The organism is Mycobacterium sp. 48b, assembly GCF_048282725.1.
Taxonomy (GTDB): domain Bacteria; phylum Actinomycetota; class Actinomycetes; order Mycobacteriales; family Mycobacteriaceae; genus Mycobacterium.
This window is the reverse complement of sequence record NZ_JBLVUL010000001.1, coordinates 5,435,949-5,493,281: the sequence shown is the minus strand read 5'-3', so window position 1 is coordinate 5,493,281 and position 57,333 is coordinate 5,435,949. Positions and strand designations below refer to the sequence as shown.

Genomic DNA, 57,333 nt, shown 5'->3' with positions numbered 1-57,333 from the left:
GACATCATGGTGAACAACGCCGGCATCACCCGTGACGCCACCCTGCGCAAGATGACTGAGGAGCAATTCGACCAGGTCATCGCGGTGCATCTCAAGGGCACCTGGAACGGCACCAAATCGGCCGCGGCGATCATGCGCGAGAACAAGCGCGGCGCGATCGTGAACATGTCCTCGATCTCCGGCAAGGTCGGCCTGGTCGGCCAGACCAACTACTCGGCGGCCAAGGCCGGCATCGTCGGCATGACGAAGGCGTCGGCCAAGGAACTTGCGCACCTCGGGGTCCGCGTCAACGCCATCCAGCCGGGGCTGATCCGCTCGGCGATGACCGAGGCCATGCCGCAACGGATTTGGGATCAGAAGCTGGCCGAGATCCCGATGGCCCGCGCCGGTGAACCCGACGAGGTGGCCAAGGTCGCGCTGTTCTTGGCCAGCGACCTGTCGTCGTACATGACCGGCACGGTGCTCGAGGTGACGGGCGGTCGGCACGTATGAGCGTGCGCGAGGCGGTCATCTGCGAACCGGTCCGCACCCCGATCGGCCGCTACGGCGGCATGTTCGCCTCCCTTACCGCTGTCGAACTCGGTGTCGCGGCACTCAAAGGTCTGCTGGAGCGCACCGGTGTGGCGGCGGAGCAGGTGCAGGACGTCATTCTGGGTCACTGCTATCCCAACAGTGAGGCCCCGGCCATCGGCCGCGTGGTGGCGCTCGACGCCGGCCTGCCGGTGACCGTTCCCGGTATGCAGGTCGACCGCCGATGCGGCTCCGGGTTGCAAGCGGTGATCCAGGCCTGCCTGCAGGTGCGCAGCGGCGACAACGATCTCGTGGTGGCAGGCGGTGCCGAGAGCATGAGCAACGTCGCGTTCTACTCGACCGACATGCGCTGGGGTGGAGCCCGAACCGGCGTGCAGATTCACGACGGACTGGCGCGCGGACGCACCACTGCCGGTGGGCAGTTCTATCCGGTGCCGGGAGGCATGCTGGAGACCGCCGAGAACCTGCGCCGTGAATACGGCATCACCCGCGCCGAGCAGGACGAGCTCGCGGTGCGCTCGCATCGCAGCGCGGTGGCGGCCCAGCAGTCCGGGGTGCTGGCCGAAGAGATCATTCCCGTGACCGTCCGCTCCCGCAAAGGTGAGACGGTGATCGACACCGACGAGCACCCGCGCGCCGACACCACGGTCGAGGCGCTGGCCAAGCTGAAACCCGTTCTGCTCAAGCAGGACCCCGACTCCACCGTGACCGCGGGCAACTCCAGCGGTCAGAACGACGCCGCATCCATGTGCATCGTCACCACCCCGGAGAAGGCCGCCGAGCTGGGCTTGCGGCCGCTGGTGCGGATGGTGTCGTGGGGTTCGGCAGGCGTCGCTCCCAACGTCATGGGCATCGGCCCGGTCCCGGCTACCGAGGTGGCCCTGGCCAAGGCCGATCTGCAGCTCAGCGACATCGACCTGATCGAGCTGAACGAGGCGTTCGCCGCTCAGGCGCTGGCCGTGATGAAGGAGTGGAAGTTCGGCGAGGCCGACTTCGAGCGCACCAACGTCCGGGGATCGGGTATCTCGCTGGGGCATCCGGTCGGGGCGACCGGCGGGCGGATGCTCGCCACGCTGGCCCGGGAACTGGATCGGCGTCAGGCCCGCTACGGGCTGGAGACCATGTGCATCGGCGGCGGCCAGGGGCTGGCGGCTGTATTCGAGAGGGTGTCATCGTGACCAGACTCGCCCAGACGCTGGGACTCACCGAGTTCCAGACCGAGATCGTTTCGACGGTAAGACAATTCGTCGATAAGGAAGTCATCCCGACGGCCCAGGAGCTGGAGCACTCCGACACCTACCCGCAGGCCATCGTCGACCAGATGAAGGACATGGGCCTGTTCGGGCTCATGATTCCCGAGGAGTACGGCGGTCTCGGCGAATCGCTGCTCACCTACGCGCTGTGCGTCGAGGAACTGGCCCGCGGCTGGATGAGCGTGTCCGGGGTGATCAACACCCATTTCATCGTCGCGTACATGATCCGTCAGCACGGAACCGATGCCCAGAAGCAGAACTTCCTGCCGCGCATGGCGACCGGCGAGACACGGGGTGCGTTCTCGATGTCCGAGCCCGAGCTGGGCTCCGATGTGGCGGCGATCCGCACCCGGGCCAAGAAGAACGACGACGGCACGTACACCATCGACGGCCAGAAGATGTGGTTGACCAACGGCGGCAGTTCAACGTTGGTGGCGGCGCTGGTGCGCACGGACGAGGGTGCTGACAAGCCACACCGCAACCTGACCGCGTTCCTGGTCGAAAAGCCCACCGGCTTCGGCGAAGTCGTGCCGGGGCTGACCATTCCGGGCAAGCTGGACAAGCTCGGTTACAAGGGCATCGACACCACCGAGCTGATCTTCGACGGTTATCGGGCCAGTGCAGACGACGTGCTCGGCGGCGTCACCGGGCAGGGCTTCTTCCAGATGATGGACGGGGTCGAGGTCGGTCGCGTGAATGTCTCTGCGCGCGCTTGTGGGGTTGGGATCCGCGCTTTCGAGCTGGCCGTGCGCTACGCCCAGCAGCGTGAGACCTTCGGCAAGCCGATTGCCGAGCATCAGGCGGTGGCATTCCAATTGGCCGAGATGGCAACCAAAGTCGAGGCGGCCCATCTGATGATGGTCAACGCCGCCCGGCTCAAGGACTCCGGCGAGCGCAACGACGTGGCCGCGGGCATGGCCAAGTACATGGCGAGTGAGTTCTGCTCGGAGGTCACCCAGCAGAGCTTCCGGATTCACGGCGGGTACGGCTACTCCAAGGAGTACGAGATCGAGCGGCTGATGCGTGATGCACCGTTCCTGCTGATCGGTGAGGGCACCAGCGAGATCCAGAAGAACATCATCAGCAAGCGACTGCTGTCCGACTATCGGGTCTGAGCCGTGTCGATACCCGATTTCGCTTCTCGGCCACAGCTGGCCGAGGACGTGGCGCGGCTGATCCGTCGGCGGATCTTCGACGGGACCTATCCGGCGGGGAACTACATCCGGCTCGAGCAACTCGCGGCCGAGCTGGGGATCAGTGTGACGCCGGTGCGCGAGGCGTTGTTCGGCCTGCGCACCGAGGGGCTGCTGACCCAGCAGCCCCGGCGCGGGTTCTTGGTGCTACCGGTCACCCGGCGAGACATCGACGACGTGGCCGGCGTGCAGGCCCACATCGGCGGCCAGCTGGCGTCGCGGGCCGCCGGCCAGATCACCGACGGCCAGCTCGTCGACCTCGACCGGATCCAGCGGGAGCTGGAGGTCGCCTATTCGCAGAACGATCACGAGGCGGCCGTGCGGCTCAACCACGCGTTCCACCGCGGGGTCAACCGGGCGGCGGAATCGCCCAAGCTGGCCCAGCTGATGTCCCAGATCACCAGGTATGCACTGGAATCGGTGTACCCGACCGTGGAGGGCTGGCCCGAGCAGTCCACCCATGACCACCGCCGGATCCTGGCCGCGCTCAAGGCGCGCGACGGGGATGCGGCCCGTGACGCCATGGCCGAACATCTGTGTGCCGCGTCCAAGCCGCTGACCGAGCACCTCGACCGGCTGGGCGTGCTGGAGTAGCGGCAACTTTGACCCGCGAGCAGACGCGTAGGTACCCGATTTCAGCCCGAAATGGGTACCTACGCGTCCGCTCGCCGAAGGAAGGTGAGCGAGAATGGCAGGTGTTCTCGACGGGATCCGAGTGCTCGACTATGGCCGGTTCATCGCCGCGCCCTGGTGCAGTGCGATCCTCGCGGACATGGGCGCCGACGTCCTGCGCGTAGAGAAACGTGAAGGCGGGGAAGACCGTTGGGTGCAGGCCGTCACAGAAGGCGGTGAGGGTGGCACCTTCCTGCAGTGCAACCGCAACAAGCGCTCGCTCACGCTGGACTCCACCACTGCGGAGGGCGCGGAGATCACCCGCCGGTTGGTGGCCCAGGCCGACATCGTGATCGCCAACATGCCCGCGGCCGGGATGCGGGCCAGCGGACTGGATTACGAAACACTCAAAACGGTCAAGCCCGACATCATCCTGGCCAGTGCAACGGCCTACGGCGAGGGCGGTCCGTACAGTGAGAAGATCGGCTTCGACGGGGCCGGGCAGGTGATGTCCGGCGCGGTCTACCGGCAGGGTCTGCCGGATCAGCCGATCCGAACCGTGGTGCCCTACGCCGATTTCGGGACCGCTCTCACGCTGGCGATCGGCGTCATGATGGCGCTGTACCACCGCGACAAGACCGGAGAGGGTCAGCACGTCGAGGGGGCCCTGCTGCCCACCGCGCTGATGCTGTCGAACGCCTTCCTGATCGAGCGTGAACTGCTGCAGGTCGACAAGCCCCGAATGGGAAACAAAGGCGCGTCGGTCGCGCCGTGCGATCTCTATCGCACCGCCGACGACCAATGGGTCCTGCTACAGGTCGCGGGGCAGCCGATGTTCAAGCGCTGGTGCCGACTGGTGGGTCGCGAAGAACTGTTCGACGATCCACGTTTTGCCAACGACGACATCCGTTGGGCCAACGGCGACATCCTCAACGACATCATGTCCGACTGGTGTGCCGACAAGACCAAGGCCGAGGTGATGGAACTGTTGGAGAAGGCGAAAATGCCTGCCGCTCCGCTGCATTCCACCCAGGATGTGCTCGACGATCCCCATGTGCAGGCCATGGGCTACCTGCAGCGGGTCCCGTTCCCGGGCGCGTCACGCGATGTGCCGATCATCGAGACGCCGTTCCGGATGTCGGCCACACCGGGGACGATCCGCAGGCGGGCTCCGCTGCTGGGCGAACACACCGACGAGGTACTCGCCGAGATCGGTTACGACGCCGTGCAGATCGCCCAGCTGCGGACGAACGAGATCGTGTGAACTACAGCGCCTCGCCGATCGCGTGGAGGGCCGTGAGTTGATCGCAGAAGTGTTCGGCACTGCGTGCCTGCACCGAACAGTTGGCGATCGTGGCACCGGTGTCGTGCAGCCGGTCCAGGCGATTGCGCGCGGAATCCGGATCACCCAGTGGGTCCAGCGCCACACCGGGGGAGAGGACGACGTCGAACCCCGCGGGCAGTTGGTGCGGCGACAGGAACTCCGCGATCGTGTCCGGCGAGAGGCCGAAAGGCATCCAGCCGGTGCCCAATTCGACGGCCCGGCGTAGCGAGCGTTTGGTGCGCCCACCCACCCAGACCGGGAGATCCGTCGTGGTGGCGTGCGGTTCGATGGCGAAGCCGTCGACCACCGGCTGCCCCCACGCGGCCCGCAGCCTGGAGATGTCCCGATCGGCGGCGGCCCCGCGATCCTCCCACTGTGCGCCGAGCAGTTCGAACTCCTCGGTCAGCGATCCGACGCCGACGCCGAGGATCACCCGTCCGCCGCTGAGCCGGTCGAGGGTTCCGTAGCTCTTGGCCAGTGCCACCGGGTGGTGATACGGGAGCACCACCACTGCGGTAACCAGCCGGATACGTCGGGTCCGGGCCGCGAGGAACGACAAGGTGGCCAGCGGATCCCAGTACACCGTCCCGCGCACCGCCGAGGCCGAGGCCGGAATTCCGGTGTGCTCGGCACACGTGAGGTGGTGAAACCCCAGGCTGTCTGCGGCTTCGGCGATCAAGGCAAGCTCGTCGGGGCCTGCGCCGGTCTCCCACGGTGAAAACTCACCGGGATGCTGCATGACGACGGGTGTGGATAGTCCGAGCTTCACGACGTTGCCTCCTTGGCTTGGATCTTCGCAAAGCTGACGGTGGCGACGACGGCCAGGTCATTGTCCGGGACGGTGAAGATGTCGACCTGGATCACCATGGAGCGCTTGCCGGCGTGCACGATGCGGGCCACGGCCCGTGCCGCACCATCGGTGACCGGCCGTAGATAGCGCAGGTTGAGGTCCGACGTCACCACGCTGTGGCCAGGTGGCAGCCGGCGCATGGCCAGCTTGCCCGCTGCGGTGTCCACCAGGGTGGCGAGCAGACCACCTTGCAAACCGCCGTTGGTGTTGATCACATGTGGAGCCACGGGAAGCTCGACCACGGCCTCATCGTCGGTCCCAGGGGCGTCCCGATAACCGATCAGCTCGAACAGTTCGAAGATGTTGGTGGTCAACGGTCAGCCTCCGTATAGCGGATCACCCCACGAATATTGTTTCCCTCCAGCATGTCCCGATAGGCCTCGTTGATCTCTTCGAGGCGGTACTCGCGGGTCACCATGTCATCGAGGTTCAATTGACCGAGCTGGTAGAGCGTCAGCAGGTTCGGAATGTCGAACTGTGGGTTGCCGCCGCCGAACAGGCTGCCCTGCAGACTCTTCTGCAACAGGGTCAGGCCGGCCAGGTTGAGCTTGGTTTCGTCGTCGACGACGTTGCCCATTGCGGTGAGCACGCATGTGCCGCCCTTGGCGGTGAGCTGCATCCACGACTCCACCTCGTGGCCGTCGGCACGTCCGACGGTGACGATGACCTTGTGGCACATCCGGCCTCCGGTCGCCTGGGCCACCCCGGCCAAAGCGGCGGCCATGTCGGGGAAGGCCTCGCGCGCACCGAACTTGAGGGCCTGCTCGCGTTTCCATTCGACTGGGTCGACGGCGAAGATGCGGCGGGCCCCGGCGATCGCGGCGCCCTGTATGGCCGCGGCGCCGACACCACCGATGCCGATCACAGCCACATCCTCACCCGGCCGGACATTCGCGCTGCGCACTGCAGACCCGTATCCGGTGGTCACCCCGCATCCCACGAGGCAGGCGACCTCGAAAGGAATCGACGGGTCGATCTTCACCACGGACGTCCGGTGAACGACCACGTACGGAGAGAAGGTGCCCAGCAGCGACATGGGAATCACGTTCTTGCCCTTGGTCTGTACGCGGAATGATCCATCCGACACCGAGGCGCCGGCCAGCAGGCCCATGCCGAGGTCACATAGATTGCGCAACCCGACCTGGCAGGCCGGACAACTCCCACAGGAAGGGATGAACGACATCACCACGTGATCGCCGACCTCGAGGCCTTCGGTGTCCGGCCCGACCTCCACGATCACCCCGGCACCTTCGTGACCGCCCAGGATGGGGAAGTCGGCCATCGGGATGTCTCCGGTCATCAGATGGTGGTCCGAGTGACACAGGCCTGCCGTTTCCAGGGCGACCTTGACTTCGCCCCTGCGGGGATCGCCGATCTCGATCTCCTCGATCGACCACGGTTGACCGAAGTCCCACACCAGGGCACCTTTGGTTTTCATCGTCGAACACCTTCCCTCAGCATGACGCACAGTGCGGCATTGTCGACCTTCCCGGTGGCTCCCCGCGGGACGTCGTCCTCGTCGTCGAGCAGCAGCCACAGCGCGGGCACCTTGAACGAGCTGATGGCGCCACGGGCGGCCGTATGGAGCGCCTCGATTGAGAGGCCCTCGCCCACCACAACCGCTGCGACCCGATTGGCTTGGCCGTCAGGAACATTGACCACAAAGGCCGCCCGGACCCCGGGAATGGACCGCAGCGCCCGTGCCACTTCACTCGGATACACCGTGGCGCCGCGGACCTTGAACATGTCGTCGGACCTGCCGCGGTAGAACAGGAATCCGCCGGCGTCCAGGCTCCCCAGATCGCCGGTCTGGTAGTAGCCGTCGGCGGTGAAGACATCTTCTCGGCTGCGCCGGCAGATGCCCCGCATCACGTGCGGACCGCGGATCTGGATCGCCCCGGTCTCCCCGCAGGGCAGCGCGACGCCCGTCGTGACGTCGACGATGCGCACGTCCATCCCGTCGAACGGCTTACCGCAGCTTCCCCACGCCGATTCCGGCATGTCGGTGTCTGCCCGGAATCCGCAGTACGGACCGAACGATTCGGTCATCCCCAACAACGACGCCCGGGCGCCGGGCCGTGACCGCAAGCCGGCCGGCAACAGCGCCTCCAGGCTTCCGGGCCGTAGCGAGTTCAGATCCGCGGTGGCGGCGTGGCGGGCGAGCGTCTCTGCCTGCTCGGGCCAGCCCCGGAACAGTGTGACCTGTTCGCGCTGAAGCAGTCCCAGCGTGGATTCGGGGTGGGGGACGGGTTCGGTCACCAGCGTGGCCCCGGCCAGCAGGGCCGAGAGGATGCCGGCGCCGAAGCCCCCCACCCAGAAGAACGGCATGGGCAGATACAGCCGGGTGTCGGCCGTGATGCACCGTGCGTCGAGCCCGGAACGCACCGCGCCCAAGGCATTCCTGTGCGAATGGAGGGTGCCCTTCGGCGGTCCGCTGCTACCCGAGGTGAACATGATGACCATCGGGTCGCTTTCGCGCACGCACCCGGCCATCGCGTCTGCCGTGCCACGCGTTTCGCTGAATCGCAGCGCCTCCTCGACGGTCCACACGGCGCGCAGCGCGGGCAGCCGACTCCGGTCCACCGGGTACCGATGACCCCGGAATTCCTCGACCGCGATGACGAACTGCACCGAGGCCATACGCAATTGCGCCGTCAGTTCGCCAGGGCGCAACAGTGTGCTCAGCGGTACGAGGACAGCCCCGATCCGCATCAGAGCGATCGCGATCCGGACCCAGTCCACCCCGTTGGGCATGATGAGCCCGACCCGCGACCCCTTGGCGACGCCGGCGGCGATGAATCCCGATGCCAGTTCGGCTGTGCTGGTGTCAAGTTCGGCGTAGGTCAGGCGACCGTCGGGGTCGATCACCGCGGGCTTCGTCGACAAGGCGTGCATGCGCACCAGTGCGTCGATGGTGTCAGGCATCAAAACAATCCCCGCAAGCCGGGAACATCCAGCTTGCCGCTGGACAGTGTCGGCACGTCAGCGGTGCCACATACCGCGAACATCCGAGGAACCTTGTACGCCGACAGCGTGCCGCGCAGTTCGTTTCGGACGGCATCGATGTCAACGGGGTCGTCGCTGACGATGACGGCCGCAACGATCTGCCCGCGGGTCGCATCGGGCAGGCCCAGAACGTGCGAGGTGAGTCCCAGTGCCGCCAGTGCCGTCTCCACCTCACCGGGGGTGACGTTGGCGCCGGCCGTCTTGATCATCGCGCCGGCCCGGCCGAGGAAATAGAAGTAACCGTCGTCGTCGACGCGTACCAGATCACCGGTGTGAAACCAGCCGTCCGCGTCGAAGCAGTCCTCGCGGTTGCGTCCGTAGTAGCCCTGCATGAGATACGGCCCGCGTACGCACAATTCGCCCGATGCGAGCACCTTCGTTTCGAATCCGGGTGCGGGCCGGCCATAGCTGCCGCGGCGACGCTCGGGCTGATCGCCGTCGTCGTGGTCGACCAGCACCACGCTGCCGGTCTCGGTCATCCCCAGCATGTTGTGCCGCAGCTCCGGGTCGGCGGGCCTGCGGTCGGGCGCCATGACGGGGTAGAGGTTGCCGCGCCTCGCGGTGAAGTGGCGGGCCGGGTAGCTGGGATCGCTGCTGAGGTGGGCGATCCCGGCGACGAAGCCGTTGGTGACGGTGGGTTTCTCGGCCTCGATCAGGTCGAGGGTGGCGCCCGCGTCGGCCGAGTTCGAACAGATCAGGGTGGCCCCGGCGGTCATCGTGGCCAGCAGCCCGAACGCGAACCCGCCGATCCAGAAGAACGGCGAGTTGCAGAACAGCCGGTCGGCGGCCGTGAGCTCACGGATCTCGTTGAGGTTGCGCTGATGTCCGATCAGTGATCCGTGGGTGTGGACCACGCCCTTGGGGGAGCCGGTGGATCCCGAGGTGTAGATGATCGCCAGCGGATCGCTTCCGTCCACGTCGTCTTCGAGATCGGCCAGGGCCGCGATGTCGGCGCGGGGCAGATCGAACAACACGTGCCGCAGGCACGGGGCGTCGATGCCGGCAAGCCGCTGCTCGTAGTCATGATTGCGAAAACTGCGTGCCGACAGCAGGATCGCGGTATCGCTGTCGCGCAGCTGGGTATGCAGCTCCGCGGCGGTGAGGAAGGTGGAATACGGCACCACCACCGCACCGATGCGGGCGGCCGCGAGCATCCCGACCACGAAGTCGACGCCGTTCGGATAGAGCAGCCCGACGTGCGTGCCCTTCCCGGCGCCGAGCGCGATCAGGCCGCAGGCCACCTCGGCGGAGCGGCGCTGTGCCTCGGCGTAGCTGATCCGTTGCTCGTCGCAGATCAGCAACGGCTGATCGGCACACCCGCGCAGCAACCCGGCAACGGTGTCAGACACGTGAGGCGAAATGGTCCCGGACGGCGCCGAGATCAGCTTTCCCCGAGGGAGTTCGGGGAATCGTCTCGACGATGGCGATGTCGGTGGGGATCTCGTAGCGGGCCAGCCGGCCACCGAGGTACTCGAGCAGCGCGTCGACGGTGGTTGTGCCGTGCAGTTCCACCATGGCCACCGGTGTCTCGCCGAGCCGGTCGTCGGATATGCCGATCACGGCCGCACCGCGCACAGCAGGGTGGCTTTCCAGGGCAGTGCGGACATCGTCGGGCATCACTTTGAAACCGCCGCGGATGATGGCCTGGTCGGCGCGGCCGAGGATCCAGACGAATCCGTCGGCGTCGATACGTGCCAGGTCGGTGGTGCGCAGCCAGTCCGCGTCGGCATCGAACTGTGCCGGTTTGACCTCCAGCAGGCCCTTCTCGTCCGGCGCCAGTGGATTGCCGTCTTCGTCGACCACCCGCAGCCGGGCACCCGGGTTCGCCCGGCCCACGCTGCCGCGCTTGTCTTTCCAGTACTTCTGATGGTCTGCCAGCGTCCACCCGGCGACCCCGCCGCCGAACTCGGTGGCAGCATACGAGGTCAACACCGGGATACCGAACTTCTCGGTGAACGCGTCGGCGTCATCGGCCGACAGCGGAGCGGTACCGGAGGTGACCGCACGGACCCCGGCGAGGTCGTCGCGGGCGAGGTCGGAGTGGAGCACCATGCGCAGCGCGGCAGGCACCAGGGACACCGCCCTCGGCTGGTGTTCGCGCACGGCGGCGACCCAGCGGGTGAGGTCGAATTTGGCCAGTAGCACGAACGACCGCGCTTCGGCGATGCACAACAACACCCGGTACACGCCGCCGACATGCACCAGCGGCGAGTTGACGATGGCGACGCCGCGCCGCAGTTCTGTTGGTGCCGGCGAATTTTCGGGATCTCGGCCGATGACGCTGCGCGCCAGCATGTCGTAGGTCAGATCGACCCGTTTCGGTGGTCCGGTGGTACCGCTGGTGAGCATCCACACCGCCACACCCGGGCGGGCCTCGTCATCGGACGGGTCGGTGGCAGGGCTGACCTCGGGTTCGGTGTCCAGATCCCGGATCGTCACGGTCGTCGTCGCGGGCGAGGGGGTCGCCAGTGCGGCGATGTCCTCGGCCAGGCCGACGAGCACCGGCAGGCGGAGGGCTTCGATGTCGGCGCGGGTGCGCTCGTCCCCACGGGACGGGTTGATCACGACGACGGTGCCGCCGGCCGCCAGCACACCGAGCAGTGTCGCCACATGCGCGGGCTGATTGCGCAGCATGATGCCGACCCGCGTGCCGGAGGCGACCGCGCCGATGCGGCGCGCCAGCGTCGCGATCTGGCCCCAGGTGTACCACTGACCGTCGTACTGGATGGCGTTCGCCGACGGGTCCAGATCGAGAACGTCGTCGATGCGGTGCGAAAGAGGGTGGGCCATCAGCGAATCCGGGGGGATGTCTTGGGCAGGGGACGTTCGGCCAACTCGGCCTTGGCGAGCGGATTGCCCAGCCGGGTGTAGATGAGGCCCTGGTCCATGGCGGCACGGTAGGGCTTGTCCAGAGACTCCCAGATCGCCTTCACCGTGCCCTGGGTGGCAGTCGGCGGTTTGGCGGCGATGGTGGTGGCGATCTCGTTCGCGCGGCCCCACAACGCCTCTCTGGCCACCACTTCGGTCACCAGTCCGATGCGCAGGGCAGTCTCGGCGCTGACGCGTTCGTCGTTGCCCATCAACGCCATCCGCAAGGTATCGCCGAGCCCGACCCGCCGCATCAGGCCGATCGGCTCCAACGCCGACACCAAACCGGCGCTGACGTGAGAATCGAAGAAGGTGGCCTCCTGCGAGCAGATCACCACGTCGGCCTCGTTGACGAAGTACAGCGCGCCGGCCGTGCACATGCCCTGCACCGCGCACACCACCGGCTTCCACATCTTCTGCCACTTCGGGCTCAGGAGTTCACCGGGATCCTCGTGGTTCCAGACGATCTCGGGCTGTCCGTAGCTGGACTTCACGTCCAGCCCCGCGCTGAACGCCCGGTCGCCGGACGCCCGCAACACCACGGCATTGATGCCCTCGTCGTCTTTGACGGCGTGCCAGGCATCGCGCATCTCGTTGCACATCGCGCGGTTGAACGAGTTCAGCGCTTCGGGACGGTTCAGCGTGACGGTGGCGACCCGTGATTGGTGGTCGAAGTCGAGGAGGATGGTTTCCACGATTACCGCGCCTGCCAGTTGGGCTTGCGCTTCTCCACGAATGCGCGCGGGCCCTCCAGTGCATCCTCGGTGCGGACCACGCGCTCACGGAAGGTCTCGGCCAGGATCTCGCCCTCGTGCAGTGGCAGATCCAGGGTCTTGTGAATGGCCAGCCGCGTTCCCCGCACCGCCAGCGGGGCGTTGAGGCACACCGTGTCGGCGATCTCGTGCGCGCGTTCCAGCAGTTGAGAGTGTTCGACGATCTCGGTGATCAGCCCGAGTTCGTAGGCGCGCTCGACGGTCATGCGTTCGTGCTTGCCCATCAACGCCATTCGCAGCGCCACCGAACGAGGCAGAGCCTTGGCCAGCCGCACCATCTCGCGCGCGGCCACCAGGCCGATGCTGACGTGCGGGTCGAAGAACGTCGCCTTGTCCGAGGCGATCACGATGTCGCCGGTGGTGACCCAGTCCAGGCCGGCGCCGCAGCAGATCCCGTTGATCGCCACCACTACGGGCTTGGCCATGCTGCGGAACGGCGGGGTGCCCTCCTGCGGTGCCTCCCACTGTTCGTAGGTGGACAGGTAGGGCCGCTCGTTGAGGACCTTTCCGTCGCCTGGGATCTCCTTGACATCGGCGCCCGTGCAGAACGCGCGGCCGGTCGCGGTGACGATCATCAGCCAGACGTCGTCGTCGTTTTCCGCTTCGGCGTAGGCGGACCGCAACTCGGTGATCATGTGGGGTGACAGCGCATTGAGCGCGTCGGGCCGATTCATGGTGATGGTGGCCTTGTGGCCGTCCACCTCGTACTTGATCGTGTCGTACGTAGTCGACGCAGTCATGTGTTTCCTTCGGTTCAACGGCCCCGGAAATCCGCGTCACGGCGTTCCCGGAACGCGGCCAGGCCTTCTTTGAAATCGGTGGTGCGACAGGAGAGTTCCAGGTTGGACAGCTCCTGATTGAGAGATTGCGACAAGCTGGCGTGCTGGCCGTAGGCGATGGCCTGTTTGGCGAGCCCGATCGCGACGGTCGGTCCGGCGGCCAGCCGCGCCAACAAGGAGTCCACTGCCGCATCCAACTGGTCGGCCGGAACCGCATCGTGGATCAGGCCCCAGTCGGCAGCTTGGGATCCGGTGACCTTCTCGCCGAGCAGCAGCATGCGCTTGGCCCGGGCCACCCCGGCCAGGCGGGGCAGCAGCCAGGTCGCGCCGGAGTCGGGGGTGAACCCGCGGCTCATGAACGGTTCCCAGAACGTCGCCTCGCTGTCGGCGACGGTGAAATCGGCGGCCAGCGCCAGGTTGCAGCCCAATCCCACCGCCCAGCCGCGGACCGCGCACACCACCGGCAGTTGGATGGTGGCGACCAGTTCGATGACGCGGTGTGCGGTGTGCGGGATCCGCCGGACCAGATCGCCGGTGCGGGGCCGCTGACCTGAATCGTTGGTGGCGACCCAGTCGGCTCCGGCGCAGAAGTTGTCACCGGCCCCCGTGATGGCGACGGCCCGCAGGGAATCGTCGTAGGCGGCCGCCGACAGGATACCGACCAGGTCGTCGATCATCTGATGGTTCAACGAGTTACGCCGCGACGGGCGGTCGAGGGTGATGCGCAGGGTGGAGTCCGCGCGGGTCGTGGTCACCGAACCGTCACTCACCTGGATTCCAGCCTTTCCCAATCCATACAGTTGCCCATACAGTAGGCGATGCGGTTACTATCTTGTACAAGTTAGCAAGGAAAGGTCGCCGATGGAAGGACGCGCACGGCGCATCCGGCAGCCCCGGGTTGCCGAGATCGTCGCGTCCAAGCTGCGCGACGACATCCTCTCCGGGCGCTTGCGTGAGGGCGACATCCTGCCCACTCAGGAGAGCCTGTTCCAGGAGTTCGGGGTCAGTCCGCCGGCATTGCGCGAGGCCATTCATCTGCTGGAGACCGACGGGCTGATCTCGGTGCGTCGCGGAAACGTCGGGGGAGCGGTGGTGCAGATGCCCTCGGCCGACCGCACCGCCCACATGATCGGCATGGTGTTGCAGACGCGGGCTGCCACACCGGCCGATGTGAGTGAGGCCCTGCTGCATCTCGAGCCGATCTGTGCGGGCATGTGCGCCGCCCGGGACGACCGCGCCACCGAGGTGGTCCCTCACCTGCAGGCCGAGATCGACCTTCAGGCAGCGCAGTTCGACGACACCGCGCAGTACGTGCCCAACGCCCGTAGGTTCCACGAAGCCCTGGTATCCCGATGCGGCAACGAGCCGATGATCCTGCTGATCGGCTCGCTGGAGCTGATCTGGTCGACGCACGAGTCCGGGGTGTGGACGGGCGAGGGCGAGGCGGGTATGTCCATCACGACCATGCGGGCCGCGCTGCGGGACCACCAGCGGCTGGTGGACGCGATCGCCGACGGCAACACGGCCCGGGCCGCCAAGCTCGCGGCCGACCATCTCACCGCGGCGCGGCGCACCACGCTGGCCGCAGGCAACGACAAAACCATTGAAGCGAGGTTGATTTCGAATGACAGATGACCGGGTGCTGTTCGAGGTCGATGCGGACCACCGCATCGCCACCATCACGCTGAACAATCCCAAGCAGCGCAACTCCTATGACGCGGCCATGCGCGACGAGATCGCCCGTTACTTGGACATCGTGGCCGACGACGACGATCTGACCGTCGTCCTGCTTCGTGGTGCCGAGGGGGTGTTCAGTACCGGCGCGGATATGAACAACGCTTACGGTTGGTATGGAGAAGAGGGTAAGAAAGACGCCGCGCCGAAAAAATCCCGCCCGAGCCAGCGCCGCCGACTTACCGTGGACCGCAAGTCTTTTGGCTTCTACCACAACTTCATGGGCTTCCCGAAGGTCACTGTGGGCGAGATCAGCGGGTACGCACTCGGCGGTGGGTTCGAGATGGCGTTGATGACGGACATCTCGGTGATCGCCCGCGATACCAAGATCGGGATGCCGGCCACCCGGTTCCTCGGTCCGGCGCTGGGCAGCCTGCACATGTTCTTCCACCGCCTCGGCCCGGTGCTGGCCCGGCGGATGCTGCTCACGGGGGACATCGTCGAGGCCGGTTCCATCGAGCACCTCGGCATCTTCACCGACACCTGCGATGCCGATCAGGTGACGGCGCGTGCGCAGTACTGGGCGGCCAAGGCGGCCAAGATGCCTGCCGACGGGGTGGTGATGGCCAAGGAGGCGTTCCGGCTGGTCGAGCAGAGTCAGGCCTACCAGGGCGAGGAGGTGGCCAGCTACATCTTCCACGCCTATGGCACCAACCTGCAGTTCTCGCCGGGTGAGTTCAACTTCGTCAAGACCCGCGCGCAGCATGGAACGAAGGAAGCGTTCCGGCTGCGTGACGAACATTTCCACGTCCCCGAACCACAGTAGAAACCCGTCCTGATACCGTTACAGAAACACGATTTAGCGTAAAGGTGGAACCATGCCAACACCCGTCATCGTGGGCGCTGCCCGCACAGCGATCGGCCGTTCCTTCAAGGGAACGCTGGTCAACACCCCGCCGGAAACCCTGATCACCACCGTCCTGCCCGAGGTCGTGCGTCGCGCCGGCATCGCCCCGGAGGCCATCGACGATCTGATCTTCGCCGAATCGAACTACGGCGGCGGAGATATCGCGCGCTACGCGGCCGACGCGCTGGGCTGGCAGTCGGTGCCCGGGCAGGCCGTCAACCGGCACTGCGCGGGATCGCTCACCGCGATCGGCAACGCGTCGGCCCAGATCGGCTCCGGCATGGAGCGGGTCCTGGTGGCAGGCGGTGTGCAGTCACTGTCGTCGTCGCCGCTGATGAAGTGGCGGGTTCCGGGATTCGGTCCCGAGATCGAGTTCATCGAGCCCTGGATGACCCCGACGCACGTCGAGACCCCGGATGCGCCGATGCGCGACATGTCGATCACGGTCGGCTGGAACACCGCACAGGCAGCCGGGATCACCCGCGAAGACATGGACGCCTGGGCCGCGCGGTCGCACCAGCGGGCCATCGCCGCGATCGATGCAGGCAAGTTCCTCGACGAGATCGTGCCGCTGAAGGTCAATCAGCCCGACGGCTCGGTCATCGAGTTCAGCGTCGACGAGCACCCGCGCCGCGGTACCACCGCCGAGAAGCTCGCCGAACTCAAGGTCCTGCACCCGGAGATCGAAGGATTCTCCATCACCGCGGGCAACAGCAGCGGCACCAACGACGCTGCCGCTGCTGTCGCCCTGGTCGGCGACGACTATGCGGCCGCGGAGAACCTCACCGTGATGGCCAAGGTCAGGGCCTGGGGCGCGGTCGGCGTCGCCGCTCGTGACACCGGCCTCGGCGGCGTCGAGGTGATCGGCAAGGTCCTGGACCGCGCCGGGCTGAAGGCGTCCGATGTGGCGCTGTGGGAGATCAACGAGGCCTTCGCCTCGGTGCCGATCGCCGCCGTGCGCAAGTACGGCATCGACGAGGAGCTGGTGAACTTCTCCGGCAGCGGCTGCAGCCTGGGTCACCCCATCTCGGCCTCGGGTGCACGCATGGTCACCACGCTGATCTACGAACTGCAGCGTCGTGGTGGCGGTATCGGTGTGGCCGCGATGTGCGCCGGTGGCGGTCAGGGCGGCGGGCTGGTCATCGAGGTCTGACGCACGGTTGGCTCTGCGTCCCGGCGCGAATGTCCGAGAAGGATGCGCCGCGGACGCGGAGTCAGCTGGCTGCGGCCTTGCGCCGGGCGGGCGTCTTCTTCGCCTTGCCGGCATTCGCCTCGATCCGCTGGGCGGCGTGGTCGAGGATGCACTCCAGGCCGTACTCGAAGTTCTTCTCGTCGGCCGCACCGATGCGGTGCCCCTCGCTGGTGACCTGCGCCAGCAGCGGGGTGACCTCGGGGTCGATGACCATGGTCTCTTCGTAGTCGCCGGGCGCGTTGTCGGTGGCCCGGTTCTTCTCGTAGAGGCGGTGCAGCACAACCGACCCGCGCACGTGTACCGACACGGCCGAATATGTGTCGAAGGCGTCCTCTACCGACAGCCCGGCCTCGACCAGACCGGAGATCGCGGTCTCCATCTCCTGCACGCCAAGGCGTGCGGCGCGCGGGCTCAGTGCCGAGCGAATGAGAATGAGATCACACAGGATCGGGTTGCCCATGAAAGCTTTTCGCATGGTCCGGGCATGGTTGGCAAGCGACTCACGCCAGTCCTTGGCCTCCACATAGGGGGTGGCGACGACGAACTCGCGCAGCGCGCGGTCGGTCATCGCGTTGAGCAGATCGTCCTTCTTGCGGAAGTACCAGTAGATGCTCGTGACGCCGACGCCCAGATGTTTGCCCAGCAGCGGCATGCTGAGGTTGTCGATCGACACCTGCTCGGCGAGATCGAATGCGCCGTTGATGATGTCGTCCGGATTGATGGACCCACGTTCGCGCCGTTGACGCTTCTCAGTGGTCGGTTGCTTTGCCACTGCGGGCACCTCCATCGAAATCGATTCTGCTCAAGTCGTCCCTGTGCCGCGCGTCAATTGCAGGTGAATTTACCGCCGGCCGCCAGCTGAACTGCGCCTATGCGCGCGTGTCGCGGGGTCTTGTCGCTGTCAACCTTACCGGTAGCCCTTCCGTGGGTGCCTTCCACCGTTGGCGCCGACGCGTCGCTCGCGCCCGGCCGACGGGGTGTCGCCCTTGTACTGTAATCCCTATAGTAGGCTTTTCCGGGTTATTGGGCTTCGTGAGCGAAGGGGCAGTTGGTGTCGGAAGTAGTTCTGCGGGAGCGTCGGGGTCGGACGCTCGTCATCACGATCAATCGTCCGGAAGCGCGCAATGCGTTCAATCTCGCGGTGGTCCAAGGACTCGCCGATGCCATGGACGAACTCGACGACACCCCCGAGCTGTCGGTGGCTGTCCTCACCGGCGCGGGTGGAAACTTCTGCGCGGGCATGGACCTGAAGGCGTTCGCCTCGGGCGAGCTGCCCTACGTTCCGGGCCGTGGCGCGGGTTTCACCGAGCGTCCTCCCCGTAAGCCGCTGATCGCCGCGGTCGAGGGATTCGCGCTCGCCGGGGGTACCGAGCTGGTCCTGGCGACCGACCTGGTGGTCGCCTCCAAGGTCGCGAAGTTCGGCATCCCTGAGGTCAAGCGTGGCCTGGTCGCCGGCGGCGGCGGCCTGCTGCGGCTGCACCAGCGCATCCCGTACCAGAAGGCGATGGAACTCGCGCTCACCGGCGACAGCTTCACGGCCGAGGAAGCCGCCGCGTGGGGTTTCGTCAACAAGCTGACCGAGCCCGGCGAGGCACTCGACGGTGCGCTCGAGCTCGCCGATCGGATCACCGCCAACGGCCCGCTGGCCGTAGCCGTGACCAAGGAGATCATCGCGTCGTCGTCGGAGTGGTCGGCCGATGAGATGTGGAAGAAGCAGGGCGAACTGCTGGCACCGGTGTTCTCCTCCAACGACGCCAAGGAAGGGGCGGTGGCCTTCGCCGAGAAGCGCGCCCCCAATTGGACCGGTTCCTGAGTCCGGCGGGTAGGAGCGAAGCGACCGGGGAGTTGTTTGGGACATGGATCTCGGATTCGCAGGTGCGGCCACCGTCGTCGTGGGCGGTGGCCGTGGAATGGGCTTCGCGACGGCCCAATGTCTGGCCGAGGACGGTGCGCGGATCGCGATCGTTGGGCGGTCCCGCGACGTACTCGACGCTGCCGCAACGGAGCTGGCCCGGCTGGGATCGCCGGAGACGCTGGCGATCGTCGCCGACACCTCGGACAGCTCCCAGGTCGAACGGGCCTTCGCCGATGTGGGTGAGCGCTGGGGTGAGATCAACGCACTGATCAACACGGTCGGCCCAGGGGCCGCGGGCAACTTCGAGGAGTTGACCGACGACCAGTGGCAGGAGGCGTTCGACGCGGGCCTGATGGGCATGGTGCGCTGCGTGCGTGCGGCATTGCCGTTGCTGCGCAACGCCGAATGGGCACGCATCGTCAACTTCTCCGCGCATTCGGTCCAGCGGCAGAGCACGCGGCTGCCGGCCTATACGGCGGCCAAGGCGGCCGTCAACAGTGTGTCCAAGAACCTGTCGCTGTTGTTGGCCAAGGACGAGATCATGGTCAATGTGGTGTCCCCGGGCAGCATCTCGTCGGAAGCGCTGCGAGGCTGGGCGGACACGGTAGGTGTCGACGGTGACGACCCATATGCGTTGATGGCGGCGATCGGCGAACATTTCGGGCACCCCGCCCACCTGCCGCGCGCCGGGCTTCCCGGCGAAATCGGGCCTGTTGCGGCATTTCTCGCCTCCAAGCGCAACTCATACATGACGGGTGCGAACGTGAACGTGGATGGTGGCTCGGACTTCAATTGACGTTCATCTGAGCCCAGGAGGAGCACGACATGGCAACAGCAGCCGAAGCGCGGGACTGGGCTCGAGATGCACTGCGCGGAATCGGTGACTCGCTGTACACGCCGTTCTGCGGAACCGACGGTGACGACATCGACTGGGACGCCTACCGGTACCTCGTGCGCTACTGCGTCGGCGATCTCGGTCACCAGATGCTCTGGTGTACCAGCGGTTTGGCGGAGTTCTGGGCGCTGACCCTGGCGGAACGCAAGCAGCTGCTCGAGGTGGCGATCGACGAGGGTCGACGAGCCAACCCCGATGTCGTGATCCAGGCCTGCACCGCGGCGACGTCGGCAAAGGACTGCCTGGAACTCACGCTGCACGCGCAGCAGGCCGGCGCAGACATCGTCTACATCCAGACGCCGATGATGGAGGCACACGCCGGGGAGGGCACTCTCCGTTTCTTCCGGTATGTGGCCGATCGCACGGATATCGCGCTGGGGATGTTCAACTCGCCGTCCTCGGGCTATGTGCTGACACCCGATGAAAGCGCCCGGATCGCAGAGGCGATCCCCGCGGTGTGTGCCACCAAGGAGGGCGCGTTCCGGCCGGCGGCGAGCCGCCGGCTGCATGAGCTTGCGCCGTATCTGGCGGTATGGGAATGCGACACCACGGTGTACCGGGCCGGCTGGCTGCGGGAGGGCATCGTCTGCCCGGCGCAGTTGGGCACGGCCGGATATCTCTACGAAACCCCGCAACGTCGCATCTTCACCGAGTACTGGGACCTGGTGTACGCAGACCGGCTCATCGAGGCGATGGACTTCGGCAGGGACTCCGGACTGGACCAGTTCAGCCTCGACATGGGGTCCTGGTTCACCTGTTACCCGGGCCGGGCCGACTATTTCACCCACTGGGCCGACGCGTTCAAGCACGCGGCGTCGGTGCTGGGCTTGCCCATCGGCGATTACCCGCATTCCCGTCCGCCCCAGGCGCTGCTGCCGGATGTGGCGAAGACCCAGATCGAGACCGCTTATCGGAAGCTCGGTTTGATCGACGCCTGACCCGTCTTTGTGCAGGTCGTGGCCGCAACGCCAGGCTTGCGGAATGCACTACCGATAGGTATACAGTATGTATGTCTGAACGGCTGGTGTGGCATCGGGGAGGTATCGGCGAATGACAGTCGCTGACAGTGTGGGAACCGAGGCGGTTCTCTACGAGGTCACCGACGGCGGGGTCGCGGTCATCACGCTGAACCGCCCCGACCGGCTGAACTCCTGGGGTGCGGACATCTCCGCCGGCGTCTACGCGAGTTTCGATCGCGCCGAAGCCGATCCGGTGGTTCGCGCGATCGTGTTGACCGGTAGCGGACGCGGATTCTGCGCCGGCGCCTACATGGGTGCCATGCAGGACCTCGGCGCCAGCATCAGTGAAGACACGGATGTCAGCAAGATCGTCGGCGAACGCCACCCGCATTTTCTCACCGAACTGCGCAAGCCGGTCGTCGCTGCCATCAACGGGGCGTGCGTCGGCATCGGCCTCACCCACGCGTTGATGTGCGATGTCCGATTCGCCGCGGCCGGTGCGAAATTCGCCACCGCGTTCCCTCGCCGGGGATTGATCGGCGAATACGGCATCACCTGGATCCTGCCGAGGCTCGCAGGCTGGGGCGCCTCGGCCGATCTGCTGCTGTCCGGCCGGACCTTCTTCGCCGAAGAGGCCGCCCAGCTCGGCTTGGTGAAAGAGGTTGTCGCGCCTGAGGATCTGCTGGCCCGCGCGCTGGAGTACGCCGAGGATCTGGCCCGCAACTGCTCTCCGGCCTCGATGGCGGTGATCAAGCGTCAGCTCTACGGCGATGCCAATGACAACGTCGTCGACGTCAGTGACCGGGCCGAGAAGCTCATGCACGAGTCCATGGTCCGCCCCGATCTCGTCGAGGGCATCACCGCATTCTTCGAAAAACGGCCCCCGAACTTCCCGCCCCTGAAAGAAGGTTGATGACATGACCGAAGCTCCCGAACGGCTTCCGTACCTCGCCGTCGACGTCGACAACCACTATTACGAGCCGACCGACGCGTTCACCCGGCACCTGCCCAAGGAGTTCCGCAGCCGTGGTGTGCAGATGGTGCAAGACGGCAAGCGGACCCTGGCCGTCATGGGCGGAACGGTCAACCACTTCATCCCCAACCCGACCTTCGACCCCATCATCGAGCCGGGCTGCCTGGATCTGTTGTTCCGCGGCGAGATCCCCGAGGGCGTCGATCCATCTTCTCTGATGAAGGTCGACCGGCTTTCCGAGCACCCCGAATACCAGAATCGCGACGCCCGCCTGAAGGTGCTCGACCGCCAGCGCCTCGAAACCGTGTTCATGCTGCCGACTTTCGCGTGTGGCGTGGAGGAGGGGCTCAAGCACGACATCGAGGCCACCATGGCTTCGGTGCATGCCTTCAACCTGTGGCTGGACGAGGACTGGGGCTTCGACCGACCTGACGGCCGCTTCGTGTCCGCCCCGATCATCTCGCTGGCCGATCCGGTGAAGGCGGTCGAGGAAGTCGAGTTCGTGATCGGCCGCGGCGCCAAGCTGGTCTGTGTGCGGCCGGCCCCGGTGCCGGGCGCGGTGCGGCCCCGCTCGCTCGGGGACCCGTTGCACGATCCGGTGTGGGCGCGCCTGGCAGAGGCCGGTGTCGCCGTGGTCTTCCATCTGTCGGACTCCGGGTACATGGCCGTTCCGGCGTTGTGGGGCGGCAGCGGAGTGTTCAAGGGGTTCGGCAAGCGTGATCCGCTCGACATGGTGATCATGGACGACCGCGCCATCCACGACACGATGGCCTCGATGATCGTGCACCAGGTCTTCACCCGGCATCCCAAGCTCAAGGTGTGCAGCATCGAGAACGGCTCCTACTTCGTCTACCGGCTGATCAAGCGGCTGAAGAAGGCCGCCAACAACGCGCCGTACCACTTCAAGGAGGATCCGGTCGAGCAGCTGCGCAACAACGTCTGGATCGCGCCGTACTACGAGGACGACGTGAAGCTGCTCGCCGACACCATCGGCGTCGACAAGATCCTGTTCGGCTCGGACTGGCCGCACGGCGAGGGCTTGGCCGATCCGACCACCTTCACCGCCGACATCCCGCAGTTCCCGGAGTTCAGCCTCGAAGACACCCGGAAAGTCATGCGCGACAACGCCCTCGAACTCCTCGGCGACCCGACCCGGACTGCACCCGGTGTCGCGGGTCTGGTGTCGGTCTAACCGCCGCCATGGCCGAATGGACGATCGGCGCCGTCGTCGACGCGATCGCCGAGGCGGTACCCGACCGGGAGATGACGGTGTGCGGCACTCGTCGCACGACCTTCGCGCAGGGTGCCGAACTGACCCGCCGGCTGGCCAATTTCCTGGCCTCGCGCGGGCTGGGTGCGTACCGGGAGCGTCGGGATCTGAACCGCTGGGAATGCGGGCAGGATGTGGTCGCGCTCGTGATGCACAACGACCGGTACCCCGAGATGGTGATCGGTTGCCTCAAGGCACGGACGGTCCCGGTGAACGTGAACTACTACTACTCGCCGGGCGAGGTGGCCGACCTGTTGGCCTACTTGAAACCCCGCGCGGTGATCTACCACCGATCTCTGGGGGCCAGGTTCAAAGACGTCCTCGGAAAAGGCACAGCCGAGGTGCTCATCTCCGTCGACGACGGCGAGGGCGAGGAGTTGCCGGGCGCGGTGACTCTGGAAGATGCTCTGGCACAGGGGGACACAGAGCGTTCGGGCTCGGCATCGCCCGATGACCTGCTCATGGTCTGTACGGGCGGCACGACCGGCCGCCCCAAAGGGGTGATGTGGCGCCAGGGCGACATCTACGTGTCGTCGATGAACGGCGCCGACCATGATCAGGTGAGCGAGATCCACGACAAGGTGGCCAATGCCGGCCCGCCGTGGTTCGCGGTGTCGCCGTTGATGCACGCCGCCGGCATGTGGACCGCGTTCTCCGGCCTGCTGTCCGGCCAGACGGTGGTGCTGCACGACACCAAGCCACGCTTCGACCCGCGCACGGTGCTCGAAACCGCGCAGCGCGAGAAGATCGGGCTGATGACAATGGTGGGCGACGCGTACGCCGCGCCGATCGTCGAGGAGCTCGGCCGGCGAACCTATGACCTGTCGTCGATGTTCGCGATCGGCACCGGTGGTGCGGCCACCAACCCGAAACATCAACGCGCACTGCTGGAACACCTCCCGCAGATCACCATCATCAACGGGTTCGGGTCCTCGGAGACCGGCAATATGGGATTCGGTCACACCCAGCGTGAAACGCCGACCGCCGAGACCTTCCAGCTGCGGGCCGGTGGGTTGGTCCTGGCCGACGACTACTCCCGTTTCCTGGATCCCGGCGACACCCAGGTGGGCTGGGTGGCGCGCAACGGCCGAATCCCGCTCGGCTACTTCAACGACGAGGCGGCCACGGTCAAGACCTTCCCCGAGGTGGCCGGCGAACGGGTGGTGGTTTCGGGCGACCGCGCGTCACTGGACGCCGACGGCACCCTGCGCCTGTTGGGGCGGGACTCGTTGGTGGTCAACACCGGTGGCGAGAAGGTGTTCGTCGAGGAGATCGAGGAAGTCCTGCGGGCGCACCCTCAGGTGGTGGACGCGCTGGCTGTCGGCCGGCCCAGCGAGCGGTGGGGTGAAGAGCTCGTCGCACTGGTGTCGATCCGCGATGTGGTGGATGCGACTGCGTTGAGGGAACACTGCGCGACCCGGCTGGCCCGGTTCAAACTTCCCAAGGATGTGCTGTTCGTCGAGGAGATTCGCAGACTCGGCAACGGCAAGGCTGATTATCGCTGGGCCAAGAGCCTGGCCTCGGAACAGGCGGAGACGAGGGCGTGACGCGCATGGAGAATCGAGTGATCGACTGTCTGGCCAACGTGCACTTCGGCGAGACCGAGAACCAGCCCACCTTCATGAAGAAGGTGCGCGACGACTACTTCAAGGGTCCGAAGTCGATGTATGACCCCATCGACCTGTCGGAGCTGCTCGACGAGATGGACACGCACGGTGTGCGGAAGGCCATCCTGATGGATTCCCTGGCCAAACCATCGGTGACGGCGCGGAAGTTCGTCGAGGCACATCCCGATCGCTTCGCGCTGGCGATGGGCGGGGTCAACCTGTTACGCCCCATCCCGTCGTTACGTGAACTGGCAGCCGTCGTGGCCGACCTTCCGGTCGCCTACACCGTTGTCGGGCCCAGCTTCTGGGGAGACGGTCAGTACCCGCCGAGCGACGCGGTGTACTACCCGCTCTACACCAAGTGCGCCGAGATGGAGCTGCCGCTGTGCGTCAACACGGGCATACCCGGCCCGCCGATTCCGGGCGAGGTGCAGAACCCGATCCACCTCGACCGCGTGTGCGTGCGGTTCCCGGAGCTGAAGCTGTGCATGATCCACGGCGCAGATCCGTGGTGGGACATCGCGATCCGGATGCTGATCAAATACCAGAACCTGCGGTTGATGACGTCGGCATGGTCGCCCAAGCGGCTGCCGGAAACCCTGCTGCACTTCATGCGGACCCGGGGGAAGGGCAAGGTCATCTTCGCCTCGGATTTCCCGGTGCTACGCATGCAGCGCGTGGTGCCCGAAGCGCTGGCCCTCGACCTGCCCGCTGATGTGCTCGACAACTACCTCTACAACAATGCCGCGGAGTTCTTCTTCGGCGAGAATCGGGAGAGCTGATGGACCGCTACGAACTTCGCAGGCTGGATTACAGCCTGACCGAGGACCACGTCGACCTGCAGACCGCATACCGGCAGTTCTTCAAGACGCACTCCGACATCGAGACCGTGCGTGCCGCCGAACCTTCGGGTTTCGACAAGAGTCTGTGGGAACGGTTGTGCGCCATGGGCGCCACCACGATGGCGCTCCCGGAATCCGTGGGCGGTGACGGGGCGACTCTGGTCGATCTGACGCTGGTGGCCGAGGAGATCGGCCGTTCGCTGGCCCCCGTGCCGTGGATCGACCATGTTGTGGCGGCGCGGTTGCTGGCACGACTCGGCGCGTTGGATGCCGACGACGCATCCGAGATCGTCAACGGAACCCGGTTGGTCGCCTTCGACCCCCAGCAGGTTGCGCCCAGCGGCAGCCGGCTGATCCCGGCAGGTTCGGTCGCAGACCACATCATCGTTCGGGACGGCAAGAATGACGGTGCGATTGCGCAGTTGAGTTTCTCGACGCGTCCGGCCCGGGTCGACAACATCGGAAAGCTCCCGATGGCCTGGGTGGATCCGGCGACAGCGGACAGCCGCCTGGTGCTGGCCGACGGCGAACAGGCATTGGCGGCCTATCAGCGGGCGCTGGATGAATGGCGCCTGTTGACGGCCGCGGCGCTGGTGGGTCTGGTCGAGGAGACCATGACGATCGCCGCGGAGTTCGCCAAATCCCGCTACACCCTGGGGGTGCCGATCGGGACGCTGCAGGGGATCTCACACCCGCTGGCCAACATCGCCATCACGGTCCAGAGCGGCCGGGGCCTGGTGCGCCGGGCGGCGTGGTTCCTCGACAATGAGCCGGATGAGCGGCCGGAACTCGCGCCGTCGGCGTTCGTGTTCATGGCCGAGGAGGCCGCCAAGGCCGCCACCATGGCGGTACACGTGCAGGGTGGCCTCGGTGTGTCCGCGGAGGCGGCAGCCACCGCGTATCTGGTACGGGCTCGCGGCTGGGCGCTGGCCGGTGGTGATCCGGGGGCGACCGCGGTGCACATCGCCCGCATCGTCGCGGACCGCGAAAGCCGCGAATTGGCAAAGGTTTAGGGGAGCAAGAGTCGTGGATTTCTCACAGGTCGAACTGTCCGCAGAGGACGAGGCTTTCCGCACCGAGGTGCGGGATTTTCTGGCCCGGGTGGTGACCGAAGAGGTCATCCGGCGGGATCGCGAGACCGGCGACAACTTCGACGAGGGCGTGCACCTGGCCCTGGGCGCGGCCGGGTATCTGGAGAAGGAGTTCAAGTCCGAGGCCGATGGTGGGTTCACCCGGGTGCAGTCGCGGATCTGGCAGCTGGAGAAGCGCCGGGCCGAGGTGCCGTGGGTGACCTGGGGAACGACGGTCATGATCGCCCGTTCGGTCTCAAAGTTCGCCGCCCCGGAGATCCGTGACGACGTGCTGCGCGGGGTGTTCGACGGCACCGTGCGGATGTGCCTGGGCTACACCGAACCCGAGGGCGGCTCAGACGTCGCGACCTGTAAGACCCGCGCGGTGCGGGAAGCGGATGGGTCGAGCTGGATCATCAACGGGTCCAAGATGTTCACCACCGGCGCGCACAATTGCAAGTACGTCTTCCTGATCACCAACACCGATCCGGACGCACCGAAACACAAGAGTCTCACCATGTTCCTGGTGCCGCTGGACTCCGACGGGATCGAGATCCAGGGCATCCGGACCGTCGACGGTGACCGCACCAACATCGTCTACTACTCCGATGTCCGGGTCGACGACAAGTACCGGCTCGGTGACGTCAACGGCGGCTGGACGGTGGTGCGTGAACCACTCGACGCCGAGCACGGGGCGGTCGCGGCCGCCGACGATGGTCTGGCAGACGTCGCGATCATGATGCACCAGGCCGGCTTCATGGCCGAGGCTGCCGACAACGTCGCCGCACTGGTCGGCACCCCGGATGCCAGTGGTCGTGCGGCAGTTGACGATGGATCCGTCGCATATCGCTTGGGGCGCAGCGTGGCTCGATTGGAGGCGTCACTCTCGTCGCCCAGCATTTTCGGCCGGGTCGCGCTGGCGCAGACCATGCGCGACATCGCCCCGGATCTGATGGACATCGCGGGATCGGTCGCCGCACTGCCGGTCGGGGCCGACGGGGGAGCCGACGACCGCAGTGAATACGTGTACCGGTTCGCGCCCCTGGTCGGCATCTATGGCGGCACACTCGAGGTGTTCCGCAACATGATCGCCCAGCACGTGCTCGGACTGGGCAAGCCGAACTACTCCGCGCCGCGTAAGGCTTCATAGCGCGAGCAGACGCATATGTACCCGAATCCCAGGCGGCTCGGGTACATATGCGTCTGCCGGCCGACTATGCGGGCGCCTCGGCCAGCTGCTTGTTCAGCTGGTCGCCCTCGATGTCGAGGTTGGGCAGGATGCGCTCCAGCCGCTTGGGCAGCCACCAGGCCTTCTCGCCGAGCATCGACATCACGGCAGGCACGATCGCCATCCGCACCACGAACGCGTCGATCAGCACACCGAAGGCCAACGCGAAACCGATCTGCTTGATCATCGGATCGCCGTTGAACACGAACCCGGCGAACACCGACATCATGATCACCGCGGCGGCCACCACGACACGACTGGCCTGGGTGAAGCCGTGCGTCACCGCGTCATCGCCGCGATGCCCGTGCACATGGGCTTCCTTCATCGACGACACCAGGAACACCTGGTAGTCCATCGCGAGCCCGTACAGCACGCCGATCACGATGATCGGCAGCAGGCTCAGGATCGGTCCCGTCGCGGTCAAGCCGAACAACTGCTGGAACCAACCCCATTGGAACAGTGCGGTGGTGGCGCCGAACGTGGCCAGCACGCTGAGCAGGAACCCGACAGTGGCCTTGACCGGTACCGCGATCGACCGGAACACCACCAGCAGCACCAGCAACGACAGGCCCACGACCACGCCGATGTAGAGCGGCACCGCCTCGGCGAGGCGATCGGTGGTGTCGACGCCCATCGCGGTGATGCCGGTGACGCCGAGGTCGACGTTGCGCAACTCGGCCAGCGGTCCGGTGTGTGCCCGGATGTCGCGCACCAGCTGCGCCGTCGCATCATTGGTGGGCCCGGTGCTCGGAACGACCGAGAACAGGGCGAATTCCTCGTTGTCACTGACCTTTTGCAGGCTCACTGATTCGACGCCGGTCATTCGGCGCAGATCGTTGTTGGTGTCGACCAGGTCGGCGGTGGTGAGCTTGCCGGTACCCGCCGCCGGTTCGGCGACGACCACCAGCGGTCCGTTGTAGCCCTCACCGTAGTGAGTGGAGACCAGGTCATAGCTCTCGCGCTGCGGCGTGCCCTGGTTGTAGCTGGCGCCGGCCGGCAGGCCCATTGACATGTTGAGCGCAGGCAGCGCCAGCAGCGCGGCGATGACCACGCCACCGATGGCGACCGGGACCCGGTGCCGTAACACCGCACCGACCCATGCGGTCGCGAAGCGGTGGTTCGCACCCTTGTCGGCCGATTGCGTGCGCCGCGTCTTCTCGGAGCAGATGCGCTCGCCGACCAGACCGAGCAGGGCCGGCAGCAGCGTGAGGGCGGCGATCACCGCGACCACCACGGTGGCTGCGGCAGCCAGCGCCATGGGTGTCAGCAGCGAGATGCCGACCACGGTCAACGCAACGAGCGCGATCACGACGGTGGTGCCGGCGAAAATCACTGCGCTACCGGCGGTCCCGAGTGCCCGTCCGGTCGCCTCGGCGGCACTGAGCCCCTGGTCGACGATCAGTCGTCGTTGGCGGTTGACGATGAACATCGCGTAGTCGATTCCTACCGCCAGGCCCAGCATCAACGCCAGCACGGCGGTCATCGACTGCATGTTGACCAGATGTGAGAACAGGAAGGTTCCGCCGACACCGACCGCGACGGAACTCAACGCGGTGGCCAGGGGCAGGCCCGCGGCCACCAGCGAGCCGAGCGTGACGACCAGAACCAGGGCGGCAACAGCGAGGCCGATGACCTCACCGGCGCCGACGATCTCGGGCATCTCGACCATGCTCGCCGACGGCAGCACGTCGATCCCGGTGGCCGACACCGCGTCGCGCGCGGCCAGCACCGCGTTTTCGACCGTGCCCGAGGGCAGTTCGGCAGTTTGCTTGTCGAACTGGAACTGGTACAGCGCAGCCGCGCCGTCGCCGGAGATCAGCACCCCGGGCACCGGCTGTCCGTTGACCACCAACGGCTGCGGTGAATCCGGCGGGATCGGTGCGGGCACCTGTGATCGGGCAATCGCAGCCGACGCGGTCAGTGTGGCGCTGGCCGGTCCTTTGGCCATCTCGGCCCGGGCGAGTGCGCCGGGGTCGAGCACGTGGTCGGAATGCGACACCGAGTCGACGGCGCGCAGTAGGGCCGCGCGGTTGTCTCCGTCGTCCATGCGCCGGCCGTCGGGTGCGGCAAAGGCGATCAGACCTTGTCCGCCCGAAGACTCGGGCATGCGCTTCGCGAGGTCATCGATGACCTCTTGCGCGGGTGTGCCGTTGATGCGCATCTCGTTCGAGATCTTGGGCGGGTTCGTCACGAGCAGTCCCGCCACAACCGCGATCAGGGCGAGCCAGCCGCTGATCACAAGCCATGGACGACTGAACGCAAAGCGTCCCAGCCGGTACAGATAGGTGGACATATAAGTGAGAGTAGGCTCTCAATATGGGAGTAAGCTATCGTTTGTTGTGAAGCCCATCATCGGTGCACCGACATGACCTGCGCCACGTCCCCGGATCGGAAATGCCTGTTCGCCCCACCCGCCGTCGTACCGACGCCTATGCCAACGAGAGCCGTATCGTCGCTGCCGCCCGTGACGTCTTCGCCGAGCGCGGCGCGGCTGCGACACTGACGCAGATCGCCGCGCACGCCGGCGTCGGCAATGCGACGCTGTATCGCCACTTCCCGAACCGGCAGGCGCTGGCGGCCGCCGTGTACGAGGACGCGTTCTCGACCGAGGTCGAACCCGTGATCCTGGCGCTGATCGACAGCGATGCTCCGCGTGAGGCGTTCATCGACGTGATCGAGCGGCTGGCCGAACTCATGTACCTCCAGCGCCCGTTGCTGCCGTCGCTGGATCACCTCACCGAGCTGACGTCCAGGCTGTTCAGCCGCAAACGCGACCTACTCGAGGCAGTCGTGATGCAGGGGCAAGCGGCCGGTGATCTGCGCGCCGACCTGACGGTTGACGATGTGCCCACCTTCGTCGCGATGGTGACGGCCGCCTCGGTGGCGCTCGATCAACCGCCTCAACTGCGTCGCCGGTATCTGAGCCTGATGCTCGACGCCCTCAATCCCACGGACGCCCAGCCGCTGCCGCCATTGCCGGACCGGCCGGCCTAGCAGGTGGTGAAGGGCCTCAGGGAGCCGCGAGCACCGGTGGGCTGACCGCCTCGGGGTCAGGGTTGGCGATGGGCAGGCCCATGAACCGCCGTGCGTTGTCACCCATGAAGTCATACGTGCGACGGATGTCCATGCCCTCGGCGTACTTCCAGAAACCCTTGGGTTCGGCGAGTCCTTCGGGATGCGGGTAGTCCGAGCCGAACAGCACCTTGTCCCATCCGACGGTTTCCACCACGTCGGATACGCAGCCCTCCCAGAACGGGCTGACCCAGATGTTGCGGCGGAACACGTCGTGCGGATGCTCGGGGAAGTTCTGCGGCATCTTCTTGTACAGGTCGGCGAAATCGTGGAACAGGGGGAAGATCCAGCTGCTGCCGTTCTCGACGCTGGCGATGCGCAGCTTCGGGAACCGGGTGAGGGTGCCGTGGCAGATCAGCGCGGTCAGCATGTCGGCGATCTCGCGGTGGCCCAGCACCATCCAGCGGAACGCGCTCTGCGCCATGAAGTTCTGGGTGTAGGGCGGTTCCCACTTGTTGACGTACTCATCGAGCGGCGGATAGCTGGCGTGCAGGACGATGGGCAGGCCCGCCGCCTCGACGTCACGCCAGAACGGGTCGAACTCCGGCAGGGCGGGGGAGCGCCAGCCGTGCAGACCGTTGACGGGCCCCGGCTTGATCAGGGCGACCTTCGCGCCTTTGGAGAGGATCCACTCCAGTTCACGTTGCGCCGCATCGACTTCGGAGAGATTGATGATGGGTGTGGAGAACACCCGGCCCTGGTAGTCGAAGCCCCAGTGTTCGAGGATCCACTCGTTGAGGGCGTGGACGATCGCCAGGGTCAGTTGTGGGTCGTCGGCGCTGGAGTGCTCGACCAGGCTGCCCAGGGTGGGGTAGTTCAGTGCCTCGACCACACCTTGGCGATCCAGCTCCTTGACCCGGTCTTCCGGGTTGCGGGTGGCATCGGGCGCCTCGATGGCCTTGCCCTGCATCTCACGCAGGGTCAGACCGTCGGTGTTCTCCCCGGCGAAGAACTTCTCGTGCGCTCCCGGTGCGGCGACGCGCTCGAAAGTCGGGTTCGGGATGAAGTCGGTGACCCTGTTGTTGATCACCACCCGGGTCTGCCTGCCGAACTGGGCGTACTGCACAGCCCGGCCGTACTTTTCGGGCAGGAACTTGGTCAGCGCGTCCCCGGTCTCGTACATGTGCTGGTCGGCATCGAAAATCGGTGCGTCTCTGAATTGTTCAGTCATGATCTTTTCCTCAGAGCGTCAGGACGGTGGCGCCGGCGGTGCCGGGGGCGCCGTAGAGCTGGGCGAAGCCGACGCGCGGGTTGCCGGGCACCTGCCGGTCGCCGGCCTCGCCGCGCAGTTGGCGCACCAGTTCGTGGATCTGGCGTAGGCCGGAGGCGCCGATGGGCTCGCCGTTGGCGATCAGTCCGCCGTCGGTGTTGACCGGTAGCGATCCGCCGATCTCGGTGGCCCCGTCGGCGAGCAGCTTCTCCTGGTCGCCGTCGGCGCAGAATCCACATTCGGCCATGTGGATGATCTCGGCGCCGGCATCGGTGTCCTGCAGTTGTACGACGTCGACGTCTTCGGGTGCCACCCCGGCCTTTTCGAATGCGGCGCGCGCGGCATACACCGTCGGTGCCACGTCCTCCTCGACCGGTGCGCAGGTGGTGTTGACCTCGTAGGCCCCGTACTTGCGGGTGCGGACCTCGACGGCCTTCAGGTACACCGGCTTGTCGGTGTAGCGGTGGGCGATGTCGGCGCGGCACATCACCACCGCGGCCGCGCCTTCGTCGGGGGCGCAGAACATGTACTGGGTCAACGGGTAGTTGAGCATCGTCGAGTTGAGGATGTCGTCCTCGCTGATCGGCTTGCGCCGGAACGCGTTCGGGTTCAGCGCGCCGTTGCGGAAGTTCTTGTTGGCCACCTTGGCCAACGTTCGCTGCGAGATGTTGTGCTCGTACAGGTAGCGGTTGGCCTTCATGCCGAAGAACTGGGTGGTGAGGTATTGGCCGTTCTCGGCATACCAGCTGGGCATCCCGACGAGGGCAGGGTCTTCGGTGAAGGCGCCGCGCGGGTGTTTGTCCAGACCGACGGCGATGCCGATGTCGTAGTCGCCGAGCCGGATCCCGTCGGCGCAGGCCTTGGTGGCGCTGGCCGCGGTGGCGCAGGCGTTGAACACGTTGGTGAAGGGGATGCCGGTCAGTCCGACCATCCCGACGATGGCGTCGGGGTTGGCCACCGTCCAACTACCCCCGGTGGCGGCACCGATGTCTTTCCAATCGACTCCGGCGTCGGCGACGGCGGCGAAGATCGCATCGACGCCCATCTGCATCGCTGACTTGCCTTCGAAGCGGCCGAACGGGTGGATGCCGACGCCGATGATGGCTACATCGTTGGTCATGTGCGCGGCCTTTCAGGCGGGTTGGAAGGCGAAGGTGACAATTTCGTTGCCCTCTTCGTCGGTGGTGAACGGGATCATGGTGAGTTCGACGTCCATGCCGAATTGCAGTTTGGCCGGGTCGTTTTCGGTGAGGCGTCCTTCGACGCGGATGACGGGGCCGGTGTCGTCGGTGAGTTCGACGAGGCCGACGCCGAAGGGGACGAAGTTCTTTCCGGTGGGTCCCTTGTAGGGGGCGCCGGGGGGAAGCCCTGGGTGGTCCAGGCGATGACGGTGCCGCGTCGGGGCAGGTTGACCTGTTCGGTGTTGCCGCCGGAGCATTTGGGGCAGCGGGCCTGGGCGGGGAAGGTGGTGGCTGTGCAGTCGGTGCAGCGGCTGCCGATCAGCTGGGGTTCGGAGTCGGGCCAGGTCGAGATTTCCGGCGCGAGGGCCTTCTGCATGGGTCCGATTCCTCCGTGTTCGGCCAAAAATGTCTAGCAACTGTAACTCTTACAGTAATGTAGTCCAAGTGATCGAGCGCAAGGCTGAGTCCACGGCTGACAACAAGCCCACGTTCTGCCGCATCTGTGAGCCGCTGTGCGGCATGATCGCCACCGTCGAAGACGGCCGCCTGACCGCCCTGCGTCCCGACAAGGAGCACCCGCTGTCGGCGGGATTCGCGTGCCAGAAGGGCATCGCGTTCACCGAGGTGGTCAACGACCCTGACCGGGTGACCACGCCACTGAAGCGGACCGGGGACGGCTTCGAGCCGGTGAGCTGGGACGCGGCGCTCGACGACATCGCGGCCAGGATCACCGAGATCCACCGGCGCCACGGATCGGGGGCGGTCGCGTGGTACATGGGCAACCCCGCGGCCTTCAGCTACTCGCACCTGTTCGCGGCGATGGCGTTCGCCAAGGGCATCGGCGGCGACAGTCACTTCTTCAGCTCATCGACCCAGGACACCAGCAGTCGATTGCTGGCCAACCAGTTTCTCTACGGGGCACCGTTCCCCGTGCCCATTCCGGACCTGATGCGTACCGACCTGTTGGTGATGCTCGGCGCGAATCCGGTGGTGTCCCACGGCAGTTTCCTCACCGCGCCGCGGATCAAGGACCGCATGCACGACATCGTCAAGCGCGGCGGACGCGTCGTGGTCGTCGACCCGCGACGCAGCGAGACCGCCGCCCAGTTCGACTGGCTGGGTATCACCCCGGATTCTGATGCGTACTTGCTGATGTCGATCCTGCAGGTGCTGTTCGCCGAGGGGCTCGTCAGCGTGCGGGCCCGGACGCAGGCAGACGGCCTGGACTGGCTGCAGGAGCAGTGCGCGCCGTTCACCCCGGAGCTGACGCAACAGCACACCGGCATCGACCCGGAGACCGTGCGGGCGTTGGCCCAGATCTCGCCGGCACCGAACGGGCCGCGGTCTACGGCCGGCTGGGTACCTGCGTCGGCCGCAACGGCACGCTGACGACCTATCTGCTCGACGCCGTCAATCTCGTCGCGGGCAACCTGGATACCCCGGGCGGCAGCGTGTTCAGCACGCTGGGCATCCCCGGTCAGAAGTGGGGATCCATGGCGATGGGTGCCTCCCTGCGCCGCAGCTACCGCAACAAGCGGACGCGGGTCGGCGGGTTCCGTTCGGTCATCGGGGCCGAGCCCGCGGCGTTCATGGCCAAGGAGATCACGACGCCTGGTCAAAGGCAGGTAAGAGCGATGTTCATCGGCGCCGGCAACCCGGTGCTGTCGGTCCCCAACGGCTTGGAGTTGGAACAAGCACTCGAATCCGTGGACCTGTCGGTCGGTCTGGACCTCTACGTCAACGAGACCACCGCTCACTGCGACTACGTATTGCCCGTGACGACGATGTACGAGCGGGACGACTTCGCGGTGACGTTCCAGATGTTCCAGGCCACACCGTTCCGTCAGGCCACCGATGCGGTCGTGGCGCCGCGCGGTCAGGCTCGCACCGAATGGGACATCGTCGTGGACCTGATCAGCCGGATGGGAGTGCGCACACCGGTTTTCGTCGCGCTTCGGCGGGCGGCCAAGCGGGCTGCGCGCCGTGGCAAGCGGCTCAGCCCGCGGCCGATGATCGACATGATGATCCGGATGGCCGATGGGGGTGACCGCTTCGGGCTGCGCCGTGGCGGGCTGACGTTCCGCCGCCTGGCCGAACAGCATCCGCACGGCGTGGTGGTGGCACCGAGCATCCGGACCGGCGTGCTCGGTGAGGTCGTCGTGTATCCGAAGGGGCGGATACGGCTTGCGCACGAGGACATCGCTTCCGAGATCGCTGCCATGTCGCGACGAGCCAAGCCGGACGGCTACCCGCTGCGGATGATCGGCATGCGTGAACCGCGCTCGGAGAACTCCTGGCTGCACAATTCACCGTTGCTCATGCGTGGCAAGAGGATTCACCGTGCACTCATGCACACCGAGGATGCTGCGGCGCGTCGCCTCGCGGACGGCGACGCGGTGCGGGTGCGGTCGCCCTACGGTCAGATCGACATCGCACTGTCGCTCACCGACGACATCGTGCGCGGCACCGTCGCGATACCGCACGGTTGGGGGCACCGGGGTAGCGGTGGCTGGCGGATCGCCAACCAGGCCGGCGGGGCCAACGTCAATCAGTTGATGTCCAGTGATCCGGCCGATGTCGAGGCGCTCGCCGGCATGTCCTGGCTGACCGGTGTGCCGGTCCAGGTGGAACCCTGCTGATTTATATACTGTAAGTGTTACAGTTAACCGCGTGAGTGAAGTCGTGGACGAGGCCGTCACCAGTGTGGACATCGGGCGGCGTGCCGCCGGGCGGGCCGAGAAACGCCTGCTGATCGACGGTGCGCTGGTACCCGCGGCGTCCGGCGCGGAGTTCGACAATCTCAGCCCGGCCACCGGCCTCGTGCTCGGGACGACCGCGGCCGCCGGTGCCGAGGACATGGATCGAGCGATCGCAGCGGCCCGGCGCGCCTTCGACGAATCCGGCTGGAGCACCGATCGCGGATTGCGTCGACGTGTCCTGGCCCAACTGCAGGATGCCATCGAAGCTGAAAAAGACGACCTGCGTGAGGAACTGATCGCCGAGGTGGGCTGTCCGGCGATGACGACGGAGAATGCCCAGCTGGACTGGCCGCTGGCCGATGCGCTGCGATACCCGGCCCGGCTGATCGACGAGTTCGAATGGGAACGCACACTCGACGGTGGCGGACTGTTCGGCGAACGCAATGCCCGCACGGTGGTCAAGGAGGCGGTCGGCGTGGTTGCCGCGATCACGCCGTCGAACTTCCCGATCGAGGTCATCCTCAACAAGCTCGGGCCTGCGCTGGCCGCAGGTAACACCGTGGTGCTCAAGCCGGATCCGAACACGCCGTGGAACGCCACACGGCTGGGTCGACTGATCGCCGAGCGCACCGACATGCCGCCCGGCGTGGTCAACGTGGTGCCGACGCCCTCCAATGAGGTTGCGGGACTTCTCGGAACCGATCCGCGCGTCGACATGGTGTCGTTCACGGGGTCGACCGCAGTAGGCAAGCATCTGATGCGGGTGGGTGCCGACACCATGAAGCGCACCTTCCTCGAACTCGGCGGCAAGTCGGCGATGATCGTGCTCGACGATGCCAAGCCCGGCCACATCATCCCGGGCGCGATCGGGGCATGCGTGCACGCCGGGCAGGCGTGCGCGGCCAACACCCGGATGCTGGTACATCGCAGCCTGTTCGACGAGGCGGTGGCCAACGTGACGATGGCGTTCGGGGCGGTGCCGGTGGGCGATCCCGCGTTGCCGACCACGCTCGTGGGCCCGTTGATCAGTGCGGCGCAGAAGCAACGCGTTCTCGACGCTCTGGACAACGCCCGCCGCGACGGCGCCGACATCGTGGTAGGCGGCGGCGTGCCCGACGGGCTGCCTGCGTATCTGGCCGACGGGCACTTCGTCGCGCCCACCGTCATCGTCGGGGCCGACCCGAGCTCATCGATCGCGCAGGACGAGGTGTTCGGTCCGGTGCTGGTGATGATCCCGTTCGACGATGACGACGAAGCGGTGCGGATCGCCAACGACAGTGCATTCGGGTTGGCCGGTGCGGTGATGTCGGCGTCATCGGAGCGGGCGATGGGGATCGCGCGGCGGATAAGGACCGGCGCAATTGGTGTCAATGGCGGGATGTACTACGGTGCGGACGCGCCGTTCGGCGGATACAAGAACAGCGGTGTCGGACGGCAGTGCGGTATCGAAGGTTTCGCGCAGTACACCGAAACCAAGACCATCGGCTGGCGGCTGCCCCGGCAGTGACAACTCCCGGTGCTCGTGCCGGGCACAGCGTGTGCCCGGTACCGGGGAGTCACCCCTGGGCGGCGGTGTGACTCAGCGCTTCGGCGCGATCGAGGATGCTGTCGAGAATGTGGTCGAAGTTCCCGTCATCCGCCATACCGATCCGGTAACCCCGCCCCGGGATCGATGAGATCAGCGGCATCGTCTCGGCATCGATCACCTGTTCCCAGTATTCACGCGGGAACTGGACATCGGCCGTGCGGCTCTGAAGGCGTTGCAGCACGGCCGAGCTACGCACCAGCACGGAAATGGCCGTGTAGGTGTCGAGTGCCTGCTTGGCGCTGAGCCCGGCCGCCACCAGAGCGGCCACCGGCTGTTCGATCTTTTCGAGCGCGGGGCGGGCCGCCGGCATACCGCGGGTGCCGCGGATCAGGATGAGATCGCACACAATCGGATTGCCCGTGAACATCTTCCGCATGCGATGGGCGTGGGTGCGCAGCGATTCACGCCAGTTGCCCGCCTCGATGGACGACACGCTGAAGTCGTAGTCGAGCAGCACGCGCTCGGTCATCGCGTCGAGCAGCTCGTCCTTGCGCCGGAAGTACCAGTAGATGCTGGTCACGCCGACGTCGAGATGGCGGGCCAGCTGCGGCATGCTGAGGTTGTCGATCGACCCCTCGTCGGCGATTTCGAAGGCGCCGCGCAGGATTTCGTCGACGCTGATCGACCCGCGTTCGCGGCGCCGGCGTCCATTGGTGCTTGCGGGCGTGGCCATTGCAGCGTCCTTCTAGCGGATCGGCTCGAAGGTGACGGGTATGGCGGTGGGGGAGCGGAACGGCTGACCGAAGATGTGCGGATCGTCGTCGGTGACCAGGTTGATGTTGCGCACGCGGCCGAGCAGGCTCTCCATGGCCACCCTGGTCTCCATCCTGGCCAGGTGCAGGCCCATGCAGGTGTGCTCGCCGGCAGCAAAGGTGATGTGCGGGACCCGCTTTCGGAAGATGTCGAACTCCTCGGGCCGTTCCCAGCGATTCTCGTCGCGGTTGGCCGAGCCCATGCAGACGTCGATCACCGCACCCGCGGGCAGGGCCACGCCGTCGAGTTCGGTGTCCTGGGTGGTGGAACGTTGCACCGTGGTGAGCGGGGTTTCGTAGCGCAGCCCCTCCTCGATGGCCTGGCCGATCAGCTCGTGGTCGGCCTGTACCGCGGCGAACTGCTCGGGGTGGGTGAGCAGCAGGTAGATCAGGTTGCCCGAGGACCGGTAGGTGGTCTCCAGCCCGGCAGGCAGGAGCAATCGCAGGAACGAGTAGATGGCCTCGTCGGTCAGCTTCTCGCCGTCGATCTCCGCGGTGACGAGATCGCCGATGATGTCGTCGGTGGGATTGGAGCGGCGCAGATCGATCTGGCCGAGGAAATAGTCCTTGAGCGCCGCCGAGGCCTCGAATGCGCGCTTGTACTTCACCGTGTAGCTGATCAGTTCCACCGCGCGCTGCCGGAACCATGGCAGGTCTTCCTCAGGCAGACCCAGCAGCTTGGAGATGACCCGGGTGGGGAACTCGAAGGTGAAGTCGCGCACCAGATCGGCACTGCCGGACTCGATGAACTCGTCGACGAGCGCCTCGCAGATCGGGCGGACGATCTCGGGTTCCCAGCGCTGTAGCGAGCGTGACTTGAAAGCCGCCGAGACCAGGTTGCGGTGTTCGCGGTGGGTCTTGCCCTCCATGGCCAGGATCGTCGGTCCGATGAACAGCCCGATGGTGTTGTCGTAGATCTTGGAGTTGAACGACTTGCCGTCCCGGAAGACGGTATTGACCGCATCGAAGGACACGGCGGCGAATTGATGTTCCGGCAGAAGCGATTCCGGTGTCTTCGACCAGTCCATGACCGAACCGCGGAATACGCCGTGCTCGGCGCGGTGCCGCGCGAAGATCGGGTACGGATCGCGCAGCAGGGTGGCGGTGTCGTCAACCGGCCCGTCGACCGTCAGATCCTGCACTTCACTACCCACAGCTCACCCCACCGCTCGGAACGGACTCAACTCCCAGATCATATTACTGTAAATATTACAGTAACGCGATCGGCGCTGGTTCGGGCAGCGATCAGAGCGCGATCGGGGTGCCGTTGCTCATGGCCGCGATGAAGCCTGCGTCGACCTGGATGTCCTGACCGTTGATCCAGCGCGCCTCGGGGGACGCCAGGAAGGCGATCAGCGGAACGACGTCGTCGACGGTGGCATGCCGGCCGACGGTCGCGCGCACGAGATCGAGGACGTCCTTGCCCATCGTCGCCTCGAAGTCCGACAGGATGGGCGTCTGGACCGGGCCCGGGCTGACCGTGTTGACCCGCACTCTGTACTTGGTCCAGGCCGGCCCCGAGACCCGCTTGGCGAACAGGATCGCGGCCTGCTTGGAGGTGGTGTACACCGGGAAATCCGGATCCTGCCCGGTCTGCCACTGTGCCACCGCATCCCCGTCGGTGAGCTCGAGCAACCCGTCGAGGATGTCGATGCGCTGCTGCCAGCCCAGCGCGGCGGTCGATGCCACGGTGACGATCGAGCCGCCGTGGCGCAGCAGTGGCAGCATGCCTTCGGCCATCAACCGCATGCCGAGATAGTTGACCTTGAGGACATCGGCGGCCGGTGCGGTCCCCGGCACCCCCGCGACATGGGCGAGCATGTCCCAGCCATCGCCGATCTCGCCCAGCAGTCGCGTGATGTCGGCAGCGTCCCGCAGGTCGCAGGTGGCGTGCTCCGACGCCGGGGTGTCATTGGGGCGCACGTCGACCGCGAGCACGTGGTCGCCCCGCTCGACGAAGTGCGCCGCGGTGGCCGCTCCGATCCCGGACCCGGCTCCGACGACGACGATTCTGCGTGCGGTTTCCGCCATGCGACGACCTCTCACTGAATGAACGACAGTAAGGATGACTGTAAACAATTCGGGCCATCCGGACAATCGGCTTCGACCTGTTCGATGGGTGCTACCGTTAGCCTTACCGGAGGCAACTCCGGAGTATTCGGTGACGCGTGGCTGGCGGGAGACGGATTCGATGAGCGCGATCGAGGAGCGTGCGGCAGTGCCGCCGCAACGCGACGGGCTGGATGAGCTGCTGGCTGCCCAGCGCCGGTCGTTCATCGCCGACGGCCCGCCCGATGTCGCGCTGCGCCGCAACCGTATTGACCGTCTGCTCGCGATGGTTTTGGACAACTCCGAGGACTTCGTCGCCGCCACCGCGGCCGACTACGGATCGCGGTCGCGCTCGGCGGCGTTCTTCGCCGAGATCCTGGGCATGCTCTCGGTCATCGAGCACACCCGAGCGCATGTGCCGCAATGGATGCGTGCGACGAAGCTGATGCGGGCTGCCCGGTTCGCGGGGCTGCGGGCCGAAGTGTTGCCCAGCCCGCTCGGTGTCATCGGTGTCATCGGGCCGTGGAACTTCCCGATCCAGTTGACGGTGCTGCCTGCGGCCACCGCTTTTGCCGCGGGCAACCGGGTGATGATCAAGATGTCGGAAGTCACGCCCCGTACCGCCGAACTGATGGCGACGACCGCGCCGAAGTATTTCGACGCCACCGAGCTGCAGGTGGTCACCGGGGGACCCGAGGTGGCTGCCGAGTTCGCCGGCCTACCGTTCGACCACCTCTTCTTTACGGGCTCGCCGTCGATCGGGGCGCTGGTGGCGCGTGCGGCCGCGGACAATCTGGTTCCGGTGACGCTGGAATTGGGCGGCAAGAACCCTGTGGTGCTGTCACCCGGGGCCGACATCGAACGGGCGGCAAGCCGAATCGCCCAGGCGCGCATGGTCAATGGTGGTCAGGTGTGCGTGTGCCCGGACTATGTGTTCGTCCCGGAGCCACAGGTGGACCGGTTCGTCGAGGTCGCGCGGAAAACCCTGAGTGGTCTGTTTCCCAACATCATCGGCAACGCTGACTACTGCTCCTCGGTGAACCAGGCCAACTTCGACCGCGTGGTCGGCCTGATCGCCGACGCCCGTGCCCATGGGGCCCGGATCGATTCTGTCGTCCCCGCGGGGGAGGTCCTGCCCGATCCGGGATCTCGCAAGATCGCCCCGACCATCGTGCGCGATGTCGACGACCGGATGCGGATCGCGAGCGAAGAGGTGTTCGGGCCGGTGTTGGTGGTGCGCGGGTACTCCAGGCTCGCAGAGGCAATCGACCACATCAACGCCAACCCGTCTCCGTTGGTGGCGTACTGGTTCGGGCCCGACGACGCCGATTTCCGGCACTTCGTCAGCCATACCCGCAGCGGTGGCGTGGCCCGCAACGACTTCGCCGCGCACATGATCCCGTCGAGTGCGCCTTTCGGTGGCGTCGGACGCAGCGGGACCGGCGCCTACCACGGTAAGGCCGGTTTCGATGCCTTCAGCCACTACCGCACCGTGGTGGGCTCCGACCTGCCGTTCAGCATCACCGGTCAGGCGGCCAAGCCGTTCACCGGGTCCATGCGGGTCAGCGCCGACCTCAACCTGCGGCGCGCCCGCAGACGAACCGCCGCCCGGCTCAAGAAGTTTCGCTGACGGCCTGCTCCCGGGCCCAGCGGTAATCGGCCTTACCGGCGGGGCTGCGCTCGATGACGGGGCGGAACACCACGGCCTTGGGCAGCTTGTAGCGGGCGATCGAGGATTCGGCGTGCCCGATGAGCTCCTCGGCCGTGGCCGCGGCGTCCTCGGCCAGCGCCACGACAGCCACGACTTCCTGTCCCCACCGTTCACTGGGCCGGCCGGTGACCACCACATCCCGCACCGCGGGATGTGAGGCGATCGCGGATTCGACCTCCTCGGCGAAGATCTTCTCGCCACCGGAATTGATCGTCACCGAGTCACGGCCGAGCAGCTCGATCGCCCCGCTGTCCAGATGGCGGGCCCGGTCGCCCGGCGTCGCATAGCGCACACCGTCGATCACCGGGAACGTGGCAGCGGTCTTGGTGGCGTCACCCTTGTATCCCAGCGGCACGAACCCGCGCTGCGCGAGCCAACCCAACCCGTCGTGGCCGGCCGGCAGCACGGCCGTGAAATCCTCGGTCACCACGCAGGTATCGGGCCCGGCGTTGAACGTTCCCGTCGATACCGCACCAGGAGCCGACATGTGGCTCATCTGCGCTCCGGTCTCGGAGGATCCCACCCCGTCGATGACGATGAGGTTGGCTTTGGCATCGATGAGTTGCTGTTTGACGTAAGGCGTCAGCTGGGCTCCGCCGTTGGCCACGACGGAGAGAGAAGACACGTCGACGGTGCCGTCCTCGACGCTGCTCTTGATCGCATCCAGCAATGGGCGGGCCATCGCGTCGCCCACCACCGTGGCCACCAACACCTGTTCGCGTTCGATGGTGCGGACCACGTCGTCGGCATCGAAATGGTCGACGACGCTGGGGAACACGACGGTCTGGCCGGTGGTCACGGCCGTCATCGCACCCCATTGCGCCGCACCGTGAATCAGCGGCGGGAGAATGAGCAGCTTCGTGCCCGGATTGTCGACCGCCCGTCCGACGATCTCCTCGACCGACTGCGCTTTCTCTCCGGTCACCATGTTGCGTCCGCCGAACGCGGTCATGAAGATGTCGTGCTGGCGCCACAGCACGCCCTTGGGCATACCGGTGGTGCCGCCGGTGTAGAGCACGTAGAGATCGTCGGGGCTGGGTTCGACAGGAGGTGCCGCCGTCGTTGACGAGCCGACGATCGACTCGTAGTCCACTGCGCCGTCCAGTAGTTCATTGCCCGAGTCGTCGGCGATCTGGATCAGGACGTGCAGCGAGGGAAGGTCGGCGAGAATTTCGGCCACCCGCGGAGCGAAGGCCGCGTGGTACACGAGCGCAGACGCGCCGGAATCGGCGAGCAGATACTGCAGCTCGTTCTTGACATAGCGATAGTTCACGTTGAACGGCGCCACCCGGGAGCGGAAAGAACCGAGCAGGGATTCGACGAACTCGGGACCGTTGTAGGCGTAGATGCCCAGCAGGTCCTGACCCACCTCGTGGCCGGCCAGTTCGCCGCGCTCGGTGCGCGCGCCGAGCCCGCGCGAATGCAGATATGCCGCCAGCCGATTCGACCGGTCCACTATCTGGCGGTAGGTGAATCGCCGGTCGCCCTGGACGATCAGAGGGCGGTCTCCGAGGGCGGCGGCGACGGCTTCGGCGACGGCCGGAACGGTGAACTGCACGGGCTTCTCCTAAAGGGCGGTCCGGGGAGCGGGTTTGGGTCAGTGCTGCCAGGCGTGCAGCAGGTCCTCGGTGGTGGTGACGGTGGCCAGCAACGACAGTGTGTTGTCGATGACCGCGTCGGCATACGCCGTCGGGATGCCTGCCACCGCGTCGCGCGGCAACACCACCCGGTACCCGGCGTTGACCGCGTCCATCACCAGGTTGGTGATCGCGATGTTCACCGAGACTCCCACGGCCACGATGGTGCGCACCCCGAGGTTACGCAGGATCGCGTCCAGGTCCGTGCCGCCCATCGGGCCCAGGCCGTGCCAGCGGGACAGCACGAGATCGTCTGCCTCAGGCCCGAATTCGGGAAGTAGCGTTGCGCCGGGGCTGCCGGGCAGGATGCCGACGTCGTTGCGGCCGATCGCGAAGATCTTGGCATTGTGGTTGGAGCCGAGCCCGTCCGGGCGTCGCTGCACCAGACAGTGCACCACTTTGGCCGAGGCGGCCCGCGCGGCGGGCAACAGCCTGGCGATGTTGGGTAGCGCCACCCGGCGGGCCTCGTCGGCCAAAGCGGCCAGCCCTGCGTTCGGGCCGACCACCGCGCCCTGGCACTCCTGGGTGACGATCGCCGTGTGCTCGGGGGCGACCAGATCCGCCAGGTCGATCTTCATGCGTGTGCGACGCTGTCGCCGGCGGGAACCTCGTAGAACTGCGTCGCCCACTTCCGCATCGCCATGTACGGTTTCGCGTCGATCTTGGCCAGCGGCGGATGCTCGACGTATTTCTGATAGCGCCAGATGTCGCAGTCCTCCCATACGGTCTTGAGGAACTGTTTCTCGACCTGCTTGCGGACCTGTTCGGGTGGGATGTCGGAGGTCTCACCGGGCAGTTTGGGCCACCAGATCGAATAGAACATGTCCGACACCTCGTCGTCGACCGGGGTGCAGGCGAAGATCAGCCGGTGGTTGGACGAGCCTTCGAAGGCGCTCATGGCGAAGCCGAGGCCCGAGAAGTGGCTGTGGATCCGCAGTGCCATCTTGTCCGGATCGTCGCTGCGGGCGTCGGGCCAACCGGTCAGGAACCGCCATTCCTCGTCGACGTGCTCCCAGTGCAGGCACACCGGGGTCACGGTCGCGCCGTGGACATAGCGGAAGTGTGAACTGTCCGGGCCGTTTTCGGCCACGATCTGCGGGTGCACCGGGATCGCGTCGGCCCGGCTGGAGAACTCCGGGTAGGGCCGGTAGTACGCGTTCGGATCGGTCTCGAACTGGGGGAACTTGTGGAAGATGTCGGGCAGTTCCCACTGCGGTTCTTTGCCGTCGGGCTGGTACCACATGAAGATGCAGCCGTACTGCTCCCTGACGGGATAGGAGCGTAGCCGCAGGCCACGATTGGGCTTGTCTGGCTGATACGGGATATAGGTGTTGTTGCCTTCGGGCCCCCAGCGCCAGCCGTGGAACGGGCACTCCACGCAGTCGCCGACAACCTTGCCGCCGTGACCGATGTGGGCACCCAGGTGCTTGCAGTGCGCTTCCAGCACGTGCAGCTCGCCGGACTCGTCGCGGTAGGCGGCGAGATCCTCGCCGAAGTACTTCAGCGCCTTCACGTCGCCGACCTCGTACTCGGCCGACCAGCCGATCATGAACCAGCCGGTGACCTTCCAGGTGAAAGGCACTTTCATGGCCAGCTGCCTCCTGTTCGGACTGCTCTCGCAATAGGTACGGAAGACATTACAGTAGCTCTTTCTGCAGAGGAAGGGTGCAGGGTTGGAATCGGTCCGCGATCAACCGAGGCACTTACCGTATAGTTCGCCGCAGCCGACCAGGAGGTGATCCGTTGTCCGACGACATCGAGGCGATCAAGCAGCTCAAGGCCCGGTACTGCAGGTTCTTGGACACCAAGGACATCGACGCGTGGCGGGGATTGTTCGTCGACGAGGTTGTGGTGAAGCTCGACATGGCGGTCTCGACCGGGGGTGCCGATCCGCAGACGGCCCCACCGCTGAACGGTTTCGACGAGTTCTTCCCGGTGGTCTGGGGTGGGGTCGAGCACGCGGCAACGGTGCACCACTGCCACACCCCGGAGATCATGCTCACCTCCGAGACCACCGCGACCGGCATCTGGGCCATGGAGGACATGCTGTTCTTCCCCGACGGCGGCGAACTGCACGGGGCGGGCCATTACCACGAGACGTACGAAAAGCGTGACGGCACATGGCAGATCACCAGTCTGCACCTGACCCGGACGCTGTTGAAGTTCAAGACCGCGTAGCCCAGGCGCGGGCCGACGCGCAAGCGGCAAACTCCATGTGATCGGCCTTGTACGATCCTTGAATGGCCAAGCCGCTGATCCCTGTCGAGGTGATCCTTGAGCGATCCTTGGCGCTGCTTGATGCGGAGGGCGCCGAAGCGCTCACGACGCGACGGCTTGCCTCCGAGCTCAAGATCTCCACGCGCACGCTCTATCAGCAGGTCGGCAATCGCGATGAGCTCATTCGGGCGCTGGTCTCCCGGCACCTGTCTGCGCTGCGCCTGGATTTTCGGGAGTATGACGACTGGGAGACCACGGCCCTGAAGTGGTGCAAAGGCCTGCACGACGCGTTGCGCGCCCATCCGTTCCTGACCGAGCTCATGACGATCGACGACCGCGCCGCGGTGATGGACTACGTGGATGAATTGCTGAAATCCACACTGAACGAAGGGATTCCGCGGGCTCTCGCGGTCGAGTGCTCGCGTGCGCTGGTGAACCTCACCATCAACCACACGGTGATGGAGGTGCGCGCACTGCGCGAACCCAAGCTGTCGGAGGGCACGGCGGCGGAGAGCCGGCGCATCGAGAAGAACTTCCTGACCTCGATCCGATGGATCTTGACCGGCGTGCGTGCCGACGCTGCGGTCAAGAGGAAGTAGTCAGCGGCGCAACACGCCTTCGACCGAGCCGACCGCGAGCTTGGGTTGGGTGACTGCGACCGCGCCCAGCACGCTGTCGATGCGGGCGAGAGTTTCGGCGTCGAGCTCGAGGCCGGAGGCCGCAGCGTTGGCGTAGACCTGTTCCGGACGCGAGGCGCCGGTGATGGCCGAGGCCACCTCTCTCCGGCGTAACACCCAGGCCAGGGCCATGGTCGCCGTGTCGATTCCCGCATCCTCGGCAATGGAGACCAGTTGCTGGACGGCTTTCAGAACGTCGTCGCTGTATCTGGCTTTGGCCACGCCCATGGTCGGGCTCGCGAAGCGGCTGTCCGCCGGAACCTCTTGTTCGGGTTTGTATTTCCCGGTCAGCACGCCCTGGGCGAGTGGCGACCAGACGACCTGGGAGATCCGGTGTGCCGCACACAGTTCGAACACCTCGGCCTCCGGACTGCGCCAGAGCATCGAATACTGGGGCTGCGAGGAGACGAACAACCCGTCCCCGCCTATCTCGATCGCGGTGCGGATCTGCTCCGGGGTCCATTCGCTGAAGCCGATGTAGCGCGCCTTTCCCGACCGGACCACCGCCTGGAACGCCTCGACGGTCTCCTCCAAAGGCACGTTGATGTCGAAGCGGTGGGCCTGGTAGAGGTCGATATAGTCGGTGCGCAGTCGTCGCAGCGACGCATCGAGTTGCTTGTGGATCTGGGTCGCCGACAGGCCGCAATCGGCTGGGTCCTCCGACATGGGTGCGAATAGCTTGGTGGCCAACACATATGTGTCGCGCGGATGCGCCGAAAGGATCTCACCCCAGGCAGATTCGGCGCTGCCCTGGCCGTAGGCGTTGGCGGTGTCGAAGAAGTTGATCCCGGCGTCCAGAGCCGCCGCAGTGCAGGCAGTGGTCTGGTCGAACTCGACCCCACCGGAGAAGGTCAGCCATGACCCCAGTGAGATCTCCGAGACCTGAAGATCGGAACTACCCAGTTGTCGGTAACGCATGATCAGTTCTCTCCCAGCGGAAGTCGTTGATGGGCGGCGGTGGCGCGGCCAGCGGAGGTGAACGCGTCGAGGTCGTAGGTGCGGCCCACGCTGAGGGCGGTTTCTGCTGCCAGCGCGCCGGCCAGGGACAGATCCTCGCCGCGCGCGTACAGACCGAGCATCTCGCCGACAGCGCTGTTGGCGGGGATGCGGTGCGCGATCGTCGTGACGGTGTTCATCAGATCGCCATGGGGCACAACCTGATTCACCAGACCGAGCCGCAGGGCCTCGTATGCGTCGATGAACTCTCCGGTGACGGACATCTGCCGCGCCTTGCGGACACCGACGGCACGGGGGAGCAGCGCCGTGAGACCCCAGGTCGGGATCACGCCGAGCAATGCGTGTGTGTCGGCAAATCGGGCCTTCTCCGACGCGATGATGAAGGAACAGCTCAGGGCCATCTCCAGACCACCCGACACACATGCCCCGTTGACCGCACAGATGGTCGGTGTACGCATTGCGCGCAGGGCGGCCGCCGGGCTGATGTCGAGCGGTCCGCCGTTCTCGCCGGGCCCACGTTCGAGCTGTTTGAAATCGACTCCGGCTGAGAACACCGGATCGACGCCGGTGAGCACCACCACACGGACGGAATCGTCGTGGTCGGCGGTGCCGAGCGCGTCGCGCAGCGCGGAGCGCAACGGCCCGTTGAGCGCGTTCTTGGCCTCGGGACGATCGATCGTGAGGATGCGCACCCCGTCGTCGTCGCGGATCTGTAAGTGTCGCAGCGTCATCAGGTACCTCCATTGTCCTCTGCGATGTCCAGCAGAGTGATTCGTAATAGCGCTTCATGGCGGGAGGCCGTCACGAACAGTTCGTGTTCGGTGGCTCCGAAGCAGACATTGGTGGGCAGTGCACCTTCGCCGAGTCCGACCCGTCCGACGATTTCGCCGGTGGCACTGATCTGGTCGAGGCGATCACCGCCGGTGAGTGCCACCCATGCGCTTCCGTCGCGTCCTACCGCCATGCCGTCCGGCCATCCGGCGTCGAACTGGCACACCGTTTCCCGCGTCCAGCAGCCGACCTCGTAGGCGTACAGGGCGGCCTCGCAGGTCGAGGTGACCATCAGACGGGTGCCATCGGGGCTGAATCCGAGTCCGTTGAGGAAAACCGGGCCCGAGTCAAGGATCACCTCGCTGGTTCCGAGTTCGATGTCGATCGCCCAGATCCAGCCCTGCAGGTCCGGGTCGGGGTGGAAGAAGTCGACCTCGCCGCGGGTGTCGGTGACCCACAACCTGCCATCGGGCCCGAAGACCAGGTCGTTGGGGGCGCTCATGCCGGTGGCCAGGTAGTCGACCGCGCCGTCCCGGATCACCTGCACGCCCGGCTCCGCCGGCCCGCTGCCGCCGAAGATGCCGCCGTTCTGGGCGACGTACATGGCGCCGTCAGGTCCGACGGCCAAACCGTTCGGCCCGCCACCGGTGATGATGCGGTCGACATCTCCTCCCGGCTCGACCACGTACACGCAGCCGTGACTGATCGAGGTCACCGCGATCCGTCCGTCAGACAGGCATACCGGGCCCTCGGTGAAGCCCAGGCCTTCGGCCAGACCGTCTGTTCTGCTCGGGAAGCTCCTCATGTGCGCTTCAGCCACCGAGCAATTCCGGGGCCCGCCACAATGGGAAGACCCGGTCCGGTTCACAGTGTTCGTCGACGATCCACTTGCACATGCGACGTACCGGTTCGATGGCGTCCTGTGGAATCTCGAAGTTCACGCTGGCTGCATACCCCAGTGAGACGAACCGCTGTGCCCCGAACAGTGCGAGCCGGTCCCGCAGGTCGGTTTTCAGCGACTCGGGATAGATGCCGATGGTCTGGGTGTAGGCATTGACCGCGCCGGTGACCTTGTCGATGGAGTCGACCGGCACGATGTTGGCGACCCGGCCCGACAACATCGTGGAATACTGCACCGGTTCGTCGAGTTGGGACACCACGATTGCACCCTCGGCGTCTTCACCGCCGAAGACGCGGTACCAATCCTCGGTCAGCCGGGATCCTTCGATGTTCTCCAGCAGGGTCTTGTCGACGACTTTCGGCTTGGTGCTGATGAACTCGGGCAGATTGATCATCGCTTCATACACCAGCTCGCCGAGCCGGTTGGCTCGCTCCAGACCCTGGTTGTCGGTCCCGGACAGCACGTAGATGACCCGCGCATTCACGCAGCCCTCCTGGTTGCCGGCCCCGACATCACAGGCAGCGCGCTGGGCAACCTCCCTCAGGGTCTCCTCGTCCTCGAAAGCTTCGGCGCCGATGATGGTGGCGCTGCGCTTCGGGTCGAGGGCGATCATCTCCAGACCTGGTTGAAGGTAACGGGTTACGTGTCTCACCGACGCCAAACCACCCCAGGCCACGATCTTTTCGATGTGCTCGGGGCGGTAGAGCCTCTTCTCGACGTGTTCGTCGCCGCCCTTCCAGTAGCCCACGGCGAGGTGGCGGGTGATCGGGTGGTCGGGAGCGATGTCGTGCAATGTTCGGGCGATCGCCATCGCCGTGAGTGGGTCGTTGGACGGTGCCTTGATGATGGCGTCGCTGCGGGTCAGTGCCGTCCGCAACACCGTGATGCCTGCGACCAGGCCGCCGTTGCCTGCCGGGATGTGCAACGTGCGCGCGCCGAAGGCGCGGACGTTGATCTGCCGGCCGTCGATGAGGGTTCGGGGGACCCAGCCCTCCAGGTAGTCGATGCCGACCTGGATGTCGGCGAGTTCACGCATCTGCTCGCGGTCGAACATCGCAGGTAGTGCTACGTACCCGGTGCGCAGGATGGATTCGGGCATCGGGTTCGACACCAGGCAGGCCTCGAACGCTTCCTGGATGTGGACATTGGTTTCGAATGCCAGCGCATTGCCGAGTTCGGTCAGGACGTCGAGGATCTCATCGAACGGCACGTCGTAGAGGTCGGCCATGTCGGCTGGGCTGCGCAATGGCAAACGGTCGATGTGCTTGACCGGGTCGGGTGCGCGGAAGATGTGGTCGAGGCGGCTTGCGAAGGGGATCAGGTCGTCGGTGATCAACTCTCCGCGGATGAACAGCGGAACCGTGAACTCGGTCATCCCTGGAACTCCTTGAGGAAGTCGATGGCCTCGTTCTGGACCTCGTGGGTGGCCGCGCAGGAGATCTTGTCTTCCGCACCGTCCTTCTTCTCACTGAACCGCACGATGTCGTGGTCGATCGACACCGAGGTGCGACCGCAGGGACATGGTTCGCTGAACTCGATGGTCACCTCGTCGCCGGTGATCACACCGCCCCAGTGACTTTGGTTGTAAACGTCATAGACCGCGAACCGGCCGGTCTGGCGTCCCGAGCGGGGGAGCGGTTCATTGGTCACCGGGTCGAGCACGAAAGGGATGACCCAGGGCTGGATGTGGTAACGACCCTGTTCACAGGCGAAGTGCACGCCGTTGTGTTCGGAGAACGAGTAGCCCTCCTGGATCCGCGGGACGCCGTAGAACTCCCGGATCACATCCATATAGTTCTCGGGCAGCACCTGTCCTTTGGCGCCGCCGCCGGTGAGAATCGCCGAGTTCGTCGCGAAGTTGGCACGTACGCCCTCGGCGAGACCGGCCGAGGCCAAGGCGTACATGAGCGGATAGGTGTTGAGCATGAAGACGCGCTTGCCGGCCAGCTGATTGGTCAGGCGGGTGAGGAACTCAGGCACTTCGGTGGCCTGGCGGGCCTGCATGGCGATGAATTCGTCCTTGCGGGCGGCCAACTTTGGGTCCAGTTCAAGGCGGTCCAGCTCACCCTTTGCCGCTGCCGCGCGCATCTTGTTGGCCAGGAACATCAGGTCGGTATCCATTGCCCCGGAATACAGTGCGTGGAAACGGCTCTCGTCACCTCCGGTGAACTCGCGTTTGAGCCACGGAACCATCCGGGTCATCCCAAAGCGGCCTTCGCTGTAATTGGGCCAGATGATGTCGACGGCGGGATGCAACTCGTCCTCGGTCGGCTCCTTGCCGAACGTCTGGAACACCATCATCTTCCAGATATGCATACCCTCGACAGTGGTGTCATCGTCCTTCGGGATGATCGAGAAAGTCCCCGTCGTGCCCGATGAAGTAACCAGCTGTACCGGCGTCTGGCTTTCCAGGCAATCGAGCCACTCGTCGATGGTCTCGGCCCCTCTGACATCCACATGGGAGAGGTCGTAACAGGTCAGCTTGTTCAACCAGCGGGTCAGCAGATCCCAGCGCTTGTTGTCCAAAAGCGCTGCCGGATAGGACTTGTATGCGGTGTGCGAGAACATCAACGGCACAATGTCGTCGAACTTCTCAACCGATGAAACGCCGAGGCGAGTGGCGAGTTTGTTGACCATCTCGATGCTTTCGCGGTGCTCGGCGAACCGACGTGCCATTGCCTCGCGCTGCAGTTCTTCGAGGTCGGCGCGGGGAATGCTGTGCATCTTGGTCACCGACCCATCGCAGTACGTGAGTGGGTGATTCATGAATGTTTCGACGTCGTGGGAAGTCACTTCTCGCCTCCGGATCGCTGGCGGGGAATTAAGGTATCGCTGGTTTCTTAAACCGTAACGCGCTGTGTGATCGGACACAAGGGTGGTCTTGACATTTGTCTCGGCGCGGACACCGGCCAGAATCCATCCGATCGACCGATTGAAGTTGGCCCTGGCCAGATGATGCGCATCAAAGGACTCCCGGGACAGCTTGGGTTCGCGTAGTCCCCGGACCTCCATCACCGTGTGATTGATGGTCAGGTTGACCAGAGCCCGCGCGCAGTCGACGGCAGTCGGATGTGGGATCCCTTCACACGCAGAGGCTTCGATCAGATCGTCGATGTAGCCCATGATGGCGCCACCGTCGTCATTGGTCATGAGCTCGGTGAGGTGCGGATGGGCGAAAAGAGTGTCCCGCAAGCCCTGACACCACTGTTGGGCAGTCTGCTCCCAGGTGTCGCGGGGGTGAAATTCCATGCGGAGTTGCGACAGGTGACGTGCCACCAGGGCGCGGATCAAAATGTCACGATTGCCGACTTGCTGGTAGAGCGTGCGAGTCGAGATCTTCAGTTCGGCGGCCAGGCGGCGCGTCGTCAATCCATCGATGCCCTCGGCGTCGAGCAGTGCCAGCGCGCGCTCGTGGATCACCTCGGCGGCGATCAACGGCTTGGCCACCGGAAGCTCCGATTACCGCATTGCGGGCAGGCGTTGGACGGCGCCGACAAGATCGGCGACGTCACCGGGATCTGGCGTGTAACCGGGGAAGTAGCAGCAGACATCGGATGCGTATGCGCCGTAGCGTTGATGGATCTGGGCGGCGCATTCTTCAGGGGTGCCCACGACGCCGTAGGTCCGGACGGTGTCCTCGTCGATGAGTGCGGCCATGCCCGGATAGTCGCCGGCCTTGGACAGTTCATTGAGGCGAGGTTGAAGGTGTTCGAGGTCCTCGGCTTCAAGAACCGGTCGGTAGTTCGGCGTCGACGCGTAGAAGGCGATCAGGAACGCGACGCGGCCGACCGCCTCGGCGAGATCCTTCTCCGTGCGACCCACCGCCACCATGGCCTGGGCGATGATCCGCAGATCGGTCAGGTCGCGACCGGCGCGCTGAAGTCCGTCGTTGATCGCCGGCACGGTTCGATCGGCGAAATGGCGGGCACTGTTGAACGGCATCACCAGGAGGCCGTCGGCCACCTCGGCGGCCTTGCGGGTCATCAGTGGACCGAGCGCACCCATCAACACCGGCGGTGGGCCGTACGGATTGGGTCCCGGGTTGAAGTTCGGTGGCATCAAGGTATGGGTGAAGTATTCGCCGCGAAACGTCAACGGTTCCTTGCCTTCCCACGCGGCGAAGATGGCCTTGACCGCGGCGACCGACTCGGCCATCCGGGCGGCGGGCTTGCCCCACTCACTGCCGTAGCGTTTCTCGATGTGCACCCGGATCTGTGAGCCGAGGCCCAGCCGAAATCGGCCGGAGCTGTAGCACTGCAGGTCGTAGGCGGTATGTGCGAGATGCAGCGGGCTGCGCGGACCGGCGATCGCCACGTTGGTCATCAGGTGCAGATCGGTCTCTGCTGCGGCTACGAGGAGCGGGAAGAAGACATCGTGCTTTCCCTCGAACGAGAATGCGCCATCGGCCCCGAGTTCCGCGATCTGGCGGGCACTCTGGCTCGCGTTGCCGGGATCGCCGTCAACCTGTAGGTGGATTCGCACGACCACACCCTTTCGCTTGACTTTCACACAAGAAAACCATTGATGTTTTAACTTATCCGACTCGGTTTGGCAAGGTCGCGTCCAACCAGCGCTCCATCGCCGAATAGGTGTCGTGTGCGTTGCGCTGCAAGCACTGCATGTGACCGGCACCGGGCACCACCTCAGTCGCGAAGGTGCTGGCCACGGTTTTGCGAACTCGTTCGACGGTGTCGAAAGTCGTTGATTCACCGAGGTTCGTGTCGATGAGAAGCGCGTCGTGTTCGCCGACCAACGCCAATGTCGGTGCGGTGACGGTGCGGATGTGCGGCCCGGCCAGTGCGGCGTCGCGCAGTTCGGCTTTGGTCGCCGCGCCCTTGATCGCCCCGTCAAAGGCCATGACCGCCGGATTCGTGGCGGGACCCCAGAACCGGAGTTCGTCGACGCCGAGGCCCTCGCGGGGAACGAGATAGTCGCCGTCGACGAGGCCGGCCAATTCCGGCTTGCCTTCGACGGCGGGAACGAAGGCGAAGTCGAACAGCTCGTCGCCCATCTCGGCCGTGCCGTCCACCGGGAGGTACCCGGTGAGCACCAGCGCATCCGGGCCGCCGTGACTGGCGACGCTCGTCCCGCAGATCACCGAGCCGATCGAGTGCCCGACGAGCACGATCCGGGAAAACGCAGGAACTGAGGCGATCTGGTTGTTTCGCATCGCATCGATGACTTGGGCGATGCCGTCAGCCTGTGCGCTGACGGTAACCTCTGCGCCCGGGGGCCGGGAGCTGTGACCACAGCCGATGCGATCCAGGTTGAGGGTCGCGATGCCGCGTGCGGTGGCCCATGTGACATACGAATAGCGGTCCGGCTCCATCGGCCAGTCCCAGTACCGGTGATCCGCTCCAGCGCCGTGTACCAACACGTGCAGCTCGTCGCGACGGATGTTGTCGGGCACCGTCAGCCAGCCCGAAAGGACCCATTCCGGCCAGGTCGCGTCGGCAGTGGTCTTGGTCGCGAATGACAGGTGACGTCGATCGATCATCGTTCCTCCATATGCGCGGCAGATTTGGCGAGCCGCTCCCACTCGTCGACCACGAGATTGTCGCGATCGATGGTCTCGACGGGCATGCCCCACTTGAGCATTGCGCGGGTGGCTGTGATGCACAGGACCGTGGCGCCGAACGCTGTCCAATAATCACGGTTGCTCACTGCGCGACCGGTTTTGGCCTGCCAGTGTTCCCACGTTTCGTCGGGCGACGGTATGCCGGTGGCCGGCCGGTCAGTGAGGGCGCGGATGAAGGCTTCTTGCATGATGCAGTAGCCGATGTCAGCGGCGGGGTTTCCGATGAGGCCACTTCGAAGTCGACAAGGGTGTGCACGTCGTTGCCGTTCAGCAGGGCATTGCCGAGACGGGCGTCTCCCATACACAGCGCTGAACCATCGCCGGCCCCGGCAGGTATGTGGTCGGTGAGCCAGTCGATGACTGCCAGTTGCCGCGGTACCAGGTGAGCCGGTGCGGCGTCCAGCAGTGATCGTCGCCAGTAGGCCAGGAAATCGGATGGTCCGTCAGTGCCATATGAGGCTGGTACCGCATGGGCGTCCACGGCATGCAGTTCGCCGAGTGCGTCGAGGAAGGAAAACCAGGTGGATCGTTGGGTGGCGGTGTCGGCATCACGGAACCAGCCGTCTCCGTGAAAGCTGGCCGGGGTGTCTTCGGGTACGCCCCGGCCGTCGACGAGTTCCATGACGAAACACGGCACTCCGAGCACGTCGCCCGACTCCTCGATGGCAACCACCTTGGGTACCGGGGCCCCGGCTTGCCGCGCGGCGGCCAGAATCCTTCCCTCTCGAGCGGCGTCGCATGCGTGGACCAGCCCGCCGTCGTTGGGGGCCTTCAGTACCAGCGCACGTGTACCCGCAGTGGTAGTAACGTCGAGCCGCCAAGCGCCGCTGGAGTTTCCGCCACCGATGCGCTCGGCTGCGACGGATGTGAGTTCTGGTTCGATGGTCGATCGCAACCAGCGTGAAAGTCGTTCGGTGTCGACTCCGACCGGTTCGTCGGTGGCGGCGGTCATTGTTGGTACGCCTTCACGATGGGGGAGAGTTCCTGAGGTGTCGCGCCGTGCATGATGACTCCGTCGCAGCCGAGGTCGAGTTGATTGCGGATGGCTTCGGCGCACTGCTCGGGAGTCCCGGAGGCCGAGGGCGCGAGCCAGTCGTCGGGGAACAGTGTGGCGATGTGCTCGAGCTGTTCGGTGGTGGCCAGACCATCGATCGAGCCCGGGATGCTTTGCACCACGGGGTCGTCGCGGAACCGCTGCAGTACAACTGGATCCCAGTCGTTGATACTGATCATGAGATCGCCGTAACCCTGAAGATATGTCGCGAGCCGGCCGACGGACTTCTTGAGCCGCAGAGGTTCTGGGATGTGGTCGCCGATGGTGGCAAAGCAGGACCACACCTTCACCTGGTCGGGATCGCGTCCGGCGCGATCGGCTGCTCGCTTGACGGTCTGTACGCAGCGCCGGGTCGCTTCGTCGGTGAAGTAGGTGTGCAGGATGACCTCGTCGAAACAGCGACCACCCAATTTCTGTGAGTTGGGGCCCAGGGCGACCAGGCTCATCGGCAGATAGCCGTCCAGCGAGGTGTCGAGTTGCAGTACGGGGAACGACCCGCACGGTCCGTCGTGGCCGAGAATCGTTTCGCCGCGGAAGAGTCGGCGCATGATCCCGACGAAATCCTCCATTTGCGCAGTGGTGATGTGGCCGATGCCGAAGACGTCCTGCATGAGCTTCACGCCGCGGGCCAACCCGAGCACGAAGCGGCCGTCGGTGATGCTCTGGATGGTGCGTGCCATGCCCGCGGTGATCATCGGGTGACGGGTGTTGTGGTTGGTGGCGGCACAGTGAATGAGGATCTTGTCGGTCACGGCGCCAGTGGCCCCGCACAGCGCGCCGATCTCCTTGAGGTTGAAGCGTTCCGAGATGAAGGCGGTGCCCAGGCCCATCTCCTCGGCCTCGCGGACCTCGGTCAAGCCGGTGCGGGCAGTGCTGGGTTGCCCGCCCAGCGCATAGAAGCCGAGCTCCGGGAAATGAGGCTGGGGTGTTTCTTCTGTCATCGGGCTTCCCTTGGGGTCAGTGCATCTCGCCACATTGCGATCAGTGAATCGTGGACACCTTTGGCGCGCCGGTCTGAGCCGGTGGTCCAGGTGTTCTCGATGAGGAGGCGTTGGCCGGTACCGGTCATCGAGGTCACGAGGGCCAGGTAGGTGACATCGGGAGGGAGGGTGGGGTCGATGGACCCGTCCTGTTGTCCGGCCTTGAACAACTCGAAGAACGGGTCACCGGCCACGTGGGAGATGGTGGCCCGCTCGGCGTCCTCCTCGCCGGAGAGTCCCTGCTCCCGGAAGGAAAAGTCGTAGTAGCTGAAGAAACGGGTCATCTCAGGGTGTGCCCGGGCGTATTCGAAGCTGAGGTCGAACCGCGCCAGCAACAGTTCGCGCGCATTGGCCTTCTTCGGCAACCGAGGTTCCACGTAGACCTCGAGTTCGGCGATGAGGGTCCGGGCGGTGTGCAGGACGGCGGCCCCCAGGGTGGGGAAGTACTTGTAGAACGTCGGGCGGGTGATGCCCGCACGGTCGGCCAGATCGCCCACCTTGAGCGGGATGCTGCCCTCGGCCACAAGATCCACCGCAGCTCGGGCTACTGAAATACGTTGCTGCTCTGCCAGATCCAGCCATCGCTGAGAGGGAGCACGTGCACCTTCGGCCATGCCGCAGGACATTACCATTGACAT

Annotated in this window: 52 protein-coding genes and 2 pseudogenes (1 of these 54 cut by a window edge); 23 read left to right on the top strand and 31 right to left on the bottom strand. The window is 65.7% G+C overall.

Features of this window, described 5'->3' with window-relative positions:
* From fabG to ACNQR1_RS26795, 5 genes are all read left to right on the top strand, one after another.
* Positions 1–492 carry the 3' portion of a 3-oxoacyl-ACP reductase FabG gene (fabG, locus tag ACNQR1_RS26815; protein WP_418048653.1) on the top strand. It extends 297 nt beyond the left edge of the window, so the window shows 492 of its 789 coding nt (coding positions 298–789); the start codon falls outside the window, past its left edge; the stop codon is at positions 490–492.
* Complete coding sequence (locus tag ACNQR1_RS26810) at positions 489–1,709, top strand: acetyl-CoA C-acetyltransferase (RefSeq protein WP_418048652.1); 1,221 nt, start codon at positions 489–491, stop codon at positions 1,707–1,709. Before fabG ends, ACNQR1_RS26810 begins: the two co-directional genes overlap by 4 nt.
* Positions 1,706–2,899, top strand: coding sequence for an acyl-CoA dehydrogenase family protein (locus tag ACNQR1_RS26805; RefSeq protein ID WP_418048651.1), 1,194 nt, complete (start codon positions 1,706–1,708; stop codon positions 2,897–2,899). The genes ACNQR1_RS26810 and ACNQR1_RS26805 overlap by 4 nt, the downstream gene beginning before the upstream one ends.
* 3 nt (positions 2,900–2,902) lie before the next feature.
* Positions 2,903–3,571, top strand: coding sequence for a GntR family transcriptional regulator (locus tag ACNQR1_RS26800; protein ID WP_418048650.1), 669 nt, complete (start codon positions 2,903–2,905; stop codon positions 3,569–3,571).
* A gap of 94 nt (positions 3,572–3,665) precedes the next feature.
* Positions 3,666–4,853: a CaiB/BaiF CoA transferase family protein gene (locus ACNQR1_RS26795; RefSeq protein ID WP_418048649.1), complete on the top strand. Its 1,188-nt coding sequence runs from the start codon at positions 3,666–3,668 to the stop codon at positions 4,851–4,853.
* A 1-nt stretch (position 4,854) separates the two neighbouring features.
* Here the strand turns inward: ACNQR1_RS26795 and ACNQR1_RS26790 are convergent, their stop codons facing one another.
* Genes ACNQR1_RS26790 through ACNQR1_RS26750 form a run of 9 tightly spaced genes read right to left on the bottom strand, consistent with a single transcriptional unit; the run spans position 4,855 to position 13,959 of the window.
* Positions 4,855–5,682 (bottom strand): TIGR03619 family F420-dependent LLM class oxidoreductase, encoded by an 828-nt coding sequence (locus tag ACNQR1_RS26790; protein WP_418048648.1) that lies wholly within the window; start codon positions 5,680–5,682, stop codon positions 4,855–4,857.
* Positions 5,679–6,077, bottom strand: a complete 399-nt coding sequence (locus ACNQR1_RS26785) for a PaaI family thioesterase (RefSeq protein WP_418048647.1) — start codon at positions 6,075–6,077, stop codon at positions 5,679–5,681. The genes ACNQR1_RS26790 and ACNQR1_RS26785 overlap by 4 nt, the downstream gene beginning before the upstream one ends.
* A complete protein-coding gene (locus ACNQR1_RS26780) occupies positions 6,074–7,201 on the bottom strand; it encodes an NDMA-dependent alcohol dehydrogenase (RefSeq protein WP_418048646.1) in 1,128 nt (375 codons plus the stop codon). Before ACNQR1_RS26780 ends, ACNQR1_RS26785 begins: the two co-directional genes overlap by 4 nt.
* Entirely contained in the window at positions 7,198–8,688 is a 1,491-nt protein-coding gene (locus ACNQR1_RS26775) for a class I adenylate-forming enzyme family protein (protein WP_418048645.1), read from the bottom strand. Before ACNQR1_RS26775 ends, ACNQR1_RS26780 begins: the two co-directional genes overlap by 4 nt.
* A complete protein-coding gene (locus ACNQR1_RS26770; protein WP_418048644.1) occupies positions 8,688–10,118 on the bottom strand; it encodes a class I adenylate-forming enzyme family protein in 1,431 nt (476 codons plus the stop codon). Before ACNQR1_RS26770 ends, ACNQR1_RS26775 begins: the two co-directional genes overlap by 1 nt.
* Entirely contained in the window at positions 10,111–11,559 is a 1,449-nt protein-coding gene (locus ACNQR1_RS26765) for a class I adenylate-forming enzyme family protein (RefSeq protein WP_418048643.1), read from the bottom strand. The genes ACNQR1_RS26770 and ACNQR1_RS26765 overlap by 8 nt, the downstream gene beginning before the upstream one ends.
* Entirely contained in the window at positions 11,559–12,332 is a 774-nt protein-coding gene (locus tag ACNQR1_RS26760; RefSeq protein ID WP_418048642.1) for an enoyl-CoA hydratase/isomerase family protein, read from the bottom strand. The genes ACNQR1_RS26765 and ACNQR1_RS26760 overlap by 1 nt, the downstream gene beginning before the upstream one ends.
* 2 nt (positions 12,333–12,334) lie before the next feature.
* Entirely contained in the window at positions 12,335–13,150 is an 816-nt protein-coding gene (locus ACNQR1_RS26755) for an enoyl-CoA hydratase/isomerase family protein (RefSeq protein WP_418048641.1), read from the bottom strand.
* Positions 13,151–13,164: 14 nt separating this feature from the next.
* On the bottom strand, positions 13,165–13,959 hold the full coding sequence (locus tag ACNQR1_RS26750) for an enoyl-CoA hydratase/isomerase family protein (RefSeq protein WP_418048640.1): 795 nt from the start codon (positions 13,957–13,959) through the stop codon (positions 13,165–13,167).
* A 91-nt stretch (positions 13,960–14,050) separates the two neighbouring features.
* Between ACNQR1_RS26750 and ACNQR1_RS26745 the strand changes: the two genes are divergently transcribed.
* Genes ACNQR1_RS26745 through ACNQR1_RS26735 form a run of 3 tightly spaced genes read left to right on the top strand, consistent with a single transcriptional unit; the run spans position 14,051 to position 16,923 of the window.
* A complete protein-coding gene (locus ACNQR1_RS26745; protein ID WP_418048639.1) occupies positions 14,051–14,824 on the top strand; it encodes a FadR/GntR family transcriptional regulator in 774 nt (257 codons plus the stop codon).
* The gene (locus ACNQR1_RS26740) at positions 14,814–15,689 is read left to right on the top strand and encodes an enoyl-CoA hydratase/isomerase family protein (protein WP_418048638.1); all 876 of its coding nucleotides are present in this window, start codon (positions 14,814–14,816) and stop codon (positions 15,687–15,689) included. Before ACNQR1_RS26745 ends, ACNQR1_RS26740 begins: the two co-directional genes overlap by 11 nt.
* Before the next feature lie 52 nt (positions 15,690–15,741).
* On the top strand, positions 15,742–16,923 hold the full coding sequence (locus ACNQR1_RS26735) for a thiolase family protein (RefSeq protein WP_418048637.1): 1,182 nt from the start codon (positions 15,742–15,744) through the stop codon (positions 16,921–16,923).
* A 61-nt stretch (positions 16,924–16,984) separates the two neighbouring features.
* Here ACNQR1_RS26735 and ACNQR1_RS26730 read toward each other — a convergent pair whose 3' ends face one another.
* The gene (locus tag ACNQR1_RS26730; RefSeq protein ID WP_418048636.1) at positions 16,985–17,749 is read right to left on the bottom strand and encodes a TetR/AcrR family transcriptional regulator; all 765 of its coding nucleotides are present in this window, start codon (positions 17,747–17,749) and stop codon (positions 16,985–16,987) included.
* A 264-nt stretch (positions 17,750–18,013) separates the two neighbouring features.
* Here ACNQR1_RS26730 and ACNQR1_RS26725 point away from each other — a divergent pair, with 264 nt between their 5' ends.
* From ACNQR1_RS26725 to ACNQR1_RS26685, 9 genes are all read left to right on the top strand, one after another.
* Positions 18,014–18,775, top strand: coding sequence for a crotonase/enoyl-CoA hydratase family protein (locus ACNQR1_RS26725; RefSeq protein WP_418048635.1), 762 nt, complete (start codon positions 18,014–18,016; stop codon positions 18,773–18,775).
* Positions 18,776–18,818: 43 nt separating this feature from the next.
* Positions 18,819–19,613 (top strand): SDR family NAD(P)-dependent oxidoreductase, encoded by a 795-nt coding sequence (locus tag ACNQR1_RS26720; protein WP_418048634.1) that lies wholly within the window; start codon positions 18,819–18,821, stop codon positions 19,611–19,613.
* Between the two features lie 29 nt (positions 19,614–19,642).
* Positions 19,643–20,650 carry a dihydrodipicolinate synthase family protein gene (locus ACNQR1_RS26715; RefSeq protein ID WP_418048633.1) on the top strand — a complete coding sequence of 336 codons (1,008 nt, stop codon included), beginning with the start codon at positions 19,643–19,645 and terminating at the stop codon, positions 20,648–20,650.
* 112 nt (positions 20,651–20,762) lie between these two features.
* Complete coding sequence (locus tag ACNQR1_RS26710) at positions 20,763–21,584, top strand: enoyl-CoA hydratase (RefSeq protein WP_418048632.1); 822 nt, start codon at positions 20,763–20,765, stop codon at positions 21,582–21,584.
* Positions 21,585–21,588: 4 nt separating this feature from the next.
* Positions 21,589–22,836, top strand: coding sequence for an amidohydrolase family protein (locus tag ACNQR1_RS26705; protein WP_418048631.1), 1,248 nt, complete (start codon positions 21,589–21,591; stop codon positions 22,834–22,836).
* An 8-nt stretch (positions 22,837–22,844) separates the two neighbouring features.
* Positions 22,845–24,461 (top strand): acyl-CoA synthetase, encoded by a 1,617-nt coding sequence (locus tag ACNQR1_RS26700; protein WP_418048630.1) that lies wholly within the window; start codon positions 22,845–22,847, stop codon positions 24,459–24,461.
* A gap of 5 nt (positions 24,462–24,466) precedes the next feature.
* Entirely contained in the window at positions 24,467–25,303 is an 837-nt protein-coding gene (locus tag ACNQR1_RS26695) for an amidohydrolase family protein (protein ID WP_418050521.1), read from the top strand.
* Positions 25,303–26,376 (top strand): acyl-CoA dehydrogenase family protein, encoded by a 1,074-nt coding sequence (locus tag ACNQR1_RS26690; RefSeq protein ID WP_418048629.1) that lies wholly within the window; start codon positions 25,303–25,305, stop codon positions 26,374–26,376. Before ACNQR1_RS26695 ends, ACNQR1_RS26690 begins: the two co-directional genes overlap by 1 nt.
* Positions 26,377–26,389: 13 nt before the next feature.
* Entirely contained in the window at positions 26,390–27,583 is a 1,194-nt protein-coding gene (locus tag ACNQR1_RS26685; RefSeq protein ID WP_418048628.1) for an acyl-CoA dehydrogenase family protein, read from the top strand.
* Positions 27,584–27,647: 64 nt separating this feature from the next.
* Here the strand turns inward: ACNQR1_RS26685 and ACNQR1_RS26680 are convergent, their stop codons facing one another.
* Positions 27,648–29,954 carry an MMPL family transporter gene (locus ACNQR1_RS26680; protein WP_418048627.1) on the bottom strand — a complete coding sequence of 769 codons (2,307 nt, stop codon included), beginning with the start codon at positions 29,952–29,954 and terminating at the stop codon, positions 27,648–27,650.
* A gap of 101 nt (positions 29,955–30,055) precedes the next feature.
* Here ACNQR1_RS26680 and ACNQR1_RS26675 point away from each other — a divergent pair, with 101 nt between their 5' ends.
* Complete coding sequence (locus tag ACNQR1_RS26675; RefSeq protein WP_418048626.1) at positions 30,056–30,655, top strand: TetR/AcrR family transcriptional regulator; 600 nt, start codon at positions 30,056–30,058, stop codon at positions 30,653–30,655.
* Between the two features lie 16 nt (positions 30,656–30,671).
* Here ACNQR1_RS26675 and ACNQR1_RS26670 read toward each other — a convergent pair whose 3' ends face one another.
* From ACNQR1_RS26670 to ACNQR1_RS26660, 3 genes and pseudogenes are all read right to left on the bottom strand, one after another.
* Entirely contained in the window at positions 30,672–31,904 is a 1,233-nt protein-coding gene (locus ACNQR1_RS26670) for an amidohydrolase family protein (protein ID WP_418048625.1), read from the bottom strand.
* A 10-nt stretch (positions 31,905–31,914) separates the two neighbouring features.
* A complete protein-coding gene (locus ACNQR1_RS26665) occupies positions 31,915–33,063 on the bottom strand; it encodes a thiolase family protein (RefSeq protein WP_418048624.1) in 1,149 nt (382 codons plus the stop codon).
* A gap of 12 nt (positions 33,064–33,075) precedes the next feature.
* A pseudogene (locus ACNQR1_RS26660) lies at positions 33,076–33,500 on the bottom strand (Zn-ribbon domain-containing OB-fold protein).
* Between the two features lie 143 nt (positions 33,501–33,643).
* Between ACNQR1_RS26660 and ACNQR1_RS26655 the strand changes: the two are divergent.
* Positions 33,644–35,763: pseudogene (locus tag ACNQR1_RS26655) on the top strand (molybdopterin-containing oxidoreductase family protein).
* Between the two features lie 31 nt (positions 35,764–35,794).
* Positions 35,795–37,330 carry an aldehyde dehydrogenase family protein gene (locus tag ACNQR1_RS26650; protein ID WP_418048623.1) on the top strand — a complete coding sequence of 512 codons (1,536 nt, stop codon included), beginning with the start codon at positions 35,795–35,797 and terminating at the stop codon, positions 37,328–37,330.
* Positions 37,331–37,379: 49 nt separating this feature from the next.
* Here ACNQR1_RS26650 and ACNQR1_RS26645 read toward each other — a convergent pair whose 3' ends face one another.
* The 3 genes from ACNQR1_RS26645 to ACNQR1_RS26635 all read right to left on the bottom strand — a co-directional run bounded on the left by ACNQR1_RS26645 (position 37,380) and on the right by ACNQR1_RS26635 (position 40,194).
* The gene (locus tag ACNQR1_RS26645; RefSeq protein ID WP_418048622.1) at positions 37,380–38,084 is read right to left on the bottom strand and encodes a TetR/AcrR family transcriptional regulator; all 705 of its coding nucleotides are present in this window, start codon (positions 38,082–38,084) and stop codon (positions 37,380–37,382) included.
* Positions 38,085–38,096: 12 nt separating this feature from the next.
* Positions 38,097–39,317: a cytochrome P450 gene (locus tag ACNQR1_RS26640; protein WP_418048621.1), complete on the bottom strand. Its 1,221-nt coding sequence runs from the start codon at positions 39,315–39,317 to the stop codon at positions 38,097–38,099.
* Between the two features lie 91 nt (positions 39,318–39,408).
* Positions 39,409–40,194 (bottom strand): SDR family oxidoreductase, encoded by a 786-nt coding sequence (locus tag ACNQR1_RS26635; protein WP_418048620.1) that lies wholly within the window; start codon positions 40,192–40,194, stop codon positions 39,409–39,411.
* A 160-nt stretch (positions 40,195–40,354) separates the two neighbouring features.
* Here ACNQR1_RS26635 and ACNQR1_RS26630 point away from each other — a divergent pair, with 160 nt between their 5' ends.
* Positions 40,355–41,842, top strand: coding sequence for a coniferyl aldehyde dehydrogenase (locus tag ACNQR1_RS26630; protein ID WP_418050520.1), 1,488 nt, complete (start codon positions 40,355–40,357; stop codon positions 41,840–41,842).
* On the opposite strand, the gene ACNQR1_RS26625 is transcribed toward ACNQR1_RS26630, so the two are convergent.
* From ACNQR1_RS26625 to ACNQR1_RS26615, 3 genes are read right to left on the bottom strand one after another with little or no spacing between them, the layout of a single operon-like run.
* Positions 41,826–43,481, bottom strand: coding sequence for an acyl-CoA synthetase (locus tag ACNQR1_RS26625; protein WP_418048619.1), 1,656 nt, complete (start codon positions 43,479–43,481; stop codon positions 41,826–41,828). The two genes, ACNQR1_RS26630 and ACNQR1_RS26625, sit on opposite strands and share 17 nt — an antisense overlap.
* Positions 43,482–43,520: 39 nt before the next feature.
* The gene (locus ACNQR1_RS26620; protein WP_418048618.1) at positions 43,521–44,138 is read right to left on the bottom strand and encodes a cysteine hydrolase; all 618 of its coding nucleotides are present in this window, start codon (positions 44,136–44,138) and stop codon (positions 43,521–43,523) included.
* Positions 44,135–45,148 (bottom strand): Rieske 2Fe-2S domain-containing protein, encoded by a 1,014-nt coding sequence (locus tag ACNQR1_RS26615; RefSeq protein WP_418048617.1) that lies wholly within the window; start codon positions 45,146–45,148, stop codon positions 44,135–44,137. The genes ACNQR1_RS26620 and ACNQR1_RS26615 overlap by 4 nt, the downstream gene beginning before the upstream one ends.
* Before the next feature lie 155 nt (positions 45,149–45,303).
* On the opposite strand from ACNQR1_RS26615, the gene ACNQR1_RS26610 reads away from it, so the two are divergent.
* Positions 45,304–45,738, top strand: a complete 435-nt coding sequence (locus ACNQR1_RS26610) for a nuclear transport factor 2 family protein (protein WP_418048616.1) — start codon at positions 45,304–45,306, stop codon at positions 45,736–45,738.
* 62 nt (positions 45,739–45,800) lie between these two features.
* A complete protein-coding gene (locus tag ACNQR1_RS26605; protein ID WP_418048615.1) occupies positions 45,801–46,376 on the top strand; it encodes a TetR/AcrR family transcriptional regulator in 576 nt (191 codons plus the stop codon).
* Here the strand turns inward: ACNQR1_RS26605 and ACNQR1_RS26600 are convergent, their stop codons facing one another.
* Genes ACNQR1_RS26600 through ACNQR1_RS26550 form a run of 11 tightly spaced genes read right to left on the bottom strand, consistent with a single transcriptional unit; the run spans position 46,377 to position 57,309 of the window.
* Entirely contained in the window at positions 46,377–47,372 is a 996-nt protein-coding gene (locus ACNQR1_RS26600; RefSeq protein ID WP_418048614.1) for an aldo/keto reductase family protein, read from the bottom strand.
* A gap of 2 nt (positions 47,373–47,374) precedes the next feature.
* Positions 47,375–48,142 carry an enoyl-CoA hydratase gene (locus ACNQR1_RS26595; protein ID WP_418048613.1) on the bottom strand — a complete coding sequence of 256 codons (768 nt, stop codon included), beginning with the start codon at positions 48,140–48,142 and terminating at the stop codon, positions 47,375–47,377.
* Entirely contained in the window at positions 48,142–49,002 is an 861-nt protein-coding gene (locus tag ACNQR1_RS26590) for an SMP-30/gluconolactonase/LRE family protein (RefSeq protein ID WP_418048612.1), read from the bottom strand. Before ACNQR1_RS26590 ends, ACNQR1_RS26595 begins: the two co-directional genes overlap by 1 nt.
* Positions 48,995–50,458 carry an acyl-CoA reductase gene (locus tag ACNQR1_RS26585; RefSeq protein ID WP_418048611.1) on the bottom strand — a complete coding sequence of 488 codons (1,464 nt, stop codon included), beginning with the start codon at positions 50,456–50,458 and terminating at the stop codon, positions 48,995–48,997. The genes ACNQR1_RS26590 and ACNQR1_RS26585 overlap by 8 nt, the downstream gene beginning before the upstream one ends.
* Positions 50,455–52,530, bottom strand: a complete 2,076-nt coding sequence (locus ACNQR1_RS26580; protein WP_418048610.1) for a hypothetical protein — start codon at positions 52,528–52,530, stop codon at positions 50,455–50,457. The genes ACNQR1_RS26585 and ACNQR1_RS26580 overlap by 4 nt, the downstream gene beginning before the upstream one ends.
* A gap of 12 nt (positions 52,531–52,542) precedes the next feature.
* Positions 52,543–53,565 carry a TIGR03617 family F420-dependent LLM class oxidoreductase gene (locus ACNQR1_RS26575; RefSeq protein WP_418050519.1) on the bottom strand — a complete coding sequence of 341 codons (1,023 nt, stop codon included), beginning with the start codon at positions 53,563–53,565 and terminating at the stop codon, positions 52,543–52,545.
* 52 nt (positions 53,566–53,617) lie between these two features.
* Positions 53,618–54,580: an alpha/beta hydrolase gene (locus ACNQR1_RS26570; RefSeq protein ID WP_418048609.1), complete on the bottom strand. Its 963-nt coding sequence runs from the start codon at positions 54,578–54,580 to the stop codon at positions 53,618–53,620.
* Positions 54,577–54,747 (bottom strand): hypothetical protein, encoded by a 171-nt coding sequence (locus ACNQR1_RS26565; protein ID WP_418048608.1) that lies wholly within the window; start codon positions 54,745–54,747, stop codon positions 54,577–54,579. The genes ACNQR1_RS26570 and ACNQR1_RS26565 overlap by 4 nt, the downstream gene beginning before the upstream one ends.
* On the bottom strand, positions 54,744–55,613 hold the full coding sequence (locus tag ACNQR1_RS26560; protein WP_418048607.1) for a phosphotransferase family protein: 870 nt from the start codon (positions 55,611–55,613) through the stop codon (positions 54,744–54,746). The genes ACNQR1_RS26565 and ACNQR1_RS26560 overlap by 4 nt, the downstream gene beginning before the upstream one ends.
* Positions 55,610–56,656 (bottom strand): TIGR03857 family LLM class F420-dependent oxidoreductase, encoded by a 1,047-nt coding sequence (locus ACNQR1_RS26555; RefSeq protein ID WP_418048606.1) that lies wholly within the window; start codon positions 56,654–56,656, stop codon positions 55,610–55,612. Before ACNQR1_RS26555 ends, ACNQR1_RS26560 begins: the two co-directional genes overlap by 4 nt.
* Positions 56,653–57,309 (bottom strand): TetR/AcrR family transcriptional regulator, encoded by a 657-nt coding sequence (locus ACNQR1_RS26550; protein WP_418048605.1) that lies wholly within the window; start codon positions 57,307–57,309, stop codon positions 56,653–56,655. The genes ACNQR1_RS26555 and ACNQR1_RS26550 overlap by 4 nt, the downstream gene beginning before the upstream one ends.
* Between the last annotated feature and the right edge of the window lie 24 nt (positions 57,310–57,333).

Excerpts from the sequence above, each read along its gene's own strand:
- ACNQR1_RS26810 (WP_418048652.1), top strand. The coding sequence starts at position 489 with ATGAGCGTGCGCGAGGCGGTCATCTGCGAACCGGTCCGCACCCCGATC.
- ACNQR1_RS26795 (WP_418048649.1), top strand. The coding sequence starts at position 3,666 with ATGGCAGGTGTTCTCGACGGGATCCGAGTGCTCGACTATGGCCGGTTC.
- ACNQR1_RS26780 (WP_418048646.1), bottom strand. The coding sequence starts at position 7,201 with ATGAAAACCAAAGGTGCCCTGGTGTGGGACTTCGGTCAACCGTGGTCG.
- ACNQR1_RS26775 (WP_418048645.1), bottom strand. The coding sequence starts at position 8,688 with ATGCCTGACACCATCGACGCACTGGTGCGCATGCACGCCTTGTCGACG.
- ACNQR1_RS26765 (WP_418048643.1), bottom strand. The coding sequence starts at position 11,559 with ATGGCCCACCCTCTTTCGCACCGCATCGACGACGTTCTCGATCTGGAC.
- ACNQR1_RS26755 (WP_418048641.1), bottom strand. The coding sequence starts at position 13,150 with ATGACTGCGTCGACTACGTACGACACGATCAAGTACGAGGTGGACGGC.
- ACNQR1_RS26745 (WP_418048639.1), top strand. The coding sequence starts at position 14,051 with ATGGAAGGACGCGCACGGCGCATCCGGCAGCCCCGGGTTGCCGAGATC.
- ACNQR1_RS26740 (WP_418048638.1), top strand. The coding sequence starts at position 14,814 with ATGACAGATGACCGGGTGCTGTTCGAGGTCGATGCGGACCACCGCATC.
- ACNQR1_RS26735 (WP_418048637.1), top strand. The coding sequence starts at position 15,742 with ATGCCAACACCCGTCATCGTGGGCGCTGCCCGCACAGCGATCGGCCGT.
- ACNQR1_RS26730 (WP_418048636.1), bottom strand. The coding sequence starts at position 17,749 with ATGGAGGTGCCCGCAGTGGCAAAGCAACCGACCACTGAGAAGCGTCAA.
- ACNQR1_RS26720 (WP_418048634.1), top strand. The coding sequence starts at position 18,819 with ATGGATCTCGGATTCGCAGGTGCGGCCACCGTCGTCGTGGGCGGTGGC.
- ACNQR1_RS26715 (WP_418048633.1), top strand. The coding sequence starts at position 19,643 with ATGGCAACAGCAGCCGAAGCGCGGGACTGGGCTCGAGATGCACTGCGC.
- ACNQR1_RS26710 (WP_418048632.1), top strand. The coding sequence starts at position 20,763 with ATGACAGTCGCTGACAGTGTGGGAACCGAGGCGGTTCTCTACGAGGTC.
- ACNQR1_RS26705 (WP_418048631.1), top strand. The coding sequence starts at position 21,589 with ATGACCGAAGCTCCCGAACGGCTTCCGTACCTCGCCGTCGACGTCGAC.
- ACNQR1_RS26700 (WP_418048630.1), top strand. The coding sequence starts at position 22,845 with ATGGCCGAATGGACGATCGGCGCCGTCGTCGACGCGATCGCCGAGGCG.
- ACNQR1_RS26695 (WP_418050521.1), top strand. The coding sequence starts at position 24,467 with ATGGAGAATCGAGTGATCGACTGTCTGGCCAACGTGCACTTCGGCGAG.
- ACNQR1_RS26690 (WP_418048629.1), top strand. The coding sequence starts at position 25,303 with ATGGACCGCTACGAACTTCGCAGGCTGGATTACAGCCTGACCGAGGAC.
- ACNQR1_RS26680 (WP_418048627.1), bottom strand. The coding sequence starts at position 29,954 with ATGTCCACCTATCTGTACCGGCTGGGACGCTTTGCGTTCAGTCGTCCA.
- ACNQR1_RS26675 (WP_418048626.1), top strand. The coding sequence starts at position 30,056 with ATGCCTGTTCGCCCCACCCGCCGTCGTACCGACGCCTATGCCAACGAG.
- ACNQR1_RS26670 (WP_418048625.1), bottom strand. The coding sequence starts at position 31,904 with ATGACTGAACAATTCAGAGACGCACCGATTTTCGATGCCGACCAGCAC.
- ACNQR1_RS26665 (WP_418048624.1), bottom strand. The coding sequence starts at position 33,063 with ATGACCAACGATGTAGCCATCATCGGCGTCGGCATCCACCCGTTCGGC.
- ACNQR1_RS26645 (WP_418048622.1), bottom strand. The coding sequence starts at position 38,084 with ATGGCCACGCCCGCAAGCACCAATGGACGCCGGCGCCGCGAACGCGGG.
- ACNQR1_RS26635 (WP_418048620.1), bottom strand. The coding sequence starts at position 40,194 with ATGGCGGAAACCGCACGCAGAATCGTCGTCGTCGGAGCCGGGTCCGGG.
- ACNQR1_RS26630 (WP_418050520.1), top strand. The coding sequence starts at position 40,355 with ATGAGCGCGATCGAGGAGCGTGCGGCAGTGCCGCCGCAACGCGACGGG.
- ACNQR1_RS26620 (WP_418048618.1), bottom strand. The coding sequence starts at position 44,138 with ATGAAGATCGACCTGGCGGATCTGGTCGCCCCCGAGCACACGGCGATC.
- ACNQR1_RS26615 (WP_418048617.1), bottom strand. The coding sequence starts at position 45,148 with ATGAAAGTGCCTTTCACCTGGAAGGTCACCGGCTGGTTCATGATCGGC.
- ACNQR1_RS26605 (WP_418048615.1), top strand. The coding sequence starts at position 45,801 with ATGGCCAAGCCGCTGATCCCTGTCGAGGTGATCCTTGAGCGATCCTTG.
- ACNQR1_RS26600 (WP_418048614.1), bottom strand. The coding sequence starts at position 47,372 with ATGCGTTACCGACAACTGGGTAGTTCCGATCTTCAGGTCTCGGAGATC.
- ACNQR1_RS26595 (WP_418048613.1), bottom strand. The coding sequence starts at position 48,142 with ATGACGCTGCGACACTTACAGATCCGCGACGACGACGGGGTGCGCATC.
- ACNQR1_RS26585 (WP_418048611.1), bottom strand. The coding sequence starts at position 50,458 with ATGACCGAGTTCACGGTTCCGCTGTTCATCCGCGGAGAGTTGATCACC.
- ACNQR1_RS26570 (WP_418048609.1), bottom strand. The coding sequence starts at position 54,580 with ATGATCGATCGACGTCACCTGTCATTCGCGACCAAGACCACTGCCGAC.
- ACNQR1_RS26560 (WP_418048607.1), bottom strand. The coding sequence starts at position 55,613 with ATGACCGCCGCCACCGACGAACCGGTCGGAGTCGACACCGAACGACTT.
- ACNQR1_RS26555 (WP_418048606.1), bottom strand. The coding sequence starts at position 56,656 with ATGACAGAAGAAACACCCCAGCCTCATTTCCCGGAGCTCGGCTTCTAT.
- ACNQR1_RS26550 (WP_418048605.1), bottom strand. The coding sequence starts at position 57,309 with ATGGCCGAAGGTGCACGTGCTCCCTCTCAGCGATGGCTGGATCTGGCA.